The sequence below is a fragment of the Phaeobacter sp. QD34_24 genome, assembly GCF_028890115.1.
Taxonomy (GTDB): Bacteria; Pseudomonadota; Alphaproteobacteria; order Rhodobacterales; family Rhodobacteraceae; genus Phycobacter.
This window is the reverse complement of sequence record NZ_JARCJD010000006.1, coordinates 1-56529: the sequence shown is the minus strand read 5'-3', so window position 1 is coordinate 56529 and position 56529 is coordinate 1. Positions and strand designations below refer to the sequence as shown.

Annotated in this window: 55 protein-coding genes (1 of these 55 only partly in view); 27 read left to right on the top strand and 28 right to left on the bottom strand. The window is 63.7% G+C overall.

All coding sequences use genetic code 11. The features are described 5' to 3' along the window. Positions 1-1283, top strand: partial view of an aspartate aminotransferase family protein gene (locus tag PXK07_RS06420; RefSeq protein ID WP_274847377.1) — the 3' portion only. 73 nt of this gene lie to the left of the window's left edge; only the last 1283 of its 1356 coding nucleotides appear in the window; its start codon lies beyond the left edge, outside the window; it ends in the stop codon at positions 1281-1283. Between the two features lie 292 nt (positions 1284-1575). Here the strand turns inward: PXK07_RS06420 and PXK07_RS06415 are convergent, their stop codons facing one another. The 3 genes from PXK07_RS06415 to PXK07_RS06405 form a co-directional block, all read right to left on the bottom strand. Next, complete coding sequence (locus PXK07_RS06415; protein WP_274847376.1) at positions 1576-1887, bottom strand: 2Fe-2S iron-sulfur cluster-binding protein; 312 nt, start codon at positions 1885-1887, stop codon at positions 1576-1578. 35 nt (positions 1888-1922) lie between these two features. Next, entirely contained in the window at positions 1923-3212 is a 1290-nt protein-coding gene (locus tag PXK07_RS06410; RefSeq protein WP_274847375.1) for a glutamine synthetase family protein, read from the bottom strand. Positions 3213-3394: 182 nt separating this feature from the next. Then, on the bottom strand, positions 3395-4654 hold the full coding sequence (locus tag PXK07_RS06405; RefSeq protein WP_274847374.1) for a cytochrome P450: 1260 nt from the start codon (positions 4652-4654) through the stop codon (positions 3395-3397). Between the two features lie 79 nt (positions 4655-4733). On the opposite strand from PXK07_RS06405, the gene PXK07_RS06400 reads away from it, so the two are divergent. After that, positions 4734-5441, top strand: coding sequence for a type 1 glutamine amidotransferase (locus PXK07_RS06400; protein ID WP_274847373.1), 708 nt, complete (start codon positions 4734-4736; stop codon positions 5439-5441). A gap of 2 nt (positions 5442-5443) precedes the next feature. On the opposite strand, the gene PXK07_RS06395 is transcribed toward PXK07_RS06400, so the two are convergent. After that, entirely contained in the window at positions 5444-6559 is a 1116-nt protein-coding gene (locus tag PXK07_RS06395) for a calcium-binding protein (RefSeq protein WP_274847372.1), read from the bottom strand. 94 nt (positions 6560-6653) lie between these two features. Next, positions 6654-7304 carry a GntR family transcriptional regulator gene (locus PXK07_RS06390; protein ID WP_274847371.1) on the bottom strand — a complete coding sequence of 217 codons (651 nt, stop codon included), beginning with the start codon at positions 7302-7304 and terminating at the stop codon, positions 6654-6656. Positions 7305-7692: 388 nt separating this feature from the next. On the opposite strand from PXK07_RS06390, the gene PXK07_RS06385 reads away from it, so the two are divergent. Continuing rightward, on the top strand, positions 7693-8241 hold the full coding sequence (locus tag PXK07_RS06385) for a GNAT family N-acetyltransferase (protein WP_274847370.1): 549 nt from the start codon (positions 7693-7695) through the stop codon (positions 8239-8241). Here PXK07_RS06385 and PXK07_RS06380 read toward each other — a convergent pair. From PXK07_RS06380 to PXK07_RS06365, 4 genes are read right to left on the bottom strand one after another with little or no spacing between them, the layout of a single operon-like run. Further along, positions 8220-9362, bottom strand: coding sequence for a nitronate monooxygenase (locus PXK07_RS06380; protein ID WP_274847369.1), 1143 nt, complete (start codon positions 9360-9362; stop codon positions 8220-8222). The genes PXK07_RS06385 and PXK07_RS06380 overlap by 22 nt on opposite strands. Then, positions 9359-11326, bottom strand: a complete 1968-nt coding sequence (locus PXK07_RS06375; RefSeq protein ID WP_274847368.1) for an acetyl/propionyl/methylcrotonyl-CoA carboxylase subunit alpha — start codon at positions 11324-11326, stop codon at positions 9359-9361. The genes PXK07_RS06380 and PXK07_RS06375 overlap by 4 nt, the downstream gene beginning before the upstream one ends. A 13-nt stretch (positions 11327-11339) precedes the next feature. Next, positions 11340-12956 (bottom strand): acyl-CoA carboxylase subunit beta, encoded by a 1617-nt coding sequence (locus tag PXK07_RS06370; RefSeq protein WP_274847367.1) that lies wholly within the window; start codon positions 12954-12956, stop codon positions 11340-11342. An 18-nt stretch (positions 12957-12974) separates the two neighbouring features. Next, positions 12975-14771: an acyclic terpene utilization AtuA family protein gene (locus PXK07_RS06365; protein WP_274847366.1), complete on the bottom strand. Its 1797-nt coding sequence runs from the start codon at positions 14769-14771 to the stop codon at positions 12975-12977. A gap of 294 nt (positions 14772-15065) precedes the next feature. Here PXK07_RS06365 and pcaF point away from each other — a divergent pair, with 294 nt between their 5' ends. The 19 genes from pcaF (at position 15066) to PXK07_RS06270 (ending at position 32317) form a co-directional block, all read left to right on the top strand. Then, positions 15066-16268: a 3-oxoadipyl-CoA thiolase gene (gene pcaF / locus PXK07_RS06360; RefSeq protein ID WP_274847365.1), complete on the top strand. Its 1203-nt coding sequence runs from the start codon at positions 15066-15068 to the stop codon at positions 16266-16268. 15 nt (positions 16269-16283) lie between these two features. Beyond that, a complete protein-coding gene (gene paaA / locus PXK07_RS06355; RefSeq protein WP_274847364.1) occupies positions 16284-17261 on the top strand; it encodes a 1,2-phenylacetyl-CoA epoxidase subunit PaaA in 978 nt (325 codons plus the stop codon). 83 nt (positions 17262-17344) lie between these two features. Then, a complete protein-coding gene (gene paaB, locus PXK07_RS06350; protein WP_192965606.1) occupies positions 17345-17629 on the top strand; it encodes a 1,2-phenylacetyl-CoA epoxidase subunit PaaB in 285 nt (94 codons plus the stop codon). Continuing rightward, the gene (gene paaC, locus PXK07_RS06345) at positions 17629-18390 is read left to right on the top strand and encodes a 1,2-phenylacetyl-CoA epoxidase subunit PaaC (RefSeq protein ID WP_274847363.1); all 762 of its coding nucleotides are present in this window, start codon (positions 17629-17631) and stop codon (positions 18388-18390) included. Before paaB ends, paaC begins: the two co-directional genes overlap by 1 nt. A 128-nt stretch (positions 18391-18518) precedes the next feature. Then, positions 18519-18992, top strand: coding sequence for a 1,2-phenylacetyl-CoA epoxidase subunit PaaD (paaD, locus tag PXK07_RS06340; RefSeq protein ID WP_274847362.1), 474 nt, complete (start codon positions 18519-18521; stop codon positions 18990-18992). A 10-nt stretch (positions 18993-19002) separates the two neighbouring features. After that, positions 19003-20076 carry a 1,2-phenylacetyl-CoA epoxidase subunit PaaE gene (gene paaE, locus PXK07_RS06335; protein ID WP_274847361.1) on the top strand — a complete coding sequence of 358 codons (1074 nt, stop codon included), beginning with the start codon at positions 19003-19005 and terminating at the stop codon, positions 20074-20076. Between the two features lie 86 nt (positions 20077-20162). Then, on the top strand, positions 20163-20924 hold the full coding sequence (locus PXK07_RS06330) for a Phenylacetic acid catabolic protein (protein ID WP_274847360.1): 762 nt from the start codon (positions 20163-20165) through the stop codon (positions 20922-20924). 303 nt (positions 20925-21227) lie between these two features. After that, positions 21228-22091 carry a branched-chain amino acid aminotransferase gene (locus tag PXK07_RS06325; RefSeq protein ID WP_274847359.1) on the top strand — a complete coding sequence of 288 codons (864 nt, stop codon included), beginning with the start codon at positions 21228-21230 and terminating at the stop codon, positions 22089-22091. 5 nt (positions 22092-22096) lie between these two features. After that, positions 22097-23179 (top strand): AbrB family transcriptional regulator, encoded by a 1083-nt coding sequence (locus tag PXK07_RS06320; protein ID WP_274847358.1) that lies wholly within the window; start codon positions 22097-22099, stop codon positions 23177-23179. 21 nt (positions 23180-23200) lie between these two features. After that, on the top strand, positions 23201-23656 hold the full coding sequence (locus tag PXK07_RS06315; RefSeq protein WP_274847357.1) for a universal stress protein: 456 nt from the start codon (positions 23201-23203) through the stop codon (positions 23654-23656). Positions 23657-23782: 126 nt separating this feature from the next. After that, complete coding sequence (locus PXK07_RS06310) at positions 23783-24346, top strand: NifU family protein (protein WP_274847356.1); 564 nt, start codon at positions 23783-23785, stop codon at positions 24344-24346. Positions 24347-24393: 47 nt separating this feature from the next. Beyond that, a complete protein-coding gene (gene tsaB / locus PXK07_RS06305) occupies positions 24394-24990 on the top strand; it encodes a tRNA (adenosine(37)-N6)-threonylcarbamoyltransferase complex dimerization subunit type 1 TsaB (RefSeq protein ID WP_274847355.1) in 597 nt (198 codons plus the stop codon). After that, a complete protein-coding gene (locus tag PXK07_RS06300) occupies positions 24983-25408 on the top strand; it encodes a GNAT family N-acetyltransferase (RefSeq protein ID WP_274847354.1) in 426 nt (141 codons plus the stop codon). Before tsaB ends, PXK07_RS06300 begins: the two co-directional genes overlap by 8 nt. 160 nt (positions 25409-25568) lie before the next feature. Beyond that, the gene (locus PXK07_RS06295; protein WP_274847353.1) at positions 25569-26564 is read left to right on the top strand and encodes a BMP family lipoprotein; all 996 of its coding nucleotides are present in this window, start codon (positions 25569-25571) and stop codon (positions 26562-26564) included. 177 nt (positions 26565-26741) lie between these two features. Beyond that, complete coding sequence (locus PXK07_RS06290) at positions 26742-28271, top strand: ABC transporter ATP-binding protein (RefSeq protein WP_274847352.1); 1530 nt, start codon at positions 26742-26744, stop codon at positions 28269-28271. Further along, entirely contained in the window at positions 28272-29366 is a 1095-nt protein-coding gene (locus PXK07_RS06285) for an ABC transporter permease (protein WP_274847351.1), read from the top strand. Beyond that, positions 29366-30373 carry an ABC transporter permease gene (locus PXK07_RS06280; protein ID WP_274847350.1) on the top strand — a complete coding sequence of 336 codons (1008 nt, stop codon included), beginning with the start codon at positions 29366-29368 and terminating at the stop codon, positions 30371-30373. Before PXK07_RS06285 ends, PXK07_RS06280 begins: the two co-directional genes overlap by 1 nt. A gap of 247 nt (positions 30374-30620) precedes the next feature. Then, on the top strand, positions 30621-31538 hold the full coding sequence (locus PXK07_RS06275) for a sulfite exporter TauE/SafE family protein (RefSeq protein WP_274847349.1): 918 nt from the start codon (positions 30621-30623) through the stop codon (positions 31536-31538). Continuing rightward, positions 31538-32317 carry a TIGR02186 family protein gene (locus tag PXK07_RS06270; protein ID WP_274847348.1) on the top strand — a complete coding sequence of 260 codons (780 nt, stop codon included), beginning with the start codon at positions 31538-31540 and terminating at the stop codon, positions 32315-32317. Before PXK07_RS06275 ends, PXK07_RS06270 begins: the two co-directional genes overlap by 1 nt. Positions 32318-32448: 131 nt before the next feature. Here the strand turns inward: PXK07_RS06270 and PXK07_RS06265 are convergent, their stop codons facing one another. The 6 genes from PXK07_RS06265 to PXK07_RS06240 form a co-directional block, all read right to left on the bottom strand. Then, positions 32449-33189, bottom strand: coding sequence for an SDR family oxidoreductase (locus PXK07_RS06265; protein ID WP_274847347.1), 741 nt, complete (start codon positions 33187-33189; stop codon positions 32449-32451). Next, positions 33186-34721 carry an ATP-dependent DNA helicase gene (locus PXK07_RS06260; RefSeq protein WP_274847346.1) on the bottom strand — a complete coding sequence of 512 codons (1536 nt, stop codon included), beginning with the start codon at positions 34719-34721 and terminating at the stop codon, positions 33186-33188. The genes PXK07_RS06265 and PXK07_RS06260 overlap by 4 nt, the downstream gene beginning before the upstream one ends. An 83-nt stretch (positions 34722-34804) precedes the next feature. Beyond that, positions 34805-35446 carry an acyl-homoserine-lactone synthase gene (locus tag PXK07_RS06255; RefSeq protein WP_274847345.1) on the bottom strand — a complete coding sequence of 214 codons (642 nt, stop codon included), beginning with the start codon at positions 35444-35446 and terminating at the stop codon, positions 34805-34807. A gap of 111 nt (positions 35447-35557) precedes the next feature. Then, positions 35558-36277: a helix-turn-helix transcriptional regulator gene (locus PXK07_RS06250; RefSeq protein ID WP_274847524.1), complete on the bottom strand. Its 720-nt coding sequence runs from the start codon at positions 36275-36277 to the stop codon at positions 35558-35560. 373 nt (positions 36278-36650) lie between these two features. Next, positions 36651-37937 carry a crotonyl-CoA carboxylase/reductase gene (gene ccrA, locus PXK07_RS06245; RefSeq protein ID WP_274847344.1) on the bottom strand — a complete coding sequence of 429 codons (1287 nt, stop codon included), beginning with the start codon at positions 37935-37937 and terminating at the stop codon, positions 36651-36653. A gap of 111 nt (positions 37938-38048) precedes the next feature. Further along, the gene (locus PXK07_RS06240; RefSeq protein ID WP_274847343.1) at positions 38049-39488 is read right to left on the bottom strand and encodes a 1-acyl-sn-glycerol-3-phosphate acyltransferase; all 1440 of its coding nucleotides are present in this window, start codon (positions 39486-39488) and stop codon (positions 38049-38051) included. A gap of 164 nt (positions 39489-39652) precedes the next feature. Here PXK07_RS06240 and PXK07_RS06235 point away from each other — a divergent pair, with 164 nt between their 5' ends. The 3 genes from PXK07_RS06235 to deoD all read left to right on the top strand — a co-directional run bounded on the left by PXK07_RS06235 (position 39653) and on the right by deoD (position 42805). After that, positions 39653-41629 carry a protein meaA gene (locus PXK07_RS06235; RefSeq protein WP_274847342.1) on the top strand — a complete coding sequence of 659 codons (1977 nt, stop codon included), beginning with the start codon at positions 39653-39655 and terminating at the stop codon, positions 41627-41629. Between the two features lie 129 nt (positions 41630-41758). After that, the gene (locus PXK07_RS06230) at positions 41759-42076 is read left to right on the top strand and encodes an H-NS histone family protein (protein ID WP_274847341.1); all 318 of its coding nucleotides are present in this window, start codon (positions 41759-41761) and stop codon (positions 42074-42076) included. Positions 42077-42100: 24 nt separating this feature from the next. Next, positions 42101-42805, top strand: a complete 705-nt coding sequence (gene deoD, locus PXK07_RS06225; RefSeq protein WP_274847340.1) for a purine-nucleoside phosphorylase — start codon at positions 42101-42103, stop codon at positions 42803-42805. A gap of 178 nt (positions 42806-42983) precedes the next feature. On the opposite strand, the gene PXK07_RS06220 is transcribed toward deoD, so the two are convergent. The 12 genes from PXK07_RS06220 to PXK07_RS06165 all read right to left on the bottom strand — a co-directional run bounded on the left by PXK07_RS06220 (position 42984) and on the right by PXK07_RS06165 (position 53631). Beyond that, positions 42984-43841 carry an urea carboxylase-associated family protein gene (locus PXK07_RS06220; protein ID WP_274847339.1) on the bottom strand — a complete coding sequence of 286 codons (858 nt, stop codon included), beginning with the start codon at positions 43839-43841 and terminating at the stop codon, positions 42984-42986. Between the two features lie 181 nt (positions 43842-44022). Continuing rightward, positions 44023-45204, bottom strand: a complete 1182-nt coding sequence (locus tag PXK07_RS06215; RefSeq protein ID WP_274847338.1) for a type III PLP-dependent enzyme — start codon at positions 45202-45204, stop codon at positions 44023-44025. Between the two features lie 653 nt (positions 45205-45857). Further along, positions 45858-46022, bottom strand: coding sequence for a hypothetical protein (locus PXK07_RS06210; RefSeq protein WP_274847337.1), 165 nt, complete (start codon positions 46020-46022; stop codon positions 45858-45860). Between the two features lie 194 nt (positions 46023-46216). Continuing rightward, positions 46217-46996 carry a succinate dehydrogenase iron-sulfur subunit gene (locus PXK07_RS06205; RefSeq protein WP_274847336.1) on the bottom strand — a complete coding sequence of 260 codons (780 nt, stop codon included), beginning with the start codon at positions 46994-46996 and terminating at the stop codon, positions 46217-46219. Positions 46997-47146: 150 nt separating this feature from the next. Continuing rightward, positions 47147-48025, bottom strand: a complete 879-nt coding sequence (locus PXK07_RS06200) for a hypothetical protein (RefSeq protein WP_274847335.1) — start codon at positions 48023-48025, stop codon at positions 47147-47149. Positions 48026-48027: 2 nt separating this feature from the next. Beyond that, on the bottom strand, positions 48028-49836 hold the full coding sequence (gene sdhA, locus PXK07_RS06195; RefSeq protein ID WP_274847334.1) for a succinate dehydrogenase flavoprotein subunit: 1809 nt from the start codon (positions 49834-49836) through the stop codon (positions 48028-48030). Positions 49837-49874: 38 nt separating this feature from the next. Next, positions 49875-50246 (bottom strand): succinate dehydrogenase, hydrophobic membrane anchor protein, encoded by a 372-nt coding sequence (gene sdhD, locus PXK07_RS06190; protein WP_274847333.1) that lies wholly within the window; start codon positions 50244-50246, stop codon positions 49875-49877. Between the two features lie 10 nt (positions 50247-50256). Then, positions 50257-50646 (bottom strand): succinate dehydrogenase, cytochrome b556 subunit, encoded by a 390-nt coding sequence (gene sdhC / locus PXK07_RS06185; protein ID WP_274847332.1) that lies wholly within the window; start codon positions 50644-50646, stop codon positions 50257-50259. A 287-nt stretch (positions 50647-50933) separates the two neighbouring features. Further along, positions 50934-51980: a MaoC family dehydratase gene (locus PXK07_RS06180; RefSeq protein ID WP_274847331.1), complete on the bottom strand. Its 1047-nt coding sequence runs from the start codon at positions 51978-51980 to the stop codon at positions 50934-50936. Further along, positions 51980-52183, bottom strand: coding sequence for a DUF1737 domain-containing protein (locus tag PXK07_RS06175; protein WP_065272517.1), 204 nt, complete (start codon positions 52181-52183; stop codon positions 51980-51982). Before PXK07_RS06175 ends, PXK07_RS06180 begins: the two co-directional genes overlap by 1 nt. Before the next feature lie 7 nt (positions 52184-52190). Continuing rightward, on the bottom strand, positions 52191-52739 hold the full coding sequence (locus PXK07_RS06170) for an NnrU family protein (protein ID WP_274847330.1): 549 nt from the start codon (positions 52737-52739) through the stop codon (positions 52191-52193). 37 nt (positions 52740-52776) lie between these two features. After that, a complete protein-coding gene (locus PXK07_RS06165) occupies positions 52777-53631 on the bottom strand; it encodes an HpcH/HpaI aldolase/citrate lyase family protein (RefSeq protein WP_274847329.1) in 855 nt (284 codons plus the stop codon). Positions 53632-54062: 431 nt separating this feature from the next. Between PXK07_RS06165 and PXK07_RS06160 the strand changes: the two genes are divergently transcribed. Further along, positions 54063-54377 (top strand): hypothetical protein, encoded by a 315-nt coding sequence (locus tag PXK07_RS06160; protein WP_274847328.1) that lies wholly within the window; start codon positions 54063-54065, stop codon positions 54375-54377. Between the two features lie 72 nt (positions 54378-54449). Here the strand turns inward: PXK07_RS06160 and PXK07_RS06155 are convergent, their stop codons facing one another. Beyond that, a complete protein-coding gene (locus PXK07_RS06155) occupies positions 54450-55241 on the bottom strand; it encodes a sulfite exporter TauE/SafE family protein (RefSeq protein ID WP_274847523.1) in 792 nt (263 codons plus the stop codon). 160 nt (positions 55242-55401) lie between these two features. On the opposite strand from PXK07_RS06155, the gene mdh reads away from it, so the two are divergent. After that, positions 55402-56364 (top strand): malate dehydrogenase, encoded by a 963-nt coding sequence (gene mdh, locus PXK07_RS06150; protein WP_274847327.1) that lies wholly within the window; start codon positions 55402-55404, stop codon positions 56362-56364. Positions 56365-56529: the final 165 nt, after the last annotated feature.

The following is a 56529-nucleotide window of genomic DNA, read 5'->3' as shown; positions in this document are numbered from 1 at the left end:
GCCTCGCCAACCCGCCCACCATCGTGACCGGCGCCTCGGGCGTGCGCATTCGGGACGTGGACGGGCATGAGGTCGTCGATGCGGTCGGGGGATTGTGGAACGTGAACCTCGGCTTTTCCTGTCAGCCGGTGAAGGACGCCATCGCGGCGCAGCTGGATGTTCTGCCCTATTACTCGACCTTCCGCGGCACCACCAACGATCAGGTGATCCAGCTGGCCGAAGAACTGAAGGCGTTCTTCGCCCCCGATGGCCTCAGCCGCGCCTTCTTCACCTCTGGCGGATCGGACTCGGTGGAAACCGCCCTGCGGCTGGCGCGCCAGTATCACAAGATCCGCGGTCAGGAGGGGCGCACCAAGTTCCTCAGCCTCAAGAAAGGCTATCACGGCACCCATATGGGCGGCGCCTCGGTCAACGGGAACGCCAATTTCCGCACCCAGTACGAGCCGCTCCTGCCCGGCTGCCACCACATCCCGGCGCCCTATACCTATCGCAACCCCTTCAATGAAACCAACCCCGAACGCCTGGCGCAGCTGTGCCTGCAGGCGCTGGAGGATGAGATCGCCTTCCAGGGCGCAGGCACAATCGCGGCCTTCATCATGGAGCCGATCCTGGGCGCCGGCGGTGTGATCCCGCCACATGAAAGCTTCATGCCGGGCGTACGCAGGATCTGCTCGAAACACGGGATCCTCTTGATCGCGGATGAGGTGATCACCGCCTTCGGACGCACCGGATCCTGGACCGGCTCGCGTCACTGGGGGGTGCAGCCCGACCTGATGTGCACCGCCAAGGCGATCACCAACGGCTATTTCCCCTTTGGCGCGGTGATGATCTCGGATGCGGTGGCCGAGGTGTTCGAAGGCGACGAAACGGGCAAGGCCGCCATCGGCCATGGCTATACCTACTCCGGCCACCCGGTGGGCGCGGCGGCGGCGCTCGCCTGCCTTGCAGAGACCAAACGCCTGAACGTGCCGGAAAACGCGGCAGCGCGCGGCACCGAGCTCCACCAGGGCCTGCTGGCGCTGAAGGACAAACACGGGTTGATCGGCGATGTGCGCGGCGGCCACGGGCTGATGTGCGCCCTGGAACTGGTCGGGGATCACGTCAGCAAGACCCCGATCGACAAGAAGACCATCGGCACGCTCCAGGAGATCGCCTACCGCGAGGGCGCCATGGTGCGGGTGTCCGGCCCCAATATCATCCTGTCCCCGCCGCTGGTGCTGGAGACTGCGGATGTGCAGGCGATCCTCTCCGCACTTGATGCAGGATTTGCGGCGGTCAGCTAAGTCCTCGATAATGCGCGGGCGCCTCTGCAGGGCCCTTGGCCCTGCAGAGGCCACCAGATACCATGGCGGGCCCGAAGCGCATGCGCTTCGGGCCCGCGCCTTTCGGCGGCGCCGCTGGCGCGGCGCGGCATCGGGATATGGCAAGTAAAGCGGCTATCGCAGAAACAAGATCTGCCCCGGCATCCAGGCCGACAGCAAGAGCGTGATCGGAATCTCTGATACCCCCGCCCCCCCTCACCTGCGCGGCGTGGGACCGGATCAAAGCCCGACCTCGGACATTGTGATACCCGCGTCAGGCATCAGGAACGATCAGCACCAGACCATCCAGCGCATCGGAGGCCTCGATCTGACAACTGAGCCGCGAGGTCTCATCGCGGGCATCCGCCATGTCCAGCATCGCATCCTCGAAATCCTCGGGCGCGCCGCAGGCCTCTGCCCATTCTGGCGCCACATAGACGTGGCAGGTGGCACAGCTGAGCGTACCGCCGCATTCGCCGATGACCCCCGGCACATCATGGGCCAGGGCCGCCTGCATCAGGTTCTGGCCGCTTTCCGCCGCGCCGGTGATCTCACGCCCGTCGGGGAGTTTCCACGTTACTCTCACTGTCGTCTCTCCTGAGGTCATTCGCCGAGGGGCCGTCAAACAAAATGCACGTAGAAATCGCGCATCCCGTCACCTTCCAGATCGCGGGTCTTGCGGACTTCCTTGCGTTTCATGAAGACGTGGTTGGCCACCAGCTCGGCCCCGACCGCCTCGGCCAGTACGGTGTCACGCTCCAGATCCGCCACGGCGCCTTTCAGGTCGATGGCAGTGCCCTCACGCGCATCGGTCTTGTCGAACCCGTCGCCGGTCTCCATCGGCGGCAGGCTGTAGCCCTTGTCCACCCCGAGAAGAGACGCCTGCAGGACCGCGGCCACTGCGGTGTAGGGGTTGGCCGAGGCGTCCGCCATCCGGTGTTCCAGCCGCGCCTTGGCGCCGCCTTCGGAACTGATCCTTGTGGTGACGTTGCGATGGTCGCCGCCCCAGTTCTGCCAGTAGCCCGACAGGCTCCCCGGCTGCAGGCGCATATAGCTGTTGGCGGTGGGCGCGATCAGACCCGCCAGCCCCTTGTGGTGATGCAGCACGCCCGCCAGGCAGCCACGCGCCAGGTCATTCATGTGTTCAGGCCCGCCACGCGGGCCAGAGGACAGCGCGTTGCCGCCCGCCTCATCCACGAAGGAATAGTTGATATGCATGCCCGATCCGCCCGCCTCTGCAATGGGTTTGGGCATGAAGGTCAGGACAATGCCGTATTCCAGCGCGATCTCCCGCGCCATCAGGCGGAAGAGCACGATATCGTCCACCGCCTTTACCGCATCGTCGAAGGTCAGCGTATATTCGAACTGCGGGCTGTCGAATTCGGCGGTGATCATATCGAGGCTAAAGCCCATCTCATCCGCCATCGCCCAGATCCGGTCGTTGAACCGCAGAGGATCGGCAAAGGGACCGGTGCCATAGACCACGCCGCCCGGTGCATCATAAGGCACAAGGCGCCCGTTCTCGTCCGCTTGCAGGGCAAAGGCTTCCAGCTCGATCCCCACTTTCGGCTGCAGGCCCTTCGCGGCCCAGGCCGCCACCGCCCGTTTCAGCGCCCCGCGCGGGCACAGGGAAAGCGGCTGCCCCTCATCGTCATAGAGATCGCCCAGCACCACCTTGGTGGAGGCATGCCAGCTGTCGCGGATATCATCATGGAGCCATTTCAGCTCCATATCCGGCAAGCCCTGTTTGACCATGGACCCCGGCGCATCTAGCAGATCCTTGTCGTAATGGGTGCCAAAGACCGAGCGGCAGAACCGCGTGGCATCGTCTCCGATCTTGGAGTTGGGGAGGTATTTCCCCCGCATGATGCTGAGGTGATCGCAGAACATCGCGCGCAGGCGGGTCTTCATAGCTTAAGGTCCTTCCAGTTGGACGGGCTGCGGAGTCTTATTGCACCGCTTGGCCCTGCATTCGGTGGCGCAGCACCATCGAGAGGGCGGCGCCCGATCCTGGGTGGGCGCGGTAGCGCCCTCCCGGGGAGAGGGTCGGGCGCTGCCCGGGCTTGCGCCCGGGTGTCCCGGATGTTTTCAGCCTATGCCGCCTCGACCCGCACCGGCAATTCCTTGATGCCACCGACAAAGTTCGAACGCAGGAATTTATGCGGTCCGGCCGCCTCGATATGGCTGATCCGCTTGGCCAGCTCCTGAAACAGCACGGTGACCTCCAGCCGGGCCAGCCACATGCCCAGGCAGACATGCGGGCCGAACTGCCCGAAGGACACATGCCGGTTGGGGCTGCGCATCAGGTTGACGCGGAAGGGATCGTCGAAATGGCTCTCGTCGCGGTTGGCCGAGATGAACCAGTAGAGCACCTTGTCGCCTTCGCGGATCGTCTTGCCGTGCATCTCCACATCCCGCGTTGCGGTGCGACGGAAGTAGAGCGCGGGCGTGGCCCAGCGGATGATCTCATCCGCTGCCGTGTCCCACACATCGCCACCCGCCTGCATCTGCGCCAGCAGCTCGGGCTGATGGCACAGGGCCTGAATGCCGGCCGCGATGGAATAGCGCGTGGTGTCATTGCCCGCCGCCACCAAGAGGCAGAAGAAATTGCGAAACTCGGTCTCGGTGATGGTCGAGCCATCCTTGGCCGGTTCCAGGATCAGGTTCAGCACCCCCGAGGTGTCGCCCTTCTTCGCCTTCTCCTCCATCAGCTCCTTGGCATAGACGTACAGCTCGGCCCCGGCGGGTGAGTTGAAGGGCATCATGCGGAATTCATCCGTGTCCATCTTGTCAAGGACATGCGTGGTGAAATCCGGGTCGGTATTGGCAATCAACGCATCGCCCTTTTCCACCAGCCAGGGCAGATCCTCCTCCGGCAGGCCCACCACGCGCCCGAGCATCCGCATCGGCAATTGCCGGGCGATTTCCTTGGTGGCGTCAAACGTGCCTTTCGCAAGCGCCTGATCCAGGATCTCGGCGCACAGGGAGCGGATGTCTTCCTCATATTGCGCCATGGTGGTCTTGGAAAACGCCTTGAGCAGCTTCATGCGCACCTTGGAGTGCTCCGGCGGGTCGGTCTCCTGAAAAGTGCGGCGGGCCAGATATTCCTCGTAGGACTGATCTTCCATCCGGATCCCGCGCGCCGAGGAAAACACCTCGGTGTTCTTGTTCATCGCGGTGATGTCCTCGTAGCGGGTCACCGACCAGAAGTTTTCGCCGCCCGCGTAGTCCGTCCAGTGCAAAGGGTCGTCGCGGCGCAGCCGGGCAAAGGTGTTATGCGGCGCGCCGGTTGCGAATGTGTCGTGGCTGCTGAGATCGGCAAAGCCGTCGTCCTGCGGTGTCCAGATCGTCATGAGGGGCTTCCCGAATGGTTGCTTTGTGTATATTATTGGAGCTCATAAATATGTAAATGAAAATCTTGCGAGGCAAATCATGCACTTGGCCATTCTGATGACCAACACGGACGAGAGCGACTTTGCCGTGCGCCACCCAAAGGACGGGGTGAAATTCGCCGAACTCATCCACATGGCCCGCCCCGGCTGGCAGGTCTCGGTGTTTTCGGTGAAGGATGGGGAGTTCCCTGCGGACATCGCAGCCTTTGACGGCGCGATGATCACCGGCAGCCCGGCCTCGGTCCGCGATGATCTGCCCTGGATCCTACCGCTGATGGATCTGATCCGCGACATGCACGCCCGCAAGCAGCCCCTGTTCGGCGCCTGTTTTGGCCATCAGGCCATCGCACTTGCGCTTGGCGGCAGCCTTGGCGACAACCCCTGCGGTTGGGTGCAGGGGCTGACGCTCAATACCTTGCAGAACACACCGCCCTGGGCGCGGGAGCTGCCCAGCCCCTTGCGCCTTTATGGCTCTCACAAGGAATGCGTGACCGCCTTGCCGAAGGGCGCCGTGCAGAACGCAACCAGCAACGGCATCATCGCGGGTTTCATAATCGGGCGCCACATCTGGACCACCCAGCATCACCCAGAGATGACCCACGGTTTCATCACTGCCCTGACCGAGGAAATGAAGGGCATGCTGCCGGACAAGGTCCATGCGCAGGCAGTGAATAGCCTGACGCAGACCTCCGATCAGGCGCGCTTTGCCGAGGCCCTGGCAAGGTTCTTCGAACAGGCCGGGGCTTAGGCTCAGAAGATGAAGATCGTCGAATCAGGGCTACTGTCGTAGAAATGCGCTAGACGGTGATAGCCGGACAGAAGGATGATCGTCCCGGCACCATCGTCGATCACCGCTCCTGCAAAACTCAGCCCGCCCATCAGATCCTGGTAACCCTGCTCATGCTCTGACGGGGGGATATATTCGCCCGCCTCGTAAAAGGTCACGTGATTGTCCACCAAGTCCTGAAAATCCACGATTTCGCTGACTCGGGACAGATCGACCCGGTTGTACCGGTCACGGGTGGACCGGACGAGATTCAGGTCGTCATTGTCGGAGAAGACGAACACATCTCCCCCGTGCGTATGATGAAAGGAGGTGTAGATATGATCATATCCGGCACCTGCAACGATGGTATCGTCGCCGCCGCCGCCATCAAGCCGGTCGTTGCCGTCCCCGCCATGCAACCGGTCGCGCCCGGCGCCCCCAAAAAGGCGATCTGCGCCGTCGCCGCCGCGCAAGCGGTCATGCCCCCCACTGCCGCTCAGGACATCGTCCCCGGATCCTCCTGACAGGCTGTCATTTCCGCTGCCACCCCAAAGGGTGTCATCGCCAGCCCGCCCGCGCATAACATCGTCACCGCGCCCCGACACGAAGATGTCGTCTTCGGGGCCGCCGAAGAATTCGCTGTCCAGGCGCGGAACGTTCTGGTGATACAGCGGCAACAGCCCGCCTCCGCCCTGAAGGCTACCGCCCAGATTGACCTCCACTGACCAGTTCTGGTCCGTGAAGAACCGCGTCACCGCCGCGTCCGACTGGCTGGCTGTGGCAAGCTCCGCAAGCGTCAGCTCCGGTGTTTCGATACGGATGCGTTCTCCGCCGATCCGAATGCGGATGCCGGAGACCAGACCGTCTGACAGCTCCGGATCATCCGCATCCGGCGAAAGCCCGCTGCCATCGATCGCCAGATAACCGCGATAGGTCTCCTCGTGATTGCGACCAAAGCTGCGGGTGTATTCCACCCGAAAGCGCAGTTCGTCCGCCCCCGATGAGCGCGGATCGAAACCGGCAAGGGTCTGCGCCAGAATCTCGATCATGTCGTGATAGGAAAGCCGCGTGTGTTCCTCGAATTCTGCAACAAAAGTCATGGTCGTTCCTGTGAATGCTAAAAATAAATAAATGAAGGGCTCTATGCGGGCAGCCTATGGGAAAACCCGCCCCCCACAAAGATAAATCCTCGGGTCAGCCCAGCGCCGCCAGAAGGTCCATCACCGTCACCTGGTCGAACTGCACATGGGCGGCCATTTCGGCCTCGGCCGCCGCGCTGTCATGGGACAGGATCAGCCCGGCCAGCCTGCGGTGATCCCTGGCCGATTGCGCGATGGAGCCAGGGTATCGATAGCGCGCCCGGTAATAGGCCATCAGCTTGCGTGCGTTGGTCTTGATCATCTCCAGCAGGAAGGGGTTGCCCGATCCCAGCGCGATCACCTCGTGAAACCGCAGGTTCAGCTGGTAATAGCCATCGGGATCTCCGTCGCCCTTTGTCGCGGCATGGGCCTCGCAGGCAGAGACGATGCGCTCCAGCTCCTCACCTTGGGCCTTCGTCATGCGGCGCGCGGCAAGGCCGGCCGCCTGCCCTTCCAGCTTGGCATGGACTTCGAGGATCGCCAGGAATTCCTCCAGCGTCGGCTTGAACAGCACTGCCCCCTTGCGCGGCAGGCGGCGGATCAGACCGGCGGTCTCCAGCTGGATCAGTACCTCCCGCACCGGCGTGCGCGACACCTGGTGGCGGGTGACCAGCCCGGCCTCGTCCAGCACATCGCCGGGATTGAGCCGCCCGGCGTCAATATCGCTGAGGATCGCGTTGAGTAGCTGCTCGCTCTGCCCGGCCATGCCCGTTCCACTCTCCTGCCACATCGGCTTTTTTCCCAGGATAGGCCGCGACCCGGCCAGAGGCAACGGCGCGGGCAAGTCGGTAGTATTCAGTTGCACGGCGTGCGCGACCAATCGGCGGAGCTCCCGCGCCCACAAGGACCACCGGCTAAGGCCGGATGATCCTTGCCGGGCTTGGGCATGGCACCGTGCGGCGCACGGTGCAGCGCCGCGCGGATGCGCGGCGCCAGGCCCAACGGCCTTGGGTCCATTATCCAATGGGCCCAGGGCGGGCGGGAGCCCCACGTTGCCTGTGGAACACAGGACGTCACATTGCGCGCCGTCCGGTTTCCTGCCCGGCCATTTCCTGCTCTACCCGTCGGCACAATTGCCCCAAAGGATAGACAGCATGCCCGCCGCCGATGCAGCCGCGATCACCCTGCGTCCCGCGCAGCCAAGCGATTGCGCGGCACTGGCAGCCCTGTCGATCGAGGTCTGGACCGGCACCTATCTGCGCGACGGGGTGAACGAGGCCTTCGCCGCCTTCGTCCTGGAGACCTTCACACCCGGCCACTTTGCCGCCCTGCTGCGGGATCCGGCAGAGACCCTCATCGTCTCGCAGAACCGGGTCGGGATCGATGGCTATATCCGCATCACGGAAGGTCGCCCCTCTCCCGTCGGCGGGCGCCATACCGAGATTTCCACCCTCTACGTGAAGCCGCGCCATCATGGACGCGGCATCGGGGAGGCCCTGCTGCGGGCCGGGCTGGACCATTGCAACACCAAAGGCCTTGGCGCGCCCTGGCTCACGACCAATTCGGAAAACACCCCCGCCATCGGGTTTTATCACCGGCAGGGGTTTGAAAGCCTGGGAGAGACCCTGTTCGAGATCGACGGAGTCGGCTATCCCAACACCGTGCTGCACTACGAAGGCGATTATCCCTCCAAGGCAGATTGAAGCCGCTCATAGCCCCGCAGGAAATCCTCCTTGAAGGCCTGCACCACTGCGCCCGCCGACATGGCCTGCGTCATCAGGCCGACGCCCTGCCCCACCCAATAGGTGGCCAGCTCCTGTGCCCCCACATCCCCCGCCTGGCTTAGCTGATCGATCCGCGCCAGCGCCGGTTCCGACACCAGCGTCTGCAGCGGCATCGGCAGCGGTTTGGGCGCAGATTTCCCCTCCCAGGCTTCGGTCCAGCCGCTGATCAACTGGCGCGAGGGCTTGCCGGTGCGCGAGCGTGCCCGCACCGTATCGGCGCTGCTGGCCGCCAGCATTTTTTCCTTCACCACCGGATTGGTCTCGGCTTCCGCCGTGGTCAGCCAGACCGAACCGCACCAGGCCCCCGCCGCGCCCATGGCCATGGCACCCGCCATCTGGGCGCCGCTGGCAATGCCGCCCGCCGCCAGCACGGGCACATCAGCCCCCATCGCCTCCACCGCCTGTACCACCTCTGGCACCAGCACCATGGTTGCGACATCACCGGTGTGACCGCCCGCCTCTCCGCCTGCGGCCACGATGATATCGACCCCCGCCTGGACCTGCGCGCGCGCATGCTCTGCGGTGCCGACCAGTGCTGCCACGGCCACCCCATGCGCCTTGCCCATCTCCAGCATGTCGGCAGGCGGCACGCCCAGCGCATTGGCAATCAGCGCGATGGGATGGCGAAAGGCCACCTCCAGACTGCGCCGCGCCCCGTCCGCGCTGATATTGTCGCGAAAGACCAGCATCTCCTGCCGCCGTGCCTCCAGATCGCCGGGATCCAGCCCCCTGTCCCGCAGCACGGAAGCGGCAAACGCCTTGTGCCCCTCGGGGACCATGGCCAGGATCTGCTTGTCCGGGATGTCCTGCCCCTTGGCCTCGAACGTGTTGGGGACAATCAGGTCCACACCATAGGGGCGCCCGTCCACGTGATCGTCGATCCAGCTCAGTTCCTCTTCCAGCTGCTCGGGGCTCATCATCGCGGCGCCAAAGACTCCCATGCCGCCCGCATTGGTGACCGCGGCCACCACATCGCGGCAGTGGGAGAAGGCAAAAAGCGGGAACTCGATGCCAAGCCGTCTGCACAGATCCGAGTTCATTGCGCCGCTCCTTCCACGTCAATCGCCACCAGAAGATCGCCCGCCTTGACCTGAGCGCCTGCAATGACCGGAACCTCGGCCACCACACCCGCAGCAGGGGCCAGGATTTCATGCTGCATCTTCATGGCCTCAAGCACCGCAAGGCGGGCACCTGCCTCGACCCTATCGCCAACGGCAACGCAGACCTCCAGAAGTGCTCCATGCATGGGCGCGGTGATCTGGCCATCGGCCTCCCCCGCTGCCGAAGCGGCGCCTGCGCGGAGGCGCGCGACCTCGAACAGACGCGCCCCCGTCGCGACAAAAAACCGGTCGCCATCGATCAGCGAATGGCGCAAATCCGCGCGCGCGCCATCAATGCGCAGATCCCGGCCCTGCCCCGTTACCTGATGTGACCACTCCCCAGAGGTGACGGTCAGCGTGCCCCCTGCCTCGCTCAGCCGCAGATCATGCGCTGCCTCTCCGGCAGCAAGCTTCAGCCGCGATTGCAGAGCCCCTTGCCCTGACCATCCAATAAGTTCCGGAGCAACACCACTGGCCGCAGCCGCTGCAACCTGATCGGCGTGGTAGATCAGCGCTGCCGCAAGGGCGATCTCCGCAGAGCCAAGCGGTTCCACCGCCTCCGATAAGTGATCAGCAATGAAGCCGGTGGTGGCCTGCCCGGCGGCAAACTCGGGATGGCTCAACACCTGCAACAGGAAATCGCGATTGCTGGCCGGGCCGAAGAGGGTCAGATCCTTAAGCGCGCCGATCAGCCGTTCCAGCGCCTCGGCCCGTGTCGCACCATGGGCGATCAGTTTGGCCAGCATCGGGTCATAATAGGGGGAGACCTCCTGCCCGCTGGTAATCCCGGCATCGACGCGAATGCCCGCGCCCTTTGGCGCCTGCCACAGGGCGATGCGCCCCGCCTGCGGCAGGAAATCCTGCGCGGGGTCTTCGGCGTAAAGACGCACCTCGATGGCGTTGCCGGTCAGGGCTACGTCCTGTTGCGAAATGCCAAGGGGCTGACCATCTGCCACGCGGATCTGCAGCGCCACCAGATCCAGACCGGTGACCAGTTCCGTCACCGGGTGTTCCACCTGCAGGCGGGTGTTCATCTCCAGGAAATAGAAGGCACCGCTGTCATCCAGCAGGAACTCCACCGTGCCAGCGCCGACATAGCCAATGGCGCGGGCGGCCTCTACCGCAGCGGCGCCCATGCGCGCGCGCAGATCTTCATCAAGCGCCGGACTGGGGGCCTCCTCCACCACCTTCTGATGGCGGCGCTGCACCGAGCAATCCCGCTCTCCCAGGTGGATGGTATGGCCGTCCCTGTCGGCGAAGACCTGGATTTCCACATGGCGAGGACGGATCACCGCCTTTTCGAGGATCACCTCGTCTGATCCGAAGGCCGATAGCGCCTCGCTTTGCGCCAACCCCAATGCGCTCGCAAAGTCCGCTGGCGCCTCCACCAGACGCATGCCGCGCCCGCCGCCGCCTGCAGCGGCCTTGATCATCACCGGATAGCCGATGCGCGCAACCTCTGCCGCCAGCACTTCCGCCGACTGGTCTTCGCCCTCATAGCCCGGCACGCAAGGCACGCCCGCCACGATCATGCGACGCTTGGCGGCGGCCTTGTTGCCCATCAGCGCGATCGCCTCGGCGCCGGGGCCGATGAAGATGAGGCCCGCCTCCGTGCAGGCGCGGGCGAAATCGGCACTTTCCGACAGGAAGCCGTAGCCCGGATGCACCGCATCGGCGCCCGCCTCCCGCGCCGCCGCGATCAGCTTTTCCGCCGAAAGATAGCTGTCGCCCACCGGCCCCGTGCCGATGCAAATGCTGCGGTCGGCATAGGCCACATGCGGGCTGCCCGCGTCCGCCTCGGTGTGGACCGCGATGCAGGTGATGCCCATGGCGCGGGCAGTTTTCATGATGCGCAGGGCGATCTCGCCCCGGTTGGCAACCAGAATGGAGGTGATCTGTGTCATGTCCCGTCTCCCTTCACGCCCGCGCCACGCCAAAGGCGTTGGGCCGCAACTCGCGCCCCCGCCCTTCGGTACATGTGGCAAGGCAGAAGCCGATCACCCGGCGCGTGTCGCGCGGGTCGATCATTCCCATGTCGAGCATATGGCCCGAGGTATAAAAGGCATCCGACTGCCGGTCGAAATGCGCGGTGATCTTGGCCCGCTGGGCGGCAAGGCGCGCCTCATCCACCGGGAACCCCTTGCGCTCGGCGGTGCGGCGGGCGACCTGCTCCATGGTCAGCGCGGCCTGTTCCCCGCCCATCACGCCGGTCATCGCATTGGGCCAGGTGAACAGGAAATCGGCGCCAAAGGCATGACCGCACATGCCATAGTTCCCGGCCCCAAACGAAGCCCCCACATAGAGCGAGATCTTCGGCACCCGCAGGTTGGTCACCGCCTGGATCATCTTCGATCCATGCTTGATCATGCCGCCGCGCTCGTATTCGGTTCCGACCATATAGCCGGTGGTATTGTTCAGGAACACGACCGGCGTGCCCGCCTGATCCATCGCCTGCAGGAAATGGGTCGCCTTGGTGGCGCCATCGGGGTCGATGGGTCCGTTGTTGGCGAGGATCCCCACGGGCTGCCCCATGATCCGCGCCTGCAGACACAGCGTCGCCGGCCCGTAGCCCGGTTTGAAGTCCAAGAGATCCGAGCCATCGACGATCCGCGCCGCGACCTCGCGCATGTCATAGGGTTTGCGGTAATCGACCGGCACCACGCCGGCCAGTTCATCGGGGTCATAGGCAGGTGGCGCATAGTCCGGCCGCGCCACGGCTCCAGAGGCCCAGCCGAGCCCCGCCACCACCTCGCGGGCGATCTCGATCCCGTGGGCGTCATCCTCGGCCAGGTATTCCACCAGTCCGGTCACCTCGGCATGCATTTCGGCGCCGCCAAGGTCGGCATCGCGCGCCACCTCTCCGGTGGCGGCCTGCACCAGCGCCGCACCCGCCAGCATCGCCATGCCGTTGCCCTTGACCCCGATCACATAGTCCGACAGGCCGGGTTGATAGGCGCCGCCGGCGGTAGAGGCGCCGTGCAGCACCGTGATCACCGGGATCCCTGCCGCCGAGAGCCTTGCAAGCCCTGCGAACATGCCGCCACCATGGGCCCAGAGCTCCACCGTGTAGCGCATCAGATCGGCGCCGGCACTTTCCACCAGATGGATAAAGGGCAGCTTCTGGCGGTGCGCGATCTCAAGCGCCCCCAGCGCCTTGTCCACCGATTTACCGGTCATCGCTCCCGCATTGATGCCTGCATCATCGGCAAAGACCATGCAGCGCAGGCCCGAGACATAGCCAATCCCGGTGATGATCGACGCACCGGGAATGGATGTCTCCGGGTCCGGGTCATCCACCAGATAGGACGCCATGTTGTAGAGTTCGACAAAGGGCATGCCCGGATCCAAGAGCGCCGAGATCCGCTCCCGCGGGGAGAGCTGACCGCGCTTGTCGAACACAGGCCGCCGCTCATCGGACTTTGCCGCCGCGCGGGCCTCAAGATCGCGCATGCGCTCGACCAGCGCCAGCATATCGGCGCGGTTCTGTTGATAGGCATCGCTGGCCGGGCTGATCCGGCTTTGAAAGACTGTCATGTCACGGCTCCGTCTCTCTTATTCATTGGCGTCACTGGCTTCCAGTAGTGCGGCATCCACCGGCACCGGGGCCGCCAGCAGCAGCTGGGCATATCCCTTGGCCTGCGGATCATTGCGCAACGATGATGTGCCGCCGCCGCCCAAGGCGCCGTGCAAGAGGATGTTCATCGAGGCACTGCCCGGCAGGTAGAAGCGTTCGATCCGGCCTTTGGTGAAATGACCAAAGACGCGGGCGAGGTGATCTTCATCCAGCGCGGCCCAGATCCAGGGCATGAAGTCGGGGTGCCGCGCGAGGATGCCGATATTGGCAATGTCGCCCTTGTCACCGCTACGCCCATAGGCGAGGCGTAGCAGCGGGACCTCTACCACGGCATTCGCGGTCGGTTTGATGGGCAAAGCGGGGCGCGGCGCGGGGGTTGGTGCCTGCGCGCCAGCAGACGGCACATCAACCACTCCGGCCTCGTCTTTCAGCGTCACCTTCACCTGATCCTTGGGTGTCAGGTAGGAAAACAGCGCCAGCACCGGGCTGGGCCGGGGCCGTGTCCCGGCAAAACCCGACAGGCCCGGCGGGGTGGCGAGACCCAATCCGGTTGCCTCTTTCATGAACAGGCCGACGGCGCGGGCATCCACGTGGCGCACGGCAATCTTGGCAGCGACCTCGCGCGCGGGCGGGCTTTGGCGCATCTGGCCGAACTGGCTTTCGGCGCCGATCAGCTCAACGCTCACGTCCGTAAAGTCCGGCGCGTTCATACGTTTCAGCTGCGCACGGGTCCGTGTCAGGGCCGCATCGGCAAAGGCCTGGGCCTTTTCCTCGGCCTCCAAGCCATAGAAGGTGAAGATATGCCCGGCGCGGTAGCCATCGCCATGGGTGAGGCAGGTCTTGTATTCTCCCGGCACGCCAAGCCCCTTGGCGCCTGCGACGTGCACCCGGTCAGGGCCACTCTGCTCCAGCGTCACGCCGGAAAAGTCGCAGATCACATCGGGCAAGATATAGGCCTGCGGATCGCCGATCTCATAGAGCATCTGCTCGCCCACGGTCCCGCGCGAGACCAGCCCGCCGGTGCCTGCGGGTTTCACCACATCGAAACTGCCATCGGCGTTGACCTCGGCGATGGGGTAGCCGATCTCCGCCAGCCCCTCCACCACGTCGCGCCAGTCGGTATAGTTTCCGCCCGTCGCCTGCGGTCCGCATTCGAGGATATGCCCCGCCAGCGATCCGCCCGCGAGCTGGTCCAGATCCCGCGCCGTCCAGCCGAAGTGGTGGATGCAGGCGCCAAGGGTGACGGCGCTGTCGACGCAGCGCCCGGTGATGACGATATCCGCGCCCCGGTCCAGGGCGGCGGCGATGGGAAAAGCGCCCAGATAGGCGTTGATGCTGGCGATCCTGTCCTTGGGCGGAAAGGGCGCGCCCGAGAACATCTCGACCGGCGCCTTGGCGGCAATCTCATCCGCCTGCCCTGCCAGATCGTCGCCTTCGATCACCGCAACCTTCAGCGACAAGCCTTGCCGGGCGATCTCTGCCCGCAGCGCCTCGGCGCAAGCGCCGGGGTTGACCCCGCCCGCGTTGGAGATGATGCGCACGCCTTGCGCGGCGATCGCGGCCAGATTGGGCGCCATGGCGCCGCTGACAAAGTCACTGGCATAGCCAGCGGCAGGGTCCTTGGCGCGGGCGCGGGCCAGGATCGCCATGGTGATCTCGGCCAGGTAGTCATAGACGATAAAGTCCAGCCCGCCCGCCGCCAAAAGCTGCGGCGTTGCAAGGGCGGCATCCCCCCAAAAGCCACTGGCACCGCCAATACGAAAGGCCTTCGCCATGTCCCCTCCCTCGCCTCGATGTCCATCGCCGGAGCCTCCCCGCCCCACAACAGACCGATCGTTCTGTTTCAGCCTGCCTGAAAGCACACCCGCGCCGCAACAGAAATTCGCGCCCAGCGCGTCTGGACGTTAAGTCACTCTCCGGCGAGCCAATAGGGATCGAGAGGCAATGCGTTACAAGATTCTCCATTAATAACTTTTCGCGTTACATTTTGCTTGCCGCGAATCGCTGCTTTAATGTACACCGACTACACGGTCGGCTAATTTTTGAGCCAAACAGGAGACGCGAACCCCATGGATGCATTCATCTGCGATGCCACCCGGACCCCGATTGGCCGCTACGGCGGCGCCCTTAGCCAAGTCCGCACCGACGATCTGGCGGCAGCGCCGATTGCCGCACTGGTCGCGCGCAATCCCGATGTGGACTGGGCCAGCATTGACGATGTGATCTTTGGCGACGCCAACCAGGCCGGCGAAAGCAACCGCAACGTGGCCCGCATGGCGGCCCTCTTGGCAGGTCTGCCGGTGGATGTGCCCGGCACCACCGTCAACCGTCTGTGTGCATCCGGCATGGATGCGGTGGGCATGGCCAGCCGCGGGATCCGGTCGGGCGATTATGACATGGCCATCGCAGGCGGCGTCGAAAGCATGAGCCGCGCGCCCTTCGTGATGCCGAAGGCAACCAGCGCCTTCACCCGCGCCAATGCGGTCTATGACACCACCATCGGCTGGCGCTTCGTGAACAAGAAGATGCACGAGATGTACGGCACGGATTCGATGCCGCAGACCGCCGACAACGTCGCCGAGGACTATGATATCTCCCGCGAAGATCAGGACGCCTTCGCGGCCCGCAGCCAGGCCCGCTGGGCCGCCGCCCATGCGGCAGGTGTCTTTGCCGAGGAAATAACCCCCGTCACCATCCCCCAGCGCAAGGGTGATCCGCTGGTCGTGGACACCGACGAACACCCCCGCCCCGGCACCGATGCCGCAAAGCTGGCCAAGCTGAAGGGCGTCAACGGCCCCGACAAGACGGTGACAGCGGGCAACGCTTCGGGCGTCAACGATGGTGCTGCCGCCATCCTGATGGCGAATGAGACCGCCGCCGCCAAGAACGGCTTGACCCCCATGGCCCGTATCGTCGGCATGGCCGCCGCCGGGGTCGAACCCCGCGTGATGGGCATCGGCCCGGTGCCCGCGACGCAAAAGGTCCTGGCCCGTACCGGCCTCACCATCGACCAGATGGATGTGATCGAGTTGAACGAGGCCTTTGCCTCGCAGGGGATTGCCACCCTGCGCGCCCTTGGCGTGGCGGATGATGCCCCCCATGTGAACCCCAATGGCGGTGCCATCGCCATCGGTCACCCGCTTGGCATGTCCGGCGCCCGCCTGGTGCTGACAGCCGCCTATCAACTGCAACGCACCGGCGGGCGCTACGCGCTCTGCACCATGTGCGTTGGTGTCGGACAGGGCGCCGCCCTGATCCTGGAACGTGTGTAAAGGAGGAGACGCGCCATGTATGCTCAGATGGTGAAATCCGAGGCGACGAATGACGACCCGGAGAAACTCGCGGCCTTTCAGGAACGCATCGACCGCGGCGAGAAGATCGAGCCGAAGGACTGGATGCCCGAGGGCTACCGCAAGACGCTGATCCGCCAGATCGGCCAGCACGCGCATTCCGAAATCGTCGGCCAGCTGCCCGAGGGCAACTGGATCACCCGCGCGCCGACGCTGGAGCGCAAGGCGATCCTGCTGGCCAAGGTGCAGGATGAGGCGGGCCATGGCCTGTACCTTTACTGCGCGGCGGAAACCATGGGCGTGTCCCGCGACGAGCTGACCGAAATGCTGCTGGATGGCCGCATGAAGTATTCCTCGATCTTCAACTACCCGACCCTGAACTGGGCCGATATCGGCGCGGTGGGCTGGCTGGTTGACGGTGCTGCGATCATGAACCAGGTGCCGCTGCAGCGGACCTCGTTTGGCCCCTACAGCCGCGCCATGATCCGCATCTGCAAGGAAGAGAGCTTCCACCAGCGCCAGGGCTATGACGCCATCCGCAAGATGGCCGAAGGCACGCCCGAGCAGAAGAAGATGGCGCAGGATGCCGTGAACCGTCTCTGGTTCCCGTCGCTGATGATGTTCGGCCCCTCGGATAAGGACTCCACCCATTCGGAACAGTCGATGAAGTGGAAGATCAAGATCAACACCAATGACGAGCTACGTCAGAAGTTTGTCGATCAGACCGTGCCGCAGATCGAATTCTTAGGGCTAGACCTGCCCGATCCGGGCATCAAGTGGAACGAGGAACGCGGCCACTACGATTACACCGATCCCGACTGGTCGGAATTCTTCGACGTGATCAAAGGAAACGGCCCCTGCAACGTGGACCGTCTGGCGGCGCGCAACAAGGCCTGGGACGATGGTGCCTGGGTCCGCGACGGTCTGCTGGCCCATGCCCAGAAAAAGGCCGCGCGCAAACACGCCGCCGAATAAGCGATCCAAGCCTTACCCGCCCCCTGCCCGCGCCTGAAACGTGACGCGCGGCAGGGCGGCCCCTCAGCCAGGAGGAACACCCCATGAAAAACGAATGGCCCCTTTGGGAAATCTTCATCCGCGGTCAGCACGGCATGAGCCACCGCCACGTCGGCTCGCTGCATGCGCCGGACGCCGAAATGGCGATCAAGAACGCCCGCGACGTCTACACCCGCCGCAACGAAGGCGTGTCGATCTGGGTGGTGGAAGCCAACCACATCGCGGCCTCCTCGCCCGGTGACAAGGGCCCGCTCTATGAACCCTCTGAATCCAAGGTCTACCGTCACCCGACCTTTTTTGACATCCCCGAAGAAGTGGGGGCGATGTAATGACCCGTGATGAGGCGTTTACCCAGTTCCTTTTGCGGATGGGCGACAACACCCTGATCCTGGGCCACCGCGTCAGCGAATGGTGCGGCCATGCCCCGGTTCTGGAGGAAGACATCGCGCTGGCGAATACCGCGCTGGATCTCATTGGCCAGACCCAGATGTGGCTTGGCCTTGCGGGCGAAGTGCAGGGTGAGGGCAAGAGCGCGGATGATATCGCCTTCCTGCGCGACGTCTGGGATTTCCGCAATCTGCTGCTGGTCGAGGTGCCGAACGGCGACTTTGGCCGCACCCTGATGCGCCAGTGCCTGTTTGATGCCTGGCACTCGATCCAGCTGGGCCACCTGATGAAATCCAGCGACGAGCGTGTCGCCGCGATTGCCGCCAAGGCCAGCAAGGAAGTTGCCTATCACCTGGAACGCTCGGCCGACACGGTCGTCGGTCTGGGCGATGGCACCGAGGAAAGCCACCGCCGCATGCAGGAGGCGCTGGACTACCTCTGGCCCTATGTGGGCGAGATGTTCCAGTCCGATGATGTGGACGCCGAGATGGTCAAGGCGGGCATCGCGCCCGATCCGGCCAGCTTGCGTGCCGACTTCGATGCGCTGATCGGCCGGATCCTGACCGAGGCAACGCTGACCATCCCGGACAGCGCCTTCGGTCACAAGGGCGGTCGCACCGGCAAGATGCACACCGAGCACCTGGGCCACCTGCTGACGCAGATGCAGTGGCTGCAGCGCGCCTATCCCGGCGCCAAGTGGTAACAACACGCACCGGGGGCGCAGGCCCCATTGGTTGGGGCTAAGGCCCCGGCCATCGCGGCGAACGGGCCTTGCCCGGCCAGTTGTGCTGCCGGGCCAGAACATCCGGCCGAGAACATGAGGACATCCACATGAGCCAAACTGTTGACAAGCCAAGCGTGGAACAGATCTGGGAATGGCTGGACGCCGTGCCCGACCCGGAGATCCCGGTGATCTCCCTGGTGGATCTCGGCATCATCCGTGATGTCGCCTGGGATGGCGACACGCTGGAAGTGGCCGTCACCCCGACCTACTCGGGCTGCCCGGCGACCTCGGTGATCAACATGGATATCGAGACCGCCCTGCGCGATCACGGGCTGGACAATATCCGCCTCAAGACCCAGATCGCGCCGCCCTGGACCACCGACTGGCTGTCCGACAAGGGCCGCGCCAAGCTGGAAGAATACGGGATCGCCCCGCCGCAACCTGCGGGCGGCCCCGAGAAATGCCCGCATTGCGGCAGCAAGAACGTCACATTGGTCAGCCAGTTCGGCTCGACCCCGTGCAAGGCACACTGGCGCTGCCAGGACTGCCTCGAACCCTTTGATTATTTCAAGTGCATCTGAGGAGATCTCCATGGCGCGCTTCCACGATCTAGAAGTCACCGATGTCCGCAAGACGATCCGCGATGCGGTTGTCGTCTCCCTGAAGCCCGTCAATGGCGCGGCGGCGGAATTCGATTTCACCCAGGGCCAGTACCTGACCTTCCGCCGCGATTTCGACGGCGAGGAGCTGCGCCGCAGCTACTCGATCTGCGCCGGAAAGGACGAGGGCATCCTGCAGGTGGGCATCAAACGCGTCGATGGCGGCGCCTTCTCCACCTGGGCCAATACCGAGCTGAAAGCCGGTGACACCCTGCAGGCGATGCCGCCGATGGGGACCTTCTTCACGCCGCTGGATGCAGGGGCCGAGAAATCCTACCTCGGCTTTGCCGGTGGGTCGGGCATCACCCCGGTGCTGTCGATCCTGAAGACCACCCTGGCGGCGGAGCCGAACTCCACCTTCACGCTGGTCTACGCCAACAAGGGCGTGAACACGATCATGTTCCGCGAGGAGCTGGAGGATCTGAAGAACCTCTACATGGGCCGCTTCAACGTGATCCACATCCTGGAAAGCGACGCCCAGGAGATCGATCTGTTCACCGGCCTGGTGACCGAAGAGAAATGCGCCCAGCTGTTCGAACACTGGATCGACATCCAGAACGTGGACACCGCCTTCATCTGCGGGCCGGAACCGATGATGCTGGGCATCGCCGCCGCCCTGCGCACCGCGGGCCTTGCGGATGATCAGATCAAGTTCGAGCTGTTCGCCAGCGCCCAGCCGGGGCGCGCGAAACGCAAGGTGAGCGCCGCGGATGCCGCCAGCGGCGCCAACCAGACCTCTGCCGCGATCACCCTGGACGGCGCGACCCAGACCATCCAGATGGACAAGGACACGACCCTTCTGGATGCCGCCCTGGAGAACGCCATGGATGCACCCTATGCCTGCAAGGCCGGGGTCTGCTCCACCTGCCGCTGCAAGGTGCTGGAGGGCGAGGTCGAGATGGTCACCAACCACGCGCTGGAAGATTACGAGGTCGAAAAGGGCTACGTGCTGTCCTGCCAGGCCTATCCGGTCACCGACAAGGTGGTCGTGGACTACGATCAGTAACAGATGTCACGGCGCGCCCTTCGGGGCGCGTCTTTGCTTTCAAAGGTCCGTCGATTGTGCCCGGACCGATCCGAGGGAGGACCCCCATGGCCGAGGACATGAGCCTTGCGAGCTATCTTGCCCAGGGTGGCAAGCTCACCAACCCATCCAACGTGCCGCCGCGCTATCGTGCCGAGCTGCTCAAATTGATGGCCACCTTCGTGGACAGCGAATTGGCCGGGGCGGCCGGTTTTGCCGATATCATCAACGAAGGCCCCGGCATCAAGGCGCGTATCGCCGCCGCCAAGATCGTGCTGGAAAAGACCGCCAATGCCGAGAAGGTGCTGCAGATCATGGGGGACTTCGGCGCCGACACAGAGGCCTACGCCGATCATCACCCCTGGACCGCACGGCTGGAACGCGACGCCGACATCGGCCAGAGCCGCAGCAAGCACGACATGCGCCTGGCGGTGTTCAACTACCCGCTGGAGGGCTGGACCGACGCGGTGGTGATGAACCTGCTGATGGGCCGCGCCGTGGTGGTGCAGCTGGCGGAACTCTCGCGGGTGTCCTACCAGCCCCTGGCCGAGGCCTTTCGCGCGATCCTCCCGGTCGAGATCCGTCACGCGGAACTGGCCGGAGAAGGGCTGACGCGGCTGGTGAGCCATGGCGAGGGTCCGCAGGCCCAGGAAGCGGTCGAGTACTGGTGGCCCCGGGTGGCAGCCTCTTTCGGGGCGGACAATTCTCAGAAGTTCGACGGCCTGGCGGCCATGGGCCTGCGTCATATCGCAAACGCCGACCTGCGCGGCCAATGGGCCAAGGACGCAGGCGCGATCCTGACCCAGCTGGATCTGAAACCGGGCAGCTGATCCCGGAGGTCCGCAGCGCACCGGGCGGCTCCCGCCCGGGCTTGGGCGCATCAAAGATGCCCCGCACCCCGTTGGGCCCAGCGCGCCTTGCGGCGCGCATCCGCCTGTTGCCAGCCCCCGTTGCGTTGTTTCGCGCGCGAAACAGCCTATCGAATCCTTTCGCTCCCGCGCGCCTGAATGGCAACGCCCCAAGGGACAAGCGCAGGGGCCAATGTGCAAAAGAGCGCGCTTGCGGCACTGGACCTTGCCGGAAGAGGCTCCTAGGGTCCGAGGCAAGCAAGACAGATCGAAAGGCTCCGACCCATGGCAATTGGCAGCACCATCCACACCTATTTCAACGGTCAGTGGCACGCGGGCGACGTGCCGATCATGACGGCCGCCGATCACGCCGCCTGGCTGGGATCCTCGGTCTTTGACGGGGCGCGGCTGTTCGAAGGAATGACCCCCGATCTGGATCTCCATTGCGCGCGGGCCAATGCCTCGGCCACGGCGCTGATGATGAAGCCCACGGTCACTGCGGACGACATGGTGGAGATCGCCCGCGAGGGGCTGAAGCGCTTCACCCCCGGCGCGGCCGTCTATATCCGCCCGATGTACTGGGCCACCGAGGGCGACGCGACGATGCTTGCGCCAGAGCCCGAGAGCACCAAGTTCGCGCTCTGCCTGGAAGAGATCGCCATGGCCCCGGCCGAGGCCAGCGCCACCCTGACCCGCACCCAATTCCGCCGCCCGGTGCTGGAGAGCGCCGTGGTCAACGCCAAGGCCGGCTGCCTTTATCCCAACAATGGTCGCATGCTGCGCGAGGCGCGTGCCAAGGGGTTCACCAACGCACTGGTGCAGGATGCCATGGGCAATGTGGCCGAAACCGCAACCGCCAATGTCTTCATGGTGCGCGATGGCGAGGTCTTCACCCCCATTGCCAATGGCACCTTCCTGGCCGGGATCACCCGCGCCCGCCACATCAAGAACCTCAAGGCAGACGGCGTAACGGTGCATGAGACCGTGCTGACCTTCAAGGATTTCGAGGAGGCCGACGAGGTCTTCATGTCCGGCAACATGAGCAAGGTCACCCCGGTCACCGCATTCGACGACCGCCAGTACCAGATCGGCCCCATGGCCCGCCGGGTGCGCGAGATGTACTGGGACTGGTCCGCCAGCCATGGATGAAACGCTTGGGTAAGGGGCACCAAAGCCTGCTGACCCTGGCCGTCGGCGGGCTCGGCGCCCTGGTCGCCTCGCTTCTTCACATGCCCATGGCGCTGCTGGCCGGCCCGGCCATCGCGGTATCTGTGGCCGGTCTGTGGGGCGGCCCGATGGATATTGCGCCCCGGATCCGGAATGCGGCCTTCCTGGTGATGGGGATCAGCATCGGATCCATGGTCAGCCCCGAAAGCATCGCGGCCATGATGCGCTGGCCGGTGGCCTTTGGCTTGCTGGCGGCGGTGACCATCCTCACGCCCTTTGCGGGGCGCAGCCTGGTGCCGCGCCTGCTGCCCTTTGACCGGCACGAATCCTTTCTGGCCGCCGCGCCCGGCCATCTGGGGCTGGTCATTGCCCTGGCCGACAGCCTGTCGCTGTCGCTGTCGCGCCCGATCATCCTCGCCTCGATCCGGCTGATGACCCTGACCTTGCTGGTGCCGCTGGGCGCCACCCTGGCCGGTATGGAGGTGGGCTTTGGCCTGCCGGGCGGCAACGCGGTCACCCCCTGGGGTTGGATCGCCCTGCAGCTGGCCGCGGCGCTGGCGCTGTCTCCGGTGCTGGCGCGGCTGAAACTTCCCGCCCCGACGCTGTTTGCAGGCATTTCCGTGGCCGCCACGGCCCACCTGGGCGGCTGGACGGGCGGCAGCCTGCCGGATTGGACGGCACAGGGCGCCCTGGTGCTGATGGGCAGCCTGATTGGCACGCGCTTCAGCGGCATGGCCTGGGGAGAGCTGCGCGACAGCCTGCTGGCCGGCGGCGTGATCGTGCTGTTGACCTGTGGTCTGGCGGGCGCTCTGGCCCTGCCTGCCGCCTACCTGTCAGGACTGCCGCTGCTGGATGTGCTGCTGGGGTTTTCCCCGGGCGGGCTGGAAACCATGATCATTCTGGGCGCGGCCCTGGGCGCCGATCCGGCCTTCGTGGCGGCGGCGCATCTGTTCCGGCTTCTGGTGCTGGCCCTGGTGCTGATGCTGTACGCAAGCCTCGTGGCGCGCAGCGCCCGCAAGCACGGCGATGGACAGGGGGATGGACAGGGGCCGGTCCCTCGGGCAGATTGATCGCGATTGTGGAGGGTATAGATGCGCAAATTCCTGGTTGTGCTTGATGACAGTCGCGAATGCCTGAACGCCATGCGCTTTGCCGCCATGCGCGCGGCCAGCACCGGTGGCGGCGTTGCAATCCTCTCTGTCATTCCGCCTGACGAGTTCAACCATTGGATCGGCGTCGGCGAGGTCATGCGCGAAGAGGCGCGCGAACGCATCCACGCCCATTTCGAGGTTTTCGCCAAATGGATGCGCGACCGGCAGGGTGTGGACCCCGATCTAATCATCCGCGAAGGCGATCCCGTCCCCGAAATCCTGGCCCAGATCGAGGCGGATCCCGAAATCGGCGTCCTGGTGCTGGGCGCAGGCACCGACCGCAAGGGACCGGGGCCGCTGGTCAACCAGCTCAGCAAAACCTCGGGCAGCCTGCCCGTGCCGATCACCATCGTGCCGGGTGATCTGTCCAAGGACCGGCTGGAAGCGATCACCTGACCGCTGGCCGGGTGCGGGCCGCAGCAGGCGATCTTCCCCGATGCCCGGCGCAATTTAGAACCATTCCAAACCTTGACTTATCGGCGCCTCGCGCGCATATCTGCCAAAGACAAACGGAGGCCTCAGATGTTCATTCAGACCGAATCCACGCCGAACCCGGCGACGCTGAAATTCCTTCCGGGGCAGACCGTTCTGGAGGCAGGCACCGCTGATTTCGCCACCGCCGAAGCGGCCGAGGCCTCGCCGCTGGCCTCCCGCATCTTTGCGGTAAAGGGCGTGAACGGTGTCTTCTTCGGCAATGACTTCGTGACCGTGACCAAGGCGGACGACGTGGAGTGGGATCACATCAAGCCCGGCATCCTGGGCGCGGTGATGGAGCATTACCAGTCCGGCCAGCCGGTGATCAACGCGGGCGGCGAACAGGCCTCGGGCCATGCCGAACACACCGGCGAAGACGGTGAAGTGGTGAGCCAGATCAAGGAGCTGCTGGACAGCCGCGTGCGCCCTGCCGTGGCACAGGACGGCGGCGACATCACCTTCCACGGGTTCGAACGTGGCGTGGTTTACCTGCATATGCAAGGCGCCTGCGCGGGCTGCCCCTCCTCGACGCTGACCCTGAAGATGGGCATCGAGAACCTGCTGCGCCACTACATCCCGGAAGTGACCGAGGTGCGCCCCGTCGCCGTATAAGCGACCACAGCGGCTGTCGCTGTTTGAGCGACTTGAAAGGACGAAAGATGACCGCCGAACCGCTGGTTCTGGGATTTGACACATCGGCCGCGCATTGCGCGGCCGCTTTGCTGCGGGGCGACACCCTTGTGGCAGAGGCGCTGGAGCCGATGACGCGCGGCCAGGCCGAACGTCTGATGCCGCTGCTGGAAGAGGTGCTGGCGGTCGGCGGCGCGACCTGGGACGATCTGGATGCCATCGGCGTGGGCGTCGGCCCCGGTAATTTCACCGGTATCCGCATCGCGGTGTCCGCCGCGCGTGGCCTGGCGCTGGGGCTGGAAATTCCGGTGGTTGGCGTCGATGGGTTCGAGGCCCGCGCCGAGACAGGCAGCCTGGCTGCAATCCCTGCCCCGCGCGATCAGGTCTATGCCGCCCTACCGGGCGAAGCACCGCGTCTGATGCCCCGGCAGGAGGCCGAAGATGCCGCGCGCGGTGCCGGGCTCACCTTCGCGCCCGAGGCCAGCCCCGCAGGACTGGCCGCAATGATTGCGCGCATCGCCACCCAGCGCAAAGACGATGTGACAGCGCCTCCTGCCCCCCTGTATCTGAGGGCGGCCGATGCGGCCCCGTCCCGCGATGTGCCACCTGCGCTGATCGATGGCTAGCGCCCCCACCCCGGATGATATGGCCGCGACCCACAGGGTGGCCTTTACCCAATCCCGCCCCTGGAGCACCGGGGAATTCACCGCGCTCCTGGACAGCCCGCTGACATTTGCCATCGGAGACGCGCACTGTTTCGCACTGGTGCGCGTGATCGCCGATGAAGCGGAACTGCTGACCATCGCCACCCACCCCGATCACCAGCGACAGGGTCTGGCCCGGCAGGTGATGAAGGATTGGCAAGCACAAGCCCGGACCCGCGGCGCAGATCAGGCCTTTCTGGAAGTCGCTGCCGACAACACCCCGGCGCAGGCCCTTTACCAGAGCAGCGGATTCGCGACCTGCGGCACAAGGCCCGGCTATTACCCCCGCTCGGGCGCCGCGCCTGTCGATGCCGTGCTCATGAAACGCAGCTTACGCTAGGCCACCCACGCGATTTCCCACCAAAGGGTCAAAAAGCGGTTGACCCTGTCCCAAAGCTGCAGGCTAAATTGTCGCACCTAGAACCTGTGCCCGGACACTCTATTTTACCGGGTGGCCGGACACCGGCTGTAACAATTAATAACGACTTGGGAGTATCCACATGAGCCTGATGAAATCCCTGATGGGCGCATCGGCCGCGCTTGCCCTGACCGCTGGCGCCGCATTGGCGGAACCTGCGCTGATCTTTGACCTTGGCGGCAAGTTCGACAAATCCTTCAACGAGGCGGCCTTCAATGGTGCCAAACGCTGGTCCGAGGAAACCGGCAACAGCTTCCGCGAGATCGAGCTGCAGTCCGAAGCCCAGCGCGAGCAGGCGCTGCGCCGCTTTGCCGAGGCCGGCTCCAACCCGATCGTGATGGCCGGCTTTGCCTTTGCCGACGCGCTGGGTCAGGTGGCAGCCGATTACCCGGACACCAAGTTCACCATCATCGACATGGTTGTCGACCAGCCCAACGTGCGCTCGGTCGTCTTCAACGAGCATGAAGGCTCCTACCTGGTGGGCATGATGGCGGCAGAGGCGTCGAAATCCGGCACCGTCGGCTTCATCGGCGGCATGGACATTCCGCTCATCCGCAAATTCGCCTGCGGCTATGCCCAGGGCGTGCTGGCGGCCAACCCCGACGCCAAGGTCATCGCCAATATGACCGGCACCACCCCGGCGGCCTGGAACGACCCGGTGAAGGGCTCCGAGCTGACCAAGGCGCAGATCAGCCAGGGCGCTGACGTGGTCTATGCCGCGGCGGGCGGCACCGGTGTGGGCGTTCTGCAGACGGCGGCGGATGAGGACATCCTGTCGATCGGCGTGGACAGCAACCAGAACCACCTGCATCCGGGCAAGGTCCTGACCTCGATGATGAAACGCGTGGACAATGCCGTCTACAGCGCCTTCACCGACGGTCCCGACATGGAAACCGGTTTCTCGGTCATGGGTCTGGCCAATGGCGGCGTCGGCTATGCGCTGGACGACAACAACGCGCCGCTGGTCTCGGACGAGATGAAAGCCATGGTGGATGCGGCTGCGGCCAAGATCGCCTCGGGCGAGCTGAAAGTGCATGACTACATGTCCGACGACAGCTGCCCGGCCCTGTCGTTCTGATCGGCACAGGCCCCGGCCCAGCATGCAGCGTTGGACCGGGGTTCGCTTTGCCCGGAGGCGGCCCGCAATCGCTGCCTCCGGGTTTGCTTTATCCGCCCTGACCGGCAGCAGAGGCTGCCGATACCGTGGAGGCGCTGGCCTACGAGGCTGCATCCACGAGACAGTTGAGGAGCCAGAATGACGGCACCAGCGATTGAACTGAAAGGCATCTCCAAGGCCTTTGGCCCGGTCCAGGCAAACAAGGACATCTCCATCAGCGTCGCCCCCGGCACGATCCACGGGATCATCGGTGAAAACGGCGCGGGCAAATCCACGCTGATGAGCATTCTTTACGGATTTTACAAGGCCGACAGCGGCGAGATCTGGATCAACGGACAACGGACCGAGATCCCCGACAGCCAGGCCGCCATTGCCGCCGGGATCGGCATGGTGTTCCAGCATTTCAAGCTGGTTGAGAATTTCACCGTGCTGGAAAACATCGTTCTGGGCGCCGAGGACAGTGGCCTCCTGACGCCCTCGCTGCGCCGCGCCCGCAAGGAGCTGAAGGCGCTGGAGGAGGAATACGAGCTTTTCGTGGACCCTGACAAGCGTATCGACGAGATCGGCGTCGGCATGCAGCAGCGGGTCGAGATCCTGAAGGCGCTGTACCGCAAGGCCGAGATCCTGATCCTGGACGAGCCCACCGGCGTTCTGACCCCGGCGGAGGCCGACCAGCTGTTCCGCATCCTCGACCGGCTGCGCGCCGAAGGAAAGACCATCATCCTGATCACCCACAAGCTGCGCGAGATCATGGAGGCAACCGATACGGTGAGCGTCATGCGCAGGGGCGAGATGACCGCGACCGTCAAGACCTCCGAGACCAACCCCGAGCATCTGGCCGAGCTGATGGTGGGCCGAAAGGTGCTGTTGCGCGTCGACAAGGTCCCCGCCCAGCCCGGCAAGCCGATTTTGGAAGTCGAGAACCTGCGCGTGGTTGATGAGGCAGGCGTTGAGCGCGTCAAGGGCATCGACCTCAACGTGCGCGCCGGAGAGATCCTCGGCATCGCTGGGGTTGCAGGCAACGGCCAGTCGGAACTCTTGGAAGTGTTGGGCGGCATGCGCCCCGGCACCGGAACGGTCCGCCTGAATGGCCAGCCCCTGCCCCTGACGGGTGCCGGATCGGACGGGCGCGCGCGCCGCGATGCCCATGTGGCCCATGTGCCCGAGGACCGCCAGCGCGAAGGGCTGATCATGGACTTCCACGCCTGGGAAAACGTCGCCTTCGGCTATCACCACGCGCCGGAATACCAGCGCGGTCTGTTGATGGATAACGCGGCCCTGCGCGCCGACACAGCTGCCAAGATGGAGAAATTCGACGTCCGCCCGCCCGATCCCTGGCTGGCGGCGAAGAATTTCTCGGGCGGCAACCAGCAAAAGATCGTCGTCGCCCGCGAGATCGAGCGCAATCCCGACCTCTTGCTGGTCGGCCAGCCCACCCGTGGTGTGGACATTGGCGCCATCGAATTCATTCACAAGCAGATCGTGGCCTTACGCGATCAGGGCAAGGCGATCCTGCTGGTCTCGGTCGAGCTGGAAGAGATCCTGTCGCTCTCGGACCGGGTCGCGGTGATGTTTGACGGCATGATCATGGGCGAACGCGCAGCCAATGAGACCGATGAAAAGGAACTGGGCCTGTTGATGGCCGGTGTCGCGGGGGAGGCCGCGTAGATGGACAAGATGCCGAAATGGGCCGATGTGGTCCTGATCCCGCTGATCAGCCTGGTGCTGGCGGCGATCCTCTCTGCCCTGGTGATCCTCGCCATTGGCGAAGACCCGGTTGCTGCGGTCAAGATGATGGTGACCGGTGCCTTGGGCTCCACCTATGGCTGGGGCTATACGCTGTATTATGCGACGAATTTCCTGTTCACGGGGCTTGCCGTGGCAGTGGCCTTCCATGCCCGGATGTTCAACATCGGCGGTGAAGGTCAGGCCATGCTCGGCGGGCTTGGCGTCGCCCTTGTCTGCCTCTACATCCCCTGGCCGCACTGGTCGATCGCCCTGATCTTTGCCGCCCTGGGTGCCGCCCTGTTCGGGGCTGCCTGGGCCGCCATCCCGGCCTATCTGCAGGCCAAGCGCGGCAGCCATATCGTGATCACCACCATCATGTTCAACTTCATCGCCGCCGCGGTGCTGAACTACGTGCTGGTTAATGTGCTGAAACCCGCAGGTGCCATGGATCCGGCCACCGCGCGGTTTGTCGAAACGGTACACCTGCCCAGCCTGCACGAGCTGCTCGCGCCCTTCGGGATCAATTTCTCGAAATCCGCACCGGCCAACGTCAGCCTGCTGGTCGCCGTCGCCGCCTGTTTCGCCGTCTGGCTGCTGATCTGGCGCACGCGGCTGGGCTATGAGATCCGCGCCTATGGTCATTCGGAATCGGGTGCGCTCTATGCCGGGATCTCTCCGGTGAAGATCACCATGATCGCCATGCTGATCTCCGGGGGTCTTGCCGGCATGATGGCGATCAACAATGTCATGGGAGAGGCCGAGCGCCTGGTGCTCAATTCCACCGAGGGCGCCGGCTTCATCGGTATCGCCGTCGCCCTGATGGGCCGCAGCCACCCCTTTGGCGTCTTCCTTGCCGCGATCCTGTTCGGGTTCCTCTATCAGGGCGGCGCGGAACTGGCGCTCTGGACCTCGATCCCGCGCGAATTGATCGTGGTGATCCAGGCCTTGGTGATCCTCTTTACCGGCGCGCTCGACAATATGGTGCGGATGCCGCTTGAAAAACTCTTCCTTGCGGCACGGAAGGAGAAAGCCTGATGGAGTTCCTGACCATCATCCAGGTGCTGGACAGCACCATCCGTCTGGCGACGCCCTTGCTGCTGGCCTGCCTTGCCGGGCTATACTCGGAACGCGCGGGCATCTTCGACATCGGGCTTGAGGGCAAGATGCTGATGGCGGCCTTCTTCTCGGCCGCCGTGGCCGCGCTGACGGGCAATGTCTGGCTCGGTCTGCTGTCGGGTATCGTCTCCTCGCTGGTACTGGCGGGGTTGCATGGGCTGGCCTCGATCACCTTCCGCGGCAACCAGCTGATCTCGGGCGTGGCCATCAATTTCCTCGCGGCAGGCATGACCGTGCTGATCGCCCAGGACTGGTTCCAGCAGGGCGGGCGCACGCCCTCGCTCTTGGCCGAAGGGCGCTTTGGCGGGATCGAGCTGCCCTTTGCGATCGGTCCCAGCGATGCCGAGGCTTCGGGCCGCCCCCTGTCCGAGCTGATTGCCGAGGCAGGCATGATCCAGCAGATCTATTCCGAGCTGCTCTCGGGCCATTCGATCCTGGTCTATGCCGCCTTCCTTTGCGTGCCACTCACCTGGTGGGTGCTGTTTCGCACCCGGTTCGGCCTGCGCCTGCGTGCGGTGGGGGAAAACCCGGCCGCTGTGGACACTGCCGGTGTTTCGGTCGTGGGTCTGCGCTTTGCCGCCGTGGCGATCTGCGGGTTGTTGTGCGGCATCGCAGGCGCCTACCTGGCAACTGCCCTGCAGGCGGGCTTCGTCAAGGACATGACCGCAGGGCGCGGCTTCATCGCGCTGGCCGCGCTGATCTTTGCCAAATGGCGCCCCTGGCACGCGATGGGCGCCTGCCTGTTGTTCGGTCTGTTGCAGGCGGTGGCGCTGCGGTTTCAGAACATCGAACTGGGCAGCGTGACCATCCCGGTGCAGATGATGGACGCCCTGCCCTATATCCTGACCGTGGTGATCCTGGCCGGTTTCGTCGGCAAGGCGATCCCGCCGCGCGCCGGCGGCGAGCCTTACGTGAAAGAGCGCTAAGGCCTTCCGGCCCTGTCCACTCCACGCAACCGCCCGGCGCCAAACCGGGCGGTTTTTCCATGGGTGCTGCCGCGCTGCGCGTCAGCGCAGCGCCAGGGCCACCTGCGGGCGCGGGAGCCTTGCCCTTTCGCGCTCCCTCATCTGCAGCTGTCGCCATAGGTCCAGATTGATCCGGAATATCGATCCTCTATGCTGCGGGGCGGCATCGCCAGTTGATTTTGCCGCGGCAAAGCGCTCTAACTGATTCATGCAGATCTACCTTCCCATCGCCGAGGTTTCGGTCAACGCCTTCCTGCTTCTGGGACTCGGGGGCATGGTAGGCATTCTTTCCGGCATGTTCGGCGTGGGCGGCGGCTTTCTGATGACGCCCTTGCTGTTCTTCATCGGTATCCCCCCCGCCGTGGCCGTCGCGACCGAGGCAAACCAGATCGTCGCCTCTTCCTTTTCCGGAGTGCTGGCCCATTTCCGAAGGCGCACCGTCGACATCAAGATGGGACTTGTCTTGCAGGCGGGCGGGTTGATCGGCGCGGCCCTTGGTGTCGTGGTCTTCAACCACCTGAAACAGCTCGGCCAGGTCGATCTTCTGGTCAAGCTCTGCTACGTGGTCTTCCTTGGTGTCGTCGGCGGGCTGATGTTCGTCGAAAGCCTCAATGCCCTGCGCAAATCCCGAAAACCGGGCGGCGCACCGGTGCGGCGCCAGCGCGGCTGGGTCCATGCGCTGCCCTTCAAGATGCGCTTTCGCACCTCCGGCCTTTATATCTCGGTGATCCCGCCGATCATGGTCGGGGTCGCGGTCGGCATCCTCGCTGCGATCATGGGAGTTGGCGGCGGTTTCATCATGGTTCCGGCAATGATCTACATCCTCGGCATGCCGACCAAGGTCGTGGTCGGCACCTCGCTGTTCCAGATCATCCTTGTGACCGGTTTCACCACCATGCTGCATGCCACCACCAACTACACGGTGGATATCGTGCTGGCCGTGCTCCTGCTGGTGGGCGGCGTCATCGGCGCCCAGATCGGCACCCGCATCGGCACCTATCTCAAGGCCGAACAGCTGCGCATCCTTCTGGCCATCATGGTGCTGGCGGTCTGCGGCAAGCTGGGCCTGGATCTTCTCATCATGCCGGACGAGCTGTTCTCGCTCGGCGTGGCAGGAGGGCATTGATGCGCCGTCTGCTTCCCCTCCTGCTCTGCACCCTGTTCGGCGCAACGGCGCTTTCCGCCGCCGACGCGCGCGAAGAGGTCGTCCTTGGCCTCAGCCAGAACCGGGTCGCGATCACCGCCGATTTCGATGGCTCAGAGATCCTCGTCTTCGGCGCGGTGAAACGCGAGACACCCATTCCCGACAGTGCGCCGCTGGAGGTGGTGGTGACCGTCTCCGGCCCCTCTTCCCCCGTCACCGTGCGCCGTAAGGAAAAGAAGCTCGGCATCTGGGTCAATGCCGACAGCGTGCTGGTGGACTCAGCCCCCAGCTTCTACGCGGTCGCCACCAGCGGCCCCTTTGATGCGGTGCTCAGCGATACCGAGGACCTGCGCCACCGGGTGTCCGTCGAACGCGCGATCCGCTCGGTCGGGGCGGCGATGAACATCCGCGACGCCCAGGAGTTTGCCGATGCCGTGGTGCGGATCCGCCAGGACGAAGGGCTCTATTCCCTGCGCCCCGAAACCGTCAGCGTGGATCAGCAGACCCTGTTCCGCACCGCCATCGACATGCCCGCGAACCTGACCGAAGGCGCCTATACCACCCGCGTCCTGCTGACCCGTGGCGGCGAAGTGGTCTCGACCTATGAGACAGAGATCGACGTGCGCAAGGTCGGGCTGGAGCGGTTCCTCTATGCGCTGTCGCGCGAACAACCCTTTATCTACGGCATCATGTCGCTGGTGATCGCCGTCCTCGCAGGCTGGGGCGCCTCGGCGGCCTTCCAGCTCTTGCGCGAACGATAGGCTTCGCCCCCTCCCGCATGCACCGCGCCGCGCGCGGTGCCGGGCCCAACGGGATGAGAGCTGCGTTAGCAGCTTGAAGACGGGCGGGAGTGCGCCGCCTTTCCACCCCAGCCCGCCCCTCAGTTCGACCCTCAGCCGCGGCCGATATAGGGCATCTTGGTGGCCATCACCGTCATGAACTGCACGTTGGCCTCCAACGGCAGATCCGCCATGTGAAAGACCGACCGTGCCGCATCCTCCACCGCGAAGGTCTGCATCGCCTCGCCTTCGGGGTTGGCCATGGAGTGACGATGGCTCAGGTCCTCCACCATCGGCGTGCGCGCGTTGCCGATGTCGATCTGGCCGCAGGCGATGTCAAAGGGCCGCCCGTCGAGTGACAGGCTGCGGGTGAGGCCGGTGATCGCGGCCTTGGTCGCCGCATAGGGCACGGATCCGGGGCGCGGCACATGGGCGGCGATGGATCCGTTGTTGATGATCCGCCCGCCCTGCGGCGACTGGTGCCGCATCTGGCGGAAGGCGGCCCGTGCGGCCAGGAACATGCCGGTGAGGTTCACATTCACCGCGGCATGCCAGTCTTCCAGCGCGATCTCGTCAATGGTGCCGGGGGGCGTGAAAATGCCCGCATTGTTGAATAGCACATCCAGACGCCCCGCCTGCATGGCAAAGCTGTTCACCGCGTGATCCACCGCCGTGGCATCGGCCACATCGGCGGGCAGCACATAGGCGCGGTCATGGCCCAGCGCCACATCGGCCAGCTTGTCGGCCCGACGTGCGAGCAGGCCCACGGACCAGCCCTGGCTCAGGAACAACTCTGCCACCGCCTTGCCAATGCCCGAGCTTGCGCCGGTGATCAGGATCGTCTTTCGGCTCATATCGTCGCCTCCTCCTCTGCCTCAAGTGTCAGGGCCGCCACCGGGGCGGCGCGCAGATCATCCACGCGCAGCGGCCCCGAAGGTTTGGCCAGCCGGTTGCGCACCACCCAGATCAGCCGCTCCTGCGCGCGGGTGATCGCCACATAGGCGAGCCGCTTCCACAGGGGCTGACCGGCCTCGACGCGGCCCATGCGGGCGGCGGCATAGATGTCCGGGGCAAAGACCTGCGCGGTTTCCCACTGCGACCCTTGCGCCTTGTGAATGGTCACCGCAGCCCCATGCAGGAAGGTCGCCCCCATGCGGGCGGCATAGGGGATAAACGGCTCTTCCTCGTCCGGTTTCTCGATCTTCACGATGGAGGCGGCCGAGACCTGCGGATCCTCGGCGCCCATCACGTGCAGGCGCGAGAAACCCGGTTTGCGGCCGGGGCCGAGGTAGATCACCTGCGCCCCCTTGATCAGACCGCGCGCCTCAAGGTCCAGCCGTTTCTTGCGGTGTTTCAGCGGCAGTTCGATGCCGTCGCAGATCAGCGGCTCGCCTTCGATCAGAGCGTCCTCGGGCGCGCCATGGACCGAGCGAAAGGCGTTGATCAGGCGGATGCGGGTCGCGTTGCGCCAGACCAGCACCGGAGAGCGCGCCATCAGGTCCACCTCCACCCGCTGCCCCCAGACCACGCGGGGGTCACGGCGGGCCACGTCCTCGACCATGCGTTCAAAGTCTTCAAATCCCAGCTGCGGGTCCGCCAGCGCATGGGCCAGATCCAGGATCGGGTTGTCCGCCTCCTGCCGGTGGATACGGTTCAAAACCAGCTTGCGCGGCTCGGGCAGGCCGTCAAAGACCATGGCACCGGACTGGTTCACCGGCGCCAGCTGGGCCGGATCGCCAAACAGCAAAAGGGTCGGAAAGATCTCTTTCAGATCCTCGAACTGGCGGTCATCCAGCATCGAGGCCTCATCCACGAAACCGACATCCAGGGGTTCCTCGCGGCGTTTCCAGCCGGTGATGAAATCCGAGCCGCGCAGGCCTGCGGCCGCCAGGGCGCCGGGGATCGATTTGTTACGCTCGTAAAAGGCGGCAGCGCGGGCCAGGGCCTCGGGCGTGAGGCCCTCGATCTCGGGCTCATCGCCATTGCCCGCCAGCCATTCGGCAATGCGTTCAAATTCGGGATCATAGACGGGGGTATAGAGGATCCGGTGGATCGTGGTTGCTGGCACGCCGCGCAATCGCAGCACGCTTGCGGCCTTGTTGGTGGGCGCCAGGATCGCCAGGGTCCGCTTGCCGCTTTTCTTGCGGCTTTCGTAATCGCCCGAGACCACCTCGACACCGGCCTGTTCCAGCGCCTTGTAGAGTTCGGCCAGAAGCAGAGTCTTGCCCGATCCCGCCTTGCCGATGACCGCCATGACTCCGGCGTCGCCCCGTGGCGGATGCAACAAGCCATCGTCCAGATCCACTCCGGCCTGACGCAAAAGCTCGGCCACGCTGTCATAGGCGGAGGCCTGGTCATCGGAGAATTGGATAGGCGGCTGTGTCATGCCGCGACCCTACATCCCAAGGGTCGGCTGCACCAGCGGCAACCGACCCAGGAACAAGCAGGGATACTGATACAGGCGGGACCTCAGCCGGTCATCGCCATCGGTGTTACCGGGCCGGATTCGCCAAAGGCCCGGTCGAACCACAGGCGCGACAGTTCCGGCGCAATCCCGGCGCGCTTGGCCACCACCTCGTAGCTTTCCGGCGTGAACTCCCACAGGCCGACGCTGATCTGGTCGCGGCCTTCGCCTTCGCTGCCCAGGACCTCGGGGCTGGAGCCGATGGCACGATAGATCCGGATCATCCGCTTGTCGAAGACACCGACGAAATGGCGCACCCCGAAGTTGCGCATCAGCTCGCCGCCGCCCAGCATCAGGGCCCCGGCCACCTTGGACGGCGCATTGCGTGACAGGCAGAAGCGGGTGCATTCCCAGATCAGCGGGCTGACGACCGGGCAGTCGCCCGTCAGATGGCCGAAGATCTCGTTCACCATCACCCGCCCGGTGGTGGGCAGAAACCGCATGGAGCCACCGTGGCTGCCATCGGGCATCTCCCAGATCACATAGAGTGGATCCAGCGCGTCATACTGGTCGCGCTCCTCACCATTGGCATCCACATTGACCTCCCACCCCAACCGGGTGCGGAACTGGTCGGCACGATCCGTGAACATGGAGTGGGCCAGTTCCGGGTGTTTGTGAAGATCATGTCCGTAGATATAGCGCAGCATTTGCATTGTCCCCTTTAGCTTGAAATGCAGGACCAGACTACGCGTTTAGGTCAGCATGCCAAAGAGTTTAGATAAATTTTAGAGGCAAGATTCCGCTTATTTTTCAGCTACTTAAACGACAATCAGGCCGCAGCTGAGCGCCCTCGCAATCGCATGCGTGGTGTTCAGCGCGCCAAGCTTAAAACGTGCACTTTCAATGTAGACACGCAAAGTATGTTCGGAAATTGACAAGGTTTGTGCGACCTGCGCACGACTGTAGCCAATGGCCAGCAGCGTCAGTGCATCAATTTCACGCGGCGATAGGGTTTGTGCTTTTTCTGGTCCGCGATCCGGTTCGAACTCCAGCGCCTTGCGGTTGAAGTAATGCGCCATGAGAATCAGTTCGCGGCTGTGGTCGTCGGTAAATTCAGCCCATTCTTCATCCTCGCAGTTGTGATTTACGGTAAACAGCGCGAACTGGCCGTTGGGACCGCGAATCGGGATCGAGTACCCCTGATTCCCGACGCCATGCGCCAGTGCATCCTTGAGGAAAATGCGCGCTGATCTTGTGGACCAGTCCAGCCGCTTCCAATCGACCGGATGGAACCTCTGGTAGCAGCCGATGATGACCGGATCGGTGCGCAGGTAGCCCTGTTCGAGATAGCGCTGGACCCAGACATCGTCGTAGGTGCCGACGCCATATTGCTCGCCGGCGCTGTCGACCCAGTGATAGACGATATGATCGATCCCGAAGGCATCGCGCACGCGTTCGGTGATCTGTTGCAGACCCTCATGTGTCGTGGTGGCATCCAGATCCTCCAGAATGCCGTCCAGATCTACCTTCTTCGCCATAAGATCGCGCACCGTTGTCGTCAGTCTGAGGAGAAATCTCCGCATAAGCGACATCCCAAGCTGTATCCAGCTGGTCGCTCAGCCCCCTCAAACCTTTTGCAGCGGCAACCTCCCTCAGGTCAACGAGAACGTCCAAAATCCATTCATTTTCTCCCATTGCGGCCCCCTGAGGCTTTCCAAGTGATGACCGCATCGTAATTTCATAACAAAAACACGCATATTCGCGGGTTCATCTTCCCCCAAAATGGGGAGGCCCGCGCCTGTAACAGATTGAATTGTCTATATTTGATGTTTCAACATGAAAAAAGGAGCGAACCATTGGAAATGATTCGCTCCTTCAAATGTCACCGATTCGACCGTTGGTCGGCCGGGCTTATTTGCCCGCGTCGAGGACCTCGCCCAGGGTGCGCATGCCGGTTTTCGGCGCCTGCACCAGCACCGACATATTGCCCGGCAGGTGTTCGTTGCGCAGCATTTTCATGTGGGCTTCGGGCAGGTCGTTCCAGGTAAAGACCTCGGACATGCAGGGATCAAGGCGACGCTCGACCATCAGCTTGTTGGCCGCCGAAGCCTGCTTCAGGTGGGCAAAGTGCGAACCCTGCAGACGCTTCTGGTGCATCCACATGTAACGCACGTCAAAGGTCAGGTTGTAGCCGGTGGTGCCGGCGCAGATCACGACCATGCCGCCCTTTTTCACCACGAAGGTGGAGACCGGGAAGGTGGATTCACCGGGGTGTTCGAAGACCATGTCCACGTTCACGCCCTTGCCGGTGATGTCCCAGATCGCCTTACCGAACTTGCGGGCTTCCTTGAACCACTCGTTGTATTCCGGGGTGTTCACCGTGGGCAGCTGGCCCCAGCAGTTGAAGTCCTTGCGGTTCAACACGCCCTTGGCACCCAGGCCCATCACGAAGTCGCGCTTGCTCTCGTCCGAGATCACGCCAATGGCGTTGGCGCCGGCGGTGTTGATCAGCTGGATCGCATAGGAGCCGAGGCCGCCGGAGGCGCCCCAGACCAGAACGTTCTGGCCCGGCTTCAGGTCATGCGGCTCGTGGCCGAACAGCATCCGGTAGGCGGTCGCCAGCGTCAGCGTGTAACAGGCGCTTTCTTCCCAGGTCAGGTGCTTGGGGCGCGGCATCAGCTGCTGAGCCTGCACATTGGTGAACTGAGCAAAGGAGCCATCGGGGGTCTCATAGCCCCAGATGCGCTGGCTGGGGGAGTACATCGGATCGCCACCGTTGCATTCCTCGTCGTCGCCATCGTCCTGGTTGCAGTGGACCACAACCTCGTCGCCCACTTTCCAGCGGGTCACCTTGGAGCCCACCGCCCAGACGATGCCCGAGGCATCGGAACCGGCGATGTGATAGGGGGCCTTGTGGCCGTCAAAGGGCGAGATCGGCTTGCCCAGGGAGGCCCAGACGCCGTTGTAGTTCACACCGGCGGCCATCACCAGCACCAGCACCTCGTGGCTGTCCAGCTCGGGCACGTCCACCACTTCCTCGACCATGGCGGTGTTCGGCTCGCCGTGGCGCTCCTTGCGGATGGTCCAGGCGTACATTTTCTTGGGGACGAAGCCCATCGGGGGGATTTCGCCCATCTCATAGAGATCCTTCTCGGGCGCCTCGTAGGACATAACGTCGGTCTGCGTGTCCAGAGCCATGATGGCCTCCTTCGTATGAAACATTTCGCCGCAATGCAGAATCGCGGGCCTTTCTAGGAGATAGAAATGTGAGGGTAATAATGCAACCCCATTTGAGGTTGTTTTGAAATTTTATGACCTCGCGGATGCAGAATGCCCGTTAGCATCCGCAGCATTTGTCGGCAAAGAGGCCGCCGGAACCAGGTGCCGGATGGAGTTGGCGTAGTAGATCAGCAGGTCCCGTTTGGCGGGCACGGGCAGGTAGTACCCCCGCTCGAGCTGCACCAGGCCACGCTGGAGGAGCAGCCGCAGCGCCGCTTCCACCGCATAGGCCAGGCTGTGGCGCGGCAGATGCACATGCGCCATCGGCATCCGCTCCAGCAAGGCGCCCAGCCGGTGCTCCAGCGCGCTGCGCGACATCGCCCCTTCGGACAGCAGCAGCCAGGCTACCGCGGGTACCGGCAGGACCGGCACGATCTCCCCGATCCGCCCCATCAGCTCCTGCGACAGGGGCGCGGGCAAATCATCGGCCCCCTGCCCTTCGACCGGTTGCGCGGCAGTGAACTCCGCCAGGCTCAGCGGGCGGCCAAAGTTCACCGCCGCATAGCCAAAGCGGTGATAGCGGCCGGTCACCCACAGCCACAGCTGCCGCAGCATCCGCGCCATGATGACCCCGATGCGGGCCTTGAACCGGCGTTCTCCGGCGCGCCCGGCAGAGGTCAGGATCTTGTCCTCCAGCACCCAATCATAGTTCAGCCCCACCGGGATGAAGATCACATCGCGGCTGGGACCTGCCGCGTCCTTGGCCGCGACGATGTATTTCAACAGCCCCATGCGCGGCTCGGCCAGCGCCCCGTCTAGGCTCAACCCCCCTTCGGGGAACAGGGCCTGGGTGGCGCCGCCCTGCGTGGCCAGGCGCACATAGGTGGCCAGCACCCGGCGATAGAGTTCGTTGCGGGATTTGCGCCGGATGAAATAGGCGCCCATGGCCCGGATCAGCCGCGACAGGGGCCAGACCCGCGCCCACTCCCCCACCGCATAGGACAGGGCCGAGCGCCGCGCCGCCAGATAGGTGATCAGCACGTAGTCCATATTGCTGCGGTGGTTCATCACGAAGACCAGCGTCGCCTCCGGGTCGATCCGGCGCAGGGCCTCTTCATCCTGATGACCCAGCCGCACCCGGTAGATCGCGTTGGACAGCCAGCGCGTGACGCGAATGGCAAAGCTGAAATAGGTGAAGGCGGAAAAGGAGGGCACGATCTCGCGCGCATAGCGGCGCGCCTCCTCAAAGGCGACATTATCAGGAATACCCTGGGCCGCCGCGTGATCGGCCACCGCCTGCGCCACCTGCGGATCGTAGATCAGCCGCTGGATCATGTCATAGCGCCGCGCCAGCCGGAACGGCTCAATCGGGCGCTCCAGCCGCCGGTTGAGCCGTGCCACCGCCCGCTCTAGCCGCCGCCGGAAGAACCAGCGCACCGAGGGGAACAGGAAATGCGAGGCAAAGGTGACCGCCGCAAAGAGCAGGATCAGCACGAAGAGCCAGAGCGGGATCTCGACGGTCGCGGTCATGGGATGACTGTGGCAGCAAAGCGGGTTTACGGCAATTGTGACGCAGGATCAGAGCCACCCGCGCGCCTTCGCCGCGTTGCAGCGAATTGACATGGGTTTATTATTCCGCTTTACATCGCCGCAGCGAAATAAAATTACCCATCTCAGAATCGTGAGGCCCGCCCATGTCGCAGACGCAGAATGACCGCAAAGCCGACCGTCCCTGGCTGATCCGCACCTATGCCGGCCACTCCACCGCCGAGGCCTCCAACGCGCTTTACCGCTCGAACCTGGCCAAGGGTCAGACCGGCCTGTCGGTCGCCTTCGACCTGCCGACCCAGACCGGCTATGACAGCGACCACGTGCTGGCGCGCGGCGAAGTCGGCAAGGTGGGCGTGCCCGTCTGCCACCTGGGTGACATGCGCACCCTGTTCGACCAGATCCCGCTGGAGCAGATGAACACCTCGATGACGATCAACGCGACCGCGCCCTGGCTCTTGTCGCTTTATATCGCCGTGGCCGAGGAACAGGGCGCCGATGTCAGCAAGCTGCAGGGCACCGTTCAGAACGACCTGATCAAGGAATATCTGAGCCGCGGCACCTATATCTGCCCGCCCAAACCCAGCCTGAAGATGATCGCGGATGTGGCCGAATACTGCTACACCAACGTGCCCAAGTGGAACCCGATGAACGTCTGTTCCTACCACCTGCAGGAAGCCGGTGCGACGCCCGAGCAGGAACTGGCCTTTGCCCTGGCCACCGCGCAGGCGGTTCTGGACGAGCTGCGCCCGCGCATTGCGCCCGAAGATTTCCCGGCGCTGGTGGGGCGGATCTCCTTCTTTGTGAACGCGGGCATCCGCTTTGTCACCGAGATGTGCAAGATGCGCGCCTTTGTCGATCTCTGGGATGAGATCTGCGAGAAACGCTATGGTGTGGACAACCCGAAATTCCGCCGCTTCCGCTATGGCGTGCAGGTGAACTCCCTCGGCCTGACCGAGCAGCAGCCGGAAAACAACGTCTACCGGATCCTGATCGAGATGCTGGCGGTGACGCTCTCAAAAAAGGCCCGCGCCCGCGCGGTGCAGCTGCCTGCCTGGAACGAAGCCCTGGGTCTGCCCCGCCCCTGGGACCAGCAATGGTCCATGCGCATGCAGCAGATCCTCGCCTATGAAACCGACCTTCTGGAATACGAAGACCTGTTCGACGGCAACCCGGCAGTGGACCGCAAGGTCGAAGAGCTGAAGGAAGGCGCCCGCGCCGAACTGGCGAACCTTGACAGCATGGGCGGCGCCGTGGCCTCCATTGAATACATGAAATCGCGCCTGGTGGATTCCAACGCCGAGCGCCTGAACCGCATCGAGCGCAACGAGACCGTCGTGGTCGGCGTCAACCGCTGGACCGAAGGTGAGCCCTCGCCGCTGCAGACCGAGGATGGCGGCATCATGGTTGTCGACCCGGCGGTGGAACAGCAACAGATCGGTCGCCTGAACGACTGGCGCGCCCAGCGGGACAATGCGGCAGTCCAGGCCGCCCTGGCCGCCCTGCGCAAGGCCGCCGAAGAGGGCAGCAATATCATGGAGCCCTCGATCGCGGCGGCCAAGGCAGGCGTCACCACCGGCGAATGGGCCGAGGAGATGCGCCGGGTGCATGGCACCTATCGCGGACCGACCGGCGTGTCCGGCTCGCCCTCGAACAAGACCGAAGGGCTGGATGATCTGCGCGATGCGGTCAACGCGGTCAGCGATCAGCTGGGACGGCGCCTGAAATTCGTCGTCGGCAAGCCGGGCCTTGATGGGCATTCGAATGGCGCCGAACAGATCGCCTTCCGCGCCCGCGACTGCGGCATGGACATCACCTATGACGGCATCCGCATGACCCCGCAGGAACTGGTGGATCAGGCCAAGAAGGACGACGCCCATATCGTCGGCCTGTCGATCCTGTCGGGCAGCCACCTGCCCCTGGTCGAAGACATGATGAACCTGATGCGCGATGCGGGCCTTGGCCACATCCCGGTGGTGGTGGGGGGAATCATTCCCGATGACGACGCCGCGCGGCTAAAGGAAATGGGCGTTGCCCGTGTCTATACGCCGAAGGATTTTGAGCTGAATACAATTATGGGAGATATTGTGGAACTCGCCAAACCTCCGGCGATTGCGTCGTAAAGGCGAAATCACAGTATTTTTCCCGCAGGTCAAAATTCCCCCTAATACTTTTGGGTGAAAGCTTGCATATTCCAGTATCGGGGTCGCGCGGAGAATTCCGCGTGACCCATAATGCACCGGAGTATCAAAATGAGCATTGACCTATCTTCCATGTCCCGCAGTGAACTCGTTCAGCTAAAGGCGGACGTTGAAACTGCAATTAAATCAGCCGAAGTGCGCGAGCGTCAGGAAGCCCTGAAAGCCGCCGAAGAAGCAGCCGCCAAATTCGGCTTCTCGCTGGAAGAAATTGCCGGTGCAGCCCGCAGCGGCGCAAAAAAGCAAAAAGCGGCCGCAAAATATCGCAATCCCAACAATCCGGAAGAAACCTGGAGCGGCCGCGGACGCAAACCTCATTGGGTTCATGCAGCCTTGACCGCCGGCATGGATATTTCCGATCTGGAAATCTGATCAGTCTCAGATTGGAATGGGATCATGACAATTCATATTGGTGCCGAAAAGGGCGATATTGCCGAAACGGTTTTGATGCCCGGCGATCCATATCGAGCCAAATGGGCCGCAGAGACCTTTTTACAAGACGCACGACTTGTAAATAACGTGCGCGGCATGCTCGGGTTTACTGGCCACTGGAAAGGCAATCCGGTCACCATTCAGGGCAGTGGCATGGGAATGCCGTCGCTTTCCATTTATGCCAATGAATTGATCCGTGATTTCGGGGCAAAAACCCTGATCCGGATTGGCTCCTGTGGCGGCATGCAGAAAAGCGTTGCGGTCCGTGATGTGATCCTTGCCATGACGGCCACGACTGCAGGCTCCCCCTCGGCCAGCATCTTCAAGGAGGTGAATTTCGCCCCCTGCGCTGACTGGTCCTTGCTCCAGGCCGCCGCCGAGGCCGCTGGCTTGCGCGATGTCACCACCCATGTGGGCGGCATCTATTCCTCCGACACCTTTTATGACGAACGCCCCGATCTCAATGAACAGATGGTGCGTCACGGCATCCTGGGCGTCGAAATGGAGGCGGCCGAGCTTTACACCCTCGCCGCCCGCTATGGCTGCCGCGCCCTGGCGGTGCTGACCGTCTCGGATCACCTGCAGACCGGCGAGGCCCTGCCCGCTGACCAGCGGGAACGCAGCTTTGGCGACATGGTGGAGATCGCTCTGGAAGCCGCCTTCAGCTGAACCAGCGCTGATAGCTGAAACAAGACCGGGCAGTGGAAACCTCCGCTGCCCGTTTTCATGTCCATCCCACAAGCGGTGACACAGCGCGCCGCAGGCGCGCTGCCGGGCCCAAGGCTCTGTGCCGCCCCTTCTAGGGGCGGGCGCACAGGCGCGGGAGCCTCCACGCTATCGTCCGCCCCTATCGTCCGTGACTGCGATCGTAGCCGTTGACGGCGGGGCTCTGCCAAGGGTCAAGCGCATCGGGGGCAGGCGCAAAGACCTCCACCAGCAGCGGATAACACGCTGCCGCGTCGCTGGAGTGCTCCGCCGAACAATCCCCGCCCGGACAGGCGCTCAGCGCACCCAAAAGATCGATCTCGGCAAAGAACTCCAGATAATCACCGGGGCGCACCGGGCTGGCCTTCATGAAATACTGGCCGGTATCGCGGGTGAAGCCCGTGCACATGAAGACGTTGAGCACGTCATGCACATGAGCTTCGGCCTCTTTGAGGCTCAGGCCCCTATGGTCCGCCAATGCGCGCGTCAGGTTGGAGTGGCAGCACTGGTGATACTGGCTGCCTGCCAGCAGGTTGCCGGTGTAGGGATCGCAGCGGGTGCCGATCACATCGTGGACCGACCCGCCAAATTCATCCATGCCGTACCAGCCCAGCGTATCCTCGGTGATGGTGGCCATCGGGCGCAGATACGGAAAGCTGGTCCACATGCGCTCGCCGGTGCTCAGATGGGTGCCATGCAGCGCGCGGCTCTTGCCGGAATAGAAGCGTTCGGACAGGTCATTGCGGTTCCACAGGTTCAGATCACCCACCTGCGGCCCTTCGACCGAGGAGATGCGGAAGAAATGTCCGGCGGGCACCTCGAAACAGGCCGCATCCCGGGGCGGTACCAGCACCTCGCCGATCTTCGTGGCCCCCTGCCGCGCCGCCCGGTACAGCGCCAGGTCCGGCACTGGCAGGGTCTCGTTCGGATAGCAGATCACCGGTTTGACGGCCCTGCGCTCTGCCGCGTCTGCCGGGGTGGGATGGTGGGGGTGCGTCATGGCAGCAACCTGTCCTTCTGTTTCAGGGTCGGGTGAGAGGGTCGTCCCCGAAAAGGCCAAATAGGAAAAGAGACCACATAAAGAGACCGACGCTGTTATCGGCGCAAGCAAATGCGCAAAGGCGTCCGGGCACAAGTCCCGAACGCCTTTGCTGTCATCAAAATCTGCTGAGCGGATCTGCTCAGATCACCACCACATCCAGCGGCGGGAAGCCGTTGAAGCCGACCGAGGAATAGGTCGAGGTATAGGCGCCACAGGCGTGGATCACCACGCGGTCCCCAGCCTTCAGGCCCAGAGGCAGCTGGTAGGGGTGTTTTTCATAAAGCACATCGGCGCTGTCGCAGGAGGGACCGGCCAGCACGCAAGCGCCGGTGGGCTCGTGGTCGCGCTCTGTGGTGATACGGTAGCGGATCGCCTCGTCCATGGTTTCCGCAAGGCCCGAGAATTTGCCGATATCGAGGAAAACCCAGCGGTGCAGGTCATCCGCGTGCTTTTTCGAAACCAGCAGAACCTCGGCCACGATCGCGCCTGCCTCGGCCACCAGGCCGCGGCCCGGCTCGGCCATGACTTCGGCGGCATCGGGGAAACGGGCATTGACCTGCGCCATCACCGCGCGGGCATAATCGGTCGGGCCCATCACGGTATTGACATAGGAGGCCGGGAAGCCGCCGCCGATGTTCAACAGGCGCATGGTGTGACCGGCATCCTTGGCGGCCTGCCAGACGGTCTGGACCTGATCCAGCGTCACGCCCCAGGTCATCGGATCGCGGGTCTGCGAGCCGACGTGGAACGAGAGGCCATCGGCCACCAGTCCCAGATCGCGGGCGCGGTCCATCAGGGTGAGGGCCATATCCGGGGTGCAGCCAAACTTGCGGCTGAGCGGCCAGTCGGCGCCGGTGGCATTGACCAGCAAGCGGATGCAGACATGGGCACCGGGGGCGTGTTCGGCCAGTTTCTCCAGCTCTTCCATCGCATCCGCGGCAAAATGGCGGATGCCGATCTCATAGGCAAAGGCGATGTCGGCGGGGCGTTTGATGGTGTTGCCAAAGGTGATCTGATGCGGCGCGGCACCGGCGGCCAGGCACATTTCGATCTCGGCACGGCTGGCGGCATCGAAGTTGGACCCCGCACGCACGAGGCGACGCAGCAGGGCGGCTTCGGGGTTGGCTTTCACCGCATAGTGGATGCGGGCGCGGCCCAGACCGGCGGCCAGCGCCTGGTACTGGCGCGCCACGGCGGCGCCGTCGACCACCAGGGTCGGACGTGCGAAAGCGGTGTTCGCGATATACTCGATGTGGCGTGCTGCAGGTACGACTTCACAACCGCGGGCGATTTGCCCGGTTACGTATGCGTTCATGGTCATCTCCAAAAGACCCGGCCATCTATGACCGCTCACTTCAATCAGAGACGTTACCGTCGCTACGTAACCCTAGGGCTGTTAGCCCTTTCGACAGAGGCGCGTGCGTTGGCGTCTTATTCGCGCATATCGGGCAAAGTTTTGAGTCGTGCAAGAGGTTTTCTGCGCCGGGCCTCATTTTTCTGGCCATGGCAAACAGGGGGCAAAACGGGGAAGGGACAAAACGGGAGCTCCCGCGCCTGCCTGGGTGCATCAAAGATGCCCCCGTCCGCCTTGGGCCCAGCGCCGCGCTTTGCGCGGCGCCACGCCCAACCGCGACCGGCAGCCTGTGGCTGTCAGGGAGTGGGCCGGAGCGCCCCCGTCAGCGATACAGCCAGAGCAACTCTCAGCGCCCGCCCCTGCGTGATCCAGCAGGGTTCAGACAGTGACGTGGCTGCGCCTCGCCAGGCTGCACGGCGCCACAGGAGGTGCAGCGCCACTGGCCCTTGCTGCGCTCGGCGCGCCAACGGCAATGGCGCGTCAGGGTGGATGTACTGCGGCGCCAGATGAAATAGGCAAGAACACCCGCCAAGAGGAGCAAAAGAAGCAGAGGCATAGGCGCTGTCTAGCCGCAACGCGCATGCCTATCAATGGCTGGATACCGACCCGGCTACCCGGTGTCAGGCCGCCTGGTAATAAGGGGCATAGCCGAGAACCGGCTGTTCCTCCTGCCTCTGCGGCAGCGGTGTCGGCGTGTAATAGGCCCAGGCCTGTTCAAGATCCTTCAGGGCGGCAGCGGCCTTGTCCTGGGATGGCTTGGCGGTGTGATCGACAGAATGTGTCATGGAAACATGTCCTTGTCTTCAGGATGTTTCCTCCCTGCCGCCGAAGATAGGCGCGCCGCAGCGCAATGTGCAGCATGCATTTCTGCAGTCTCGCCATGCAGGAAATGCAAGCCTGGCCACATCGTGCAAAAGAAAACCGCCCCGAAGGCAACCCTCCGAGGCGGCATTGGTCCTGTCAGGCCATCAGGCCGGGATCAGACCACGCGTTCCACCATCATATGCTTGATATGGGCAATCGCCTTGGCGGGGTTCAGACCCTTCGGGCAGGTCTTGGCGCAGTTCATGATCGTATGGCAGCGGTAAAGCTTGAAGGGATCCTCCAGCTGATCCAGGCGCTCGCCGGTGGCCTCGTCGCGGCTGTCGATGATCCAGCGGTAGGCGTGCAGCAGGGCGGCGGGGCCGAGGTAGCGATCGCCGTTCCACCAGTAGCTCGGGCAGGAGGTGGAGCAGCTGGCGCACATCACGCATTCATAGAGACCGTCCAGTTTCTTGCGGTCCTCGATGGACTGCTTCCACTCTTTCGCGGGGCGGTTGGTCTTGGTTTCCAGCCAGGGCATGATCGAGGCATGCTGGGCATAGAAATGCGTGAGGTCCGGAATAAGGTCTTTCACCACCGGCATATGCGGCAGCGGGTAGATCTTCACATCGCCCTTCACCTCATCGAGGCCATAGATACAGGCCAGCGTGTTGATCCCGTCGATGTTCATCGCGCAGGAACCACAGATGCCTTCGCGGCAGGAGCGGCGGAAGGTCAGCGTGGGATCGATCTCGTTCTTGATCTTGATCAGCGCGTCCAGAACCATGGGACCGCATTTGTCCATGTCCAGGAAATAGGTGTCCACCTGCGGGTTCTTGCCGTCATCCGGGTTCCAGCGATAGATCTGGAACTTGCGGACATTGGTTGCGCCTTCAGGCTTGGGCCACGTCTTACCCGTGGTGATCTTGGAGTTTTTCGGAAGTGCGAATTCGACCATAGATCTGTCTCCTTGCTTAGCCGCCCATCGTCAGGGACCAAAGCGGTGCCTGCAGACAGGAGATCGGATGAACCGGCTTGAGGCGGGTGCCCTGCCGGAAAGCGAGTGCGGCGCCGAAACCGGCGCCTGGGTTCAAGGGTGCGGGGGCCATCATGCCAGCCCTCCGCGCATCATCGGGGTTTCGGATGCCACACGCGCCAGCAGCGCCGCATCACTTGGGAACAGCCGCGACAGCCGGTCGGTCAGCGCGGTATCGCGCGCGGCCAGGTGCAGGACGGACTGGTATTCCGCATCCTCCGCCATCTGGCGCCAGCGTTGATCGGTCTGAAGATCCTCGGCGCCCTTGGCATCCTTCTGGAAGGAAGAGCCGCCGCCATAGCGCTGCACCGTGCCAAGGCCGTTGTCCTGAACCTCAAGGCCCAGCTCCTCAAGCAGATCCGCGCGATAGGCCTCCTCCCGGCACCAGCGATCATAGGAAATGCAGGTAACCGCAAGATCCTTTGCCAGTTCCACCATGCCCAACAGGCGGGTGTAGGTGTCCATTGCGCGCAGCAAGATAGCGTTGCGGCGCACCAGGCTGTAGCTGGGGTTGCCTTGCATCTTCTTCAGAAGCGAGGCCGACCAGTTGAGGAAGCTGCGATAGATCAGCACGTTGCGGCTCAGGAGGCTCTCATCGAAGCCGCCGGACACCTGTTGGTCTCCGGTGAATTCCGCGGGCGATGTATCCTCGTAGGACATCACCAGAAGCGCGCCGTCACCGGCCGCGCCCGCCACCGAAGCCATATCCCGCAGCGCCTTGTGCTGGGGGGCGTGGGCGCCATTGACCTCGATCCCGCGAAAGCTGCGCAAGGGATCCTGGCCCGGCTTGCAGTTGTTGAGGAAGACCGAGCGCCCACCGGGGGCATTGCGCTGCAGCCAGCCCACGATGGCATGGTTGCCCGAGCGGCGCATGCCGAACAGGCGCAGGGCAACACCGGGCACGAAGCCCAGTGGTTGCCATGCGGTCTGTTCGATATGCGCTGTGGCCATGCTCAGAAGGTCCGCGCCTTGGGCGCGATACGCTTGAGGCTGATACCGCCCTCGTCCTCGGTGGTGAGCGGATCGACGATCACCGGACGATAGCTGAGGTCCACCTTGTTGCCCTCGACGCGGGCGACCGAGTGGACGCGCCAGTTTTCGTCGTCACGGGCAGTGAAATCCTCATGCGCATGGGCGCCACGGCTTTCCTTGCGGGCCTCGGCGCCGACGATGGTGGCCAGCGCGTTCGGCATCAGGTTGGTGAGCTCCAGCGTCTCCATCAGGTCGGAGTTCCACACCAGCGAGCGGTCGGTGACCTTGAGATCGCCCATCTTGGCGGCGATCGCGGTCATCTTCTCGACGCCCTCGGCCATGGTTTCCGAGGTCCGGAACACGGCGGCATCGGCCTGCATGGTGCGCTGCATTTCCAGACGCAGATCGGCGGTCGGAATGCCGCCATTTGCGTTGCGCAGCCCGTCAAAGCGATCGAACGCCTTGTCGATCTGGGACTGGTTCAGCTCGGGGTTGGGGGTCTCGGGGTTCACAACCTTGCCCGCGCGGATTGCAGCGGCGCGGCCGAACACCACGAGGTCAATGAGCGAGTTCGATCCCAGACGGTTGGCACCGTGTACCGAGGCACAGCCCGCTTCGCCCACGGCCATCAGACCCGGCACCACGGCGGTGGGATCCTCGGCGGTTGGGTTCAGCACTTCGCCCCAGTAGTTGGTGGGAATGCCGCCCATGTTGTAGTGCACCGTGGGCAGAACCGGGATCGGCTCCTTGGTGACATCCACACCGGCAAAGATCTTGGCGCTTTCCGAGATGCCCGGCAGGCGTTCGGCCAGGGCTTCGGGCGGCAAGTGGGAAAGGTTCAGGTGAATGTGGTCACCATGTTCACCCACACCGCGGCCCTCGCGGATCTCCATGGTCATGGAGCGCGAGACATAGTCACGCGGGGCGAGGTCCTTGTACTGGGGCGCATAGCGCTCCATGAAGCGTTCGCCTTCGGAGTTGGTGAGATACCCCCCTTCGCCGCGCGCGCCTTCGGTGATCAGGCAGCCCGAGCCATAGATACCGGTCGGGTGGAACTGCACAAACTCCATGTCCTGCAGAGGCAGGCCCGCACGGGCCACCATGCCGCCACCGTCGCCGGTGCAGGTATGGGCCGAGGTGGCGCTGAAATAGGCACGGCCATAGCCGCCGGTGGCCAGCACGACCATCTTGGCGTTGAAGACATGCATGGTGCCGTCGTCGAGCTTCCAGCAGACAACGCCCTGGCACTGCCCGTCTTCGGACATGATCAGGTCGATGGCGAAATACTCGATGTAGAACTCAGCGTTGTTCTTGAGGCTCTGACCATAAAGCGTGTGCAGGATGGCGTGGCCGGTCCGGTCGGCGGCAGCACAGGTCCGCTGCACGGCGGGGCCTTCACCGAATTCGGTGGTGTGGCCGCCAAAGGGACGCTGGTAGATCTTGCCTTCTTCGGTCCGGGAGAAAGGCACGCCATAGTGTTCCAGCTCGTAAACCGCCTTGGGCGCTTCGCGGGCCAGATATTCCATCGCGTCGGTGTCACCCAGCCAGTCCGAGCCCTTGACGGTGTCATACATGTGCCACTGCCAGTGGTCCGGTCCCATGTTGCTGAGCGAGGCGGCAATACCGCCCTGTGCCGCAACCGTGTGGGAGCGGGTCGGGAAAACCTTGGTCACGCAGGCGGTGCGCAGACCCTGTTCGGCCATGCCGAGGGTGGCGCGCAGACCGGCGCCGCCGGCGCCCACAACCACGACATCATATTCGTGGGTTTCATATTCATATGCTGCTGTCATTGTTCTTGTTCCTTACCGCGCAGGTTCACAGGGCCGGTTCACAGGGCCAGCTTGACGAGGGCAAAAAGGCTCGCCGCGATCAGCGTGAAGGCAAAGGCCTTGACCGCCACCAGGGTCAGCTTGCCCTTGGTGCCGTGCACATAGTCCTCGATCGCTTCCTGCGCTTCGCACATCAGGTGGTAGATCCCCACAACCAGCGCCAATCCCATGACGATGGCCGGGAAGGGACGGCTGAAATAGGCCAGGACCTCTTCGTAGGAGCCGCCAAGCCCCATGCCGAAGGTGATGACGAACAGCGGCACCAGCACCACCATGATGATGGAGCGGACCATCATCTGCCAATGTTGCTGGGTTCCACTTCCCCCGGAGCCCAACCCCTGGGCCCGCTTGCGGTCGGTCAGATAACGCATGGCTGTCTCCTTACACCACGAGCACGGTAATGATGGTCAGAACGGTGGCGCCGACGAACATGCCGATGCCGAGCTTCTCGGCCACCTTGACCTCAAGGCAATGGCCGAAATCCCAGATCACGTGACGCAGGCGGCCCAGCGTGTGATACCAAAGCGCCCAGGTCGCCCCCAGCAGCACCAGATCTCCGAACCAGCTGGTCAGCACCGCATTGGCGATGGCAAAATACTCGGCCGAGGTCGCGGCAGCCACCAGCCACCAGACCACCAGAAGCGCCACGCCCAGAACCGCGAGGCCTGAGATGCGCACCATGATCGAGGAGATGGAGGTGAGTTGAGGCCGGTAATACGGCCCAATCATAAAGGGCGAAAGCGGGCGATTGCCCCGATTGACATCGGCCATGTTGGCTCCTTTCCGGTTAGCTGACCACGTTTTACCGGTTTTTTGCGCGCTGTCACGCAAAGGAGCGGTAAAAATCGCGCCATATTTTCACTGCGGTGCAGAAAAGACGAGAATTGTGATCACGGCGGTCAGTTAAGTGATCACAAAACCTTCACTTGCCACAAAAGGCGCAGAATCACTGCGCCGCACAGCTCTGTCCGCTTTGGCGCCACTCTGACCGCATTGCCCCAATCACAGCCTGACCGGCGCCCTCCCAGACATCCTGGAAAGGCGCCAGAGGTGGCCTGTTACTTGGGCATCAGGGCCCAGTAATCGAGGTCCAGCAGAACCTCGGGCAGGTATTTGCCATCCTCACCCTTCAGCGCGAAGGGCGCGCCGCCGCTGGTCGCGACCAGACGCAGGCGGATGGCGCCGACGCCGGGGGCCTCGGTATCGGCCTTGTCCAGCACCTCGGACCAGGCGCGGATGGTGGTGCCCGACAGGCAGGGGTTGGCATGCGCCCCGCCATTGAGGCCGACGATCATCTGCGCATTGGCCAGACCGTTGAAGGACAGTGCCCGCGCCATCGAGATCACATGGCCGCCATAGATCAGCCGGGTGCCATCGGGGCGCGCGGTGGCGTCGAAATGCACCTTGGCGGTGTTCTGCCACAGGCGGGTGGCCAGCATATGCTCGGCCTCTTCCACGGTGACGCCATCGACGTGGTCGATGGTCTCGCCCACCTCGTAATCGCCCCAGCGGTGGCCCTCACCGGCGAGGGTGAAATCGTAATTGCTGAAATCGAGACCGCCGGGGATCTTCAGATCCGAAGCCGGGATCACCTTGCTGAGTTCGGGGATCACGGTTTCGGGCGCAGGCGCATCGAGGTTGTTCTTGCGCACCATCACCCAGCGCACGTATTCCATCACGACCTCGTCGTTCTGGTTCAGCCCGCGGGTGCGCACATAGACCACGCCCGATTTGCCGTTGGAGTTCTGCTTGACCCCGATCACCTCGGATTCCGAACGCAGCGTGTCGCCCTCGTAGACCGGCAACAGCCAGCGCCCCTCGGCATAGCCGAGGTTGGCGACCGCATTCAGCGAGATATCCGGCACCGTCTTGCCGAAGACGATATGAAAGGCCGCCAGATCATCGATGGGCGAGCCGGGCAGACCACAGCTGCGCGCAAATTCATCCGAGGAATAGAGCGCATTGCGGGCCGGATAGAGCGCGTGATACATCGCCCGTTCCCCGCCCGAAACGGTGCGCGGCACCGCGTGGGCGATCACATCCCCCACCTTGTAGTCTTCGAAAAAACGCCCCGGATTGGTTTTTGCAGCTGTGGTCTTGGCCATCAGTGCTCTCCTAGTTTTGTGTCAGGTGTATAGGTGCCCTCCACCTCTTTCACAACGGATTGACCGCAGCGCATGATGCCCTTGACCGGGTCAAAGGTCTGGGTGGGGGAGCCATAAAGCTCCCATCCCTTGTTCAGCGCATCGGTCACCTTGTGACAAAAGGCGGAAGTGTCGTCTTCGCTCAGGAAGCGGTAGAGTTTCATGGCTCAGTTACCCCGGAAATGGTGAGGGGCCGATCAGCCCGTGGATATAGCCGATCACTGCCAAGAGCACGATCGAGGCGACAAAGAACATGCCATCCTTGGCGATGCTGCCCTTGGGCCCCGGAGTCCAGTCCGGTTCGGCGCGGTTGATCACGATTTTCTCCACGATCGACCAGGCCCAGAGCCCGCCAAAGAGCACGAAAGAGGCCGGATCCCAGTTGACCAGCAGGTGGGCAATCGCCCAGAGGCCAAAACCGGTGAGCATCGGGTGGCGCATCTTGTAAAAGAGCGCGCCCTTGCTGGGTCCGGGGCTGGTGAAGTAGAGCGCAAGCAAGATCAGGAGATTGTTGATATGCTGGAAGAACGGGGGGTAGATCCCCAAGTCATAGCTTTCAGCCGAACGATAGCCGATCACCATCAACACGATGCTGACAACCAGAGCAACGGCGACAATGCCCTTGCCCTTGTCGCCCAGGGATGCGCGCGCACCGGGGGCGATGCGCTTGAACAGATGCGCAGCCCACCACAGTAGGATGCCTAGGACCAAAAGTGCCATATCAGTCTCCGATCAAGGTGTTAAACGTGGTTAACACCTAGGCCGAAATGGCTGCGATTGCATCCGCTTTTGCAAGAATTTCCCGCGCGGTGGCGACGTGCAGGTTCTCGACGATCTTGCCATCGACAACCGCAACGCCCTGCCCCGAGGCCTCGACCTCTTCAAAGGCGGTGATCTGGCGGCGGGCGAGATCAATCTCGGCCTCCGACGGCGCATAGGCGGTGTTGGTCACATCGACCTGCGCCGGGTGGATCAGGGTCTTGCCGTCAAAGCCCATGTCACGGCCCTGATCGCATTCCACCTTCAGGCCCTCGTCATCCTTGAAGGCATTGTAGACGCCATCGACGATGATCTTGCCCTCTGCCTTGGCGGCCAGCAGGCACAGGCCGAGGCCGGCCATCATCGGCAGGCGATCGGGGCGGAAGCGGGTCTGCAGCTCCTTGGCCAGATCGTTGGTGCCCATCACCATGCCCTGCAATTTCGGGTGCGCCGCGATCTCACTCGCGTTCAGCATGCCGCGCGGGGTTTCCATCATCGCCCAGAGCGGCTTGTCACCGGTGATTTCAGCCAGCGCGTCCAGATCGGCGGGGGAGGAAACCTTTGGCAGAAGGATCGCATCGCAGTCCATCTTGGCAGCGGCTTCGGCATCGGCGCGGCCCCATGGGGTGTCCAGCCCGTTGATCCGCACGATGCGCACGCGGGCGCCATAGCCGCCCGTCGCCAGCGCCTCCGCCAGGGTGTCGCGCGCATTGTCCTTTTCCTCGAGCGACACCGCGTCCTCCAGGTCAAAGATCACCGCGTCCACCGGCAGGGAACGCGCCTTGTCCAGCGCGCGCGGCTTTGAGCCGGGGATGTACAATACCGAACGATAGGGGCGGGTACGCGGGTCCATCTGAAGTCTCCAAGTCATTTTGTTGCGCAAACCGGTACAGATTCGAATAGATACTTTCAAGATAATTCCCGCCGCAGCGCAGAAACGCCTGCATTTCGCGCAAAAATCGCAAAATCCCCACAAAGAACCACTTGAAATCTGAAGCGAATCGTGAATGCACACCAGATTAACCAGTTGTCAGCACCTCTTTGGCAGAGTTTTTCTATCGCGCAGCCGGTCCGGGACACAGCAGATCCCTCCATGATCCGCCTGCCCGGGGGCCAGGACGGTCCGCACAGAACGCCGCAAGCCACAGGTGCTGCGGCACTCCTCTGGGCCAAAGGCCCGCATAACGATTACGTCACGCAAAACCGGCCCAGTGTTAGGGACTTCGGAGGAAGGCAGCTTGTTGCCTCCTTCCCTGTCAGGCCGTTCGGGAAAGGGTAAAACCCATGAAGAAGACGATGTTCAAAACAGCAGCAGGCCTGGCCGTTCTGGTCCTGACCGCAACCAGCTCCTTTGCACAGGGCCGCAACTGCGCCCCGCGCGAGGTGGTCGTGGAACGACTGGCCGAGAAATACGGCGAAAGCCGCCAGAGCATTGGTCTGGGCGGCCAGGGCATGGTGATGGAGACCTTTGCCTCTCCCGAATCCGGCACCTGGACCATCACCGTCACGATGCCGAACGGGCTGACCTGCCTGATGGCCTCGGGCCAGTCGTATGAGGTTCTGGCCGAAGCCCTGCCCAACACCGACAACGACGCCTGATCCCGGATCCCTACTCGGGGCTGTGTGTGCATCCCATGGATCGGACCGCCTGATGTGCGGCCCGCTCCGGGGTCACGCCAGCCCGTCCCAGATCAGCTTGGCACCGGTCACGGTCAACAGCACATAGGCGATGGCGAAAAACACGCCTTCGGGGATGTGGTGGTGCAGCCGGACCCCGGCCCATGTGCCAAACAGCGCAAATGGCGCCAGCATCAGCCCAAGTGTCAGCGTTTCGGCACTGAACAGGCCAAGGCTCGCATAGGGAACTGCCTTGGCAAGGTTGAGCACCCAGAACACCAGGACCGTGGTCGCCTGGTATTCGGTCTTGGCCCGCCCCCGGCTGAGCAGATAGACCGCCACCGGCGGCCCGCCCGCGTGGCTGACAAAACTGGTGAAACCGGCAGTCGCCCCTGCGCTCAGCCCGGTGATCCGCCTGGTGATCCGCCTGGCAATTCCCCTGCCCGATCCCCGCATGTGTGGATCTGACCTTGCCACCCAGCCGAACCGGGCACGCAGCTGCCAGATCACAAATGCGACAGAAAGACCGCCGATCAACAGCCGCATTGCATCGCCGTCGATGGCCGAAAACAGCCAGGCCCCCAGGGCAACCCCCGGCAGCCCGCCCAGGATCAGCAGCAGCGCATCGCCTCCATTCCAGCGCCGCCAATAGGGTTTGAGCGCTGCGACATCGATCAACATCAACAGCGGCAACATCAGCGCAAGCGCCTGACCCGGCTCGACAATCAGCGCCAGAATCGAAACGCCGGCAAAGGCCGCGCCCGAGCCGAAGCCCCCCTTCGACACCCCGGCAAAGACCACCGCAGGCACCGCAAAGGCAAAAAACACCGGACCGGCCTCCAGGATCTGCACGGCAAGGAACTCCCTTATTTCAAAACCATTTAGCCGAAGGCCTCAAAAGGCGGCAAGCGGCGCAAAACCCGTGCCGCAGCGCAGAACACTTGCGCGAAGCAGCGTTAAGGCTTAGGCATCGCTGCAAATTCAACCGGACCGGAGAGATTTCCCCATGGCACGACCCAAAATCGCCCTTATCGGCGCAGGTCAGATCGGTGGCACCCTTGCCCATCTTGCAGCTCTGAAAGAACTCGGCGACGTCGTTCTGTTCGACATTGCCGAAGGCACCCCGGAAGGCAAGGCGCTGGACATCGCAGAATCCGGCCCCTCCGAAGGTTTTGACGCCTCGCTGAAAGGCACCCAGAGCTACGCCGATATCGCGGGCGCAGACGTCTGCATCGTGACCGCAGGCGTGCCGCGCAAGCCCGGCATGAGCCGCGATGACCTGCTGGGCATCAACCTGAAAGTCATGAAATCCGTTGGCGAAGGCATCCGCGACAACGCCCCCGACGCCTTCGTGATCTGCATCACCAACCCGCTGGACGCGATGGTCTGGGCGCTGCAGAAATTCTCGGGCCTGCCCGCGCACAAGGTATGCGGCATGGCCGGCGTTCTGGACTCCGCCCGCTTCCGCCACTTCCTGGCCGAAGAATTCCAGGTCTCCATGAAAGACGTCACCGCCTTCGTTCTGGGCGGCCACGGCGACACCATGGTGCCGTCGGTGCGCTACTCCACCGTTGCCGGTATCCCGCTGCCCGACCTGGTCGAGATGGGCTGGACCACGCAAGAGAAAATGGACGCCATCGTTCAGCGCACCCGTGACGGCGGCGCCGAGATCGTGGGCCTGCTGAAAACCGGCTCCGCCTTCTACGCCCCGGCGACCTCGGCGATCGAAATGGCCGAAGCCTACCTCAAGGACCAGAAGCGCGTCCTGCCCTGCGCCGCCTATTGCGACGGCGACCTCGGCGTCAAAGACATGTATGTGGGCGTACCCACCGTGATCGGCGCTGGCGGCATCGAGAAGATCGTCAACATCAAGCTGAACAAAGCCGAGCAGGAGATGTTCGACACCTCCGTCAAGGCCGTTCAGGGCCTGGTCGAAGCCTGCAAGGGCATCGACGCCTCGCTGGCGTAAGATCAGCCCCAAGCGATTTCCAAAAGGGTCCGGTTCTCCGGGCCCTTTTTCTTTGGGGGTGTCAGCAGGTCGTGTTGGTCAGCTATGCGGAGAGGCTGTGTGGAAACTGGCTGGTGTTGCCCAGCTTTCCCCGAGTTTGGGTCTTGGAGCGTGATTTGCCAATCG

Coding starts and splice junctions, on each gene's coding strand:
- PXK07_RS06315 (WP_274847357.1), top strand. CDS start 23,201: ATGCGCAAATTCCTGGTTGTGCTTGATGACAGTCGCGAATGCCTGAAC.
- PXK07_RS06205 (WP_274847336.1), bottom strand. CDS start 46,996: ATGGTCGAATTCGCACTTCCGAAAAACTCCAAGATCACCACGGGTAAG.
- PXK07_RS06370 (WP_274847367.1), bottom strand. CDS start 12,956: ATGACAGTCTTTCAAAGCCGGATCAGCCCGGCCAGCGATGCCTATCAA.
- PXK07_RS06235 (WP_274847342.1), top strand. CDS start 39,653: ATGTCGCAGACGCAGAATGACCGCAAAGCCGACCGTCCCTGGCTGATC.
- PXK07_RS06260 (WP_274847346.1), bottom strand. CDS start 34,721: ATGACACAGCCGCCTATCCAATTCTCCGATGACCAGGCCTCCGCCTAT.
- PXK07_RS06405 (WP_274847374.1), bottom strand. CDS start 4,654: ATGACGATCTGGACACCGCAGGACGACGGCTTTGCCGATCTCAGCAGC.
- sdhD (WP_274847333.1), bottom strand. CDS start 50,246: ATGCGTTATCTGACCGACCGCAAGCGGGCCCAGGGGTTGGGCTCCGGG.
- PXK07_RS06165 (WP_274847329.1), bottom strand. CDS start 53,631: ATGGACCCGCGTACCCGCCCCTATCGTTCGGTATTGTACATCCCCGGC.
- deoD (WP_274847340.1), top strand. CDS start 42,101: ATGACAATTCATATTGGTGCCGAAAAGGGCGATATTGCCGAAACGGTT.
- PXK07_RS06170 (WP_274847330.1), bottom strand. CDS start 52,739: ATGGCACTTTTGGTCCTAGGCATCCTACTGTGGTGGGCTGCGCATCTG.
- paaD (WP_274847362.1), top strand. CDS start 18,519: ATGAGCCAAACTGTTGACAAGCCAAGCGTGGAACAGATCTGGGAATGG.
- PXK07_RS06255 (WP_274847345.1), bottom strand. CDS start 35,446: ATGCTGCGCTATATCTACGGACATGATCTTCACAAACACCCGGAACTG.
- paaC (WP_274847363.1), top strand. CDS start 17,629: ATGACCCGTGATGAGGCGTTTACCCAGTTCCTTTTGCGGATGGGCGAC.
- PXK07_RS06400 (WP_274847373.1), top strand. CDS start 4,734: ATGCACTTGGCCATTCTGATGACCAACACGGACGAGAGCGACTTTGCC.
- PXK07_RS06380 (WP_274847369.1), bottom strand. CDS start 9,362: ATGAACTCGGATCTGTGCAGACGGCTTGGCATCGAGTTCCCGCTTTTT.
- mdh (WP_274847327.1), top strand. CDS start 55,402: ATGGCACGACCCAAAATCGCCCTTATCGGCGCAGGTCAGATCGGTGGC.
- PXK07_RS06210 (WP_274847337.1), bottom strand. CDS start 46,022: ATGACACATTCTGTCGATCACACCGCCAAGCCATCCCAGGACAAGGCC.
- PXK07_RS06230 (WP_274847341.1), top strand. CDS start 41,759: ATGAGCATTGACCTATCTTCCATGTCCCGCAGTGAACTCGTTCAGCTA.
- sdhA (WP_274847334.1), bottom strand. CDS start 49,836: ATGACAGCAGCATATGAATATGAAACCCACGAATATGATGTCGTGGTT.
- PXK07_RS06330 (WP_274847360.1), top strand. CDS start 20,163: ATGGCCGAGGACATGAGCCTTGCGAGCTATCTTGCCCAGGGTGGCAAG.
- PXK07_RS06180 (WP_274847331.1), bottom strand. CDS start 51,980: ATGGCCAAGACCACAGCTGCAAAAACCAATCCGGGGCGTTTTTTCGAA.
- sdhC (WP_274847332.1), bottom strand. CDS start 50,646: ATGGCCGATGTCAATCGGGGCAATCGCCCGCTTTCGCCCTTTATGATT.
- PXK07_RS06390 (WP_274847371.1), bottom strand. CDS start 7,304: ATGGCCGGGCAGAGCGAGCAGCTACTCAACGCGATCCTCAGCGATATT.
- PXK07_RS06270 (WP_274847348.1), top strand. CDS start 31,538: ATGCGCCGTCTGCTTCCCCTCCTGCTCTGCACCCTGTTCGGCGCAACG.
- PXK07_RS06175 (WP_065272517.1), bottom strand. CDS start 52,183: ATGAAACTCTACCGCTTCCTGAGCGAAGACGACACTTCCGCCTTTTGT.
- PXK07_RS06295 (WP_274847353.1), top strand. CDS start 25,569: ATGAGCCTGATGAAATCCCTGATGGGCGCATCGGCCGCGCTTGCCCTG.
- PXK07_RS06160 (WP_274847328.1), top strand. CDS start 54,063: ATGAAGAAGACGATGTTCAAAACAGCAGCAGGCCTGGCCGTTCTGGTC.
- PXK07_RS06290 (WP_274847352.1), top strand. CDS start 26,742: ATGACGGCACCAGCGATTGAACTGAAAGGCATCTCCAAGGCCTTTGGC.
- PXK07_RS06395 (WP_274847372.1), bottom strand. CDS start 6,559: ATGACTTTTGTTGCAGAATTCGAGGAACACACGCGGCTTTCCTATCAC.
- PXK07_RS06325 (WP_274847359.1), top strand. CDS start 21,228: ATGGCAATTGGCAGCACCATCCACACCTATTTCAACGGTCAGTGGCAC.
- PXK07_RS06365 (WP_274847366.1), bottom strand. CDS start 14,771: ATGGCGAAGGCCTTTCGTATTGGCGGTGCCAGTGGCTTTTGGGGGGAT.
- PXK07_RS06285 (WP_274847351.1), top strand. CDS start 28,272: ATGGACAAGATGCCGAAATGGGCCGATGTGGTCCTGATCCCGCTGATC.
- PXK07_RS06250 (WP_274847524.1), bottom strand. CDS start 36,277: ATGGCGAAGAAGGTAGATCTGGACGGCATTCTGGAGGATCTGGATGCC.
- PXK07_RS06280 (WP_274847350.1), top strand. CDS start 29,366: ATGGAGTTCCTGACCATCATCCAGGTGCTGGACAGCACCATCCGTCTG.
- paaB (WP_192965606.1), top strand. CDS start 17,345: ATGAAAAACGAATGGCCCCTTTGGGAAATCTTCATCCGCGGTCAGCAC.
- PXK07_RS06215 (WP_274847338.1), bottom strand. CDS start 45,204: ATGACCATGAACGCATACGTAACCGGGCAAATCGCCCGCGGTTGTGAA.
- PXK07_RS06310 (WP_274847356.1), top strand. CDS start 23,783: ATGTTCATTCAGACCGAATCCACGCCGAACCCGGCGACGCTGAAATTC.
- tsaB (WP_274847355.1), top strand. CDS start 24,394: ATGACCGCCGAACCGCTGGTTCTGGGATTTGACACATCGGCCGCGCAT.
- PXK07_RS06200 (WP_274847335.1), bottom strand. CDS start 48,025: ATGGCCACAGCGCATATCGAACAGACCGCATGGCAACCACTGGGCTTC.
- paaE (WP_274847361.1), top strand. CDS start 19,003: ATGGCGCGCTTCCACGATCTAGAAGTCACCGATGTCCGCAAGACGATC.
- PXK07_RS06240 (WP_274847343.1), bottom strand. CDS start 39,488: ATGACCGCGACCGTCGAGATCCCGCTCTGGCTCTTCGTGCTGATCCTG.
- PXK07_RS06385 (WP_274847370.1), top strand. CDS start 7,693: ATGCCCGCCGCCGATGCAGCCGCGATCACCCTGCGTCCCGCGCAGCCA.
- paaA (WP_274847364.1), top strand. CDS start 16,284: ATGTATGCTCAGATGGTGAAATCCGAGGCGACGAATGACGACCCGGAG.
- PXK07_RS06410 (WP_274847375.1), bottom strand. CDS start 3,212: ATGAAGACCCGCCTGCGCGCGATGTTCTGCGATCACCTCAGCATCATG.
- PXK07_RS06265 (WP_274847347.1), bottom strand. CDS start 33,189: ATGAGCCGAAAGACGATCCTGATCACCGGCGCAAGCTCGGGCATTGGC.
- PXK07_RS06275 (WP_274847349.1), top strand. CDS start 30,621: ATGCAGATCTACCTTCCCATCGCCGAGGTTTCGGTCAACGCCTTCCTG.
- PXK07_RS06220 (WP_274847339.1), bottom strand. CDS start 43,841: ATGACGCACCCCCACCATCCCACCCCGGCAGACGCGGCAGAGCGCAGG.
- PXK07_RS06300 (WP_274847354.1), top strand. CDS start 24,983: ATGGCTAGCGCCCCCACCCCGGATGATATGGCCGCGACCCACAGGGTG.
- pcaF (WP_274847365.1), top strand. CDS start 15,066: ATGGATGCATTCATCTGCGATGCCACCCGGACCCCGATTGGCCGCTAC.
- PXK07_RS06375 (WP_274847368.1), bottom strand. CDS start 11,326: ATGACACAGATCACCTCCATTCTGGTTGCCAACCGGGGCGAGATCGCC.
- ccrA (WP_274847344.1), bottom strand. CDS start 37,937: ATGGCTCTGGACACGCAGACCGACGTTATGTCCTACGAGGCGCCCGAG.